The sequence below is a fragment of the Arthrobacter sp. lap29 genome (genome assembly GCF_032458965.1).
GTDB classification, from domain to species: Bacteria; Actinomycetota; Actinomycetes; order Actinomycetales; family Micrococcaceae; genus Specibacter; species Specibacter psychrochitiniphilus.
Genome location: NZ_JAUCEK010000004.1, coordinates 288,357 through 346,027 on the forward strand (window position 1 = coordinate 288,357; position 57,671 = coordinate 346,027).

Below are 57,671 nucleotides of genomic sequence, written 5' to 3' on the forward strand. Positions count from 1 at the left end.
ACTGCTGTGAACCCGCTACCTTCGCTCGCCAACCTTGCCGCCAGCCCGTACGAAGCGATCATGGACCTGACTAATCCTGGGCCCGGCACGGGCAGCCTTCCACCCAGAGCTCATGTAGAGGATGGGCTGCCCACGCTTTCACTCAATGGGGACTGGCGTTTCCATTACTCGGATTCGCTGGCGCAGGCACCTGAGGGCATCGAGAGCGAGGGGTTCAATGATGTCGTATGGGATTGTTTGCCTGTCCCGTCGAACTGGAATTTCCATGGTCACGGTGCTCCTGTGTACACCAACGTGCAGTTTCCGTTCCCGCTGGATCCTCCCTTTGTTCCGGATGCAAATCCAGTGGGTGACTACAGGCTTACTTTTGAGGTGGGTGCAGAGTTCCTTGCCGGTGCCCTCCTGCGTTTTGATGGGATTGATAATGCCGGAACCGTGTGGCTTAACGGGGCATTGCTGGGAACCACACGAGGGTCAAAGCTGCCTGCGGAATTTGATGTTTCCGGGCTTCTGCGCCTCGGCACCAATGTGTTGGTGGTCCGGGTGGCCCAATTCAGTGCGGCAAGCTATTTAGAGGATCAGGATGCTTGGTGGCTCCCGGGAATTTTCCGTGATGTGACCTTGCTGGCGCACCCGGCGGGCGCCGTCAGAGACGTTTTTGTGCACGCCGGTTATACCGCTGCAGGGACCGGGACGCTGCGGGTGGAGCTCGACCCACCCATGCCCGGGGCCAAGGTGGAGATTCCTGCATTGGGATTCAAAGCACCCTTGAATGGCGCAGCTCTTCAAGGCACAGCCTTGGATGTGGGGGTAGTGAAGCCGTGGAGTGCCGAGTCCCCATCCCTGTACGAACTGCGCATCAGCACTCCGGCACAAACGTTGCGTTTGAACGTGGGGTTCCGCACCATCACGGTTCAGGATGCCCAAATTAAGCTCAATGGAGTCCCGCTGCTGTTCCGCGGGGTGAACAGGCATGAGCACAATCCCGATTTGGGCCGCACCGTCCCGGCGGAGCAAGTGCTTCGCGAACTGAAGTTGATGAAGCAACACAATATCAATGCCATCCGCACCGCGCATTACGCCCCGCACCCGTTCCTGCTCCAGGCTGCGGATGAGCTGGGCTTTTACATTATCGATGAGTGTGACTATGAAACCCACGGTTTCGAAGATGGACAGTGGGCTGGCAATCCCAGCGCTGAACCGCAGTACCGTGCGGCGCTGCTGGACCGTATGCAACGGCTCGTGGAGCGGGATAAGAACCACCCCTGCGTCATCATGTGGTCCTTGGGCAATGAGTCTGGCAAGGGTGAAAACTTGGCGGCAATGGCAGAGTGGACAAAAGCCCGCGATCCCGAGCGGCTGGTCCATTACGAAGGAGACTGGGCCTGCCCGTACGTGGACGTGTATTCACGCATGTACCTCAAACCCGCAGACGTTGAGCTGATTGGGCGCCAGGAAGAAAGTCCGTTGCCGGATGCAATCCAGGATACGCATCGGCGCAATTTGCCCTTCATCCTGTGCGAATACGTTCATTCCATGGGAAACGGCCCGGGTGGTTTACAGGAATACCAGGATCTGTTCGATAAATACCCGCGTCTGCAGGGCGGATTTGTCTGGGAGTGGATTGAACACGGTATCCGCCAACACACCCCTGACGGTGAAGCGTACTTTGCCTACGGCGGGGACTTTGGCGAAAAGGTCCATGACGGCAACTTCGTCATTGACGGAATGATCTCGGCAGATCTGGACCCCCGGCCGGGACTGCTCGATTACAAGAAGGTTGTGGAGCCTCTCGCCTTGAGCGTTTCCCACGACTGGCGCACCCTCACCGTGCGCAATAAGTACGACTTCCTCGACACCTCCGCCCTAGCTTTCACCTGGCGGGTGGAGAGTGCCAGCGGCCGCATCACTCACGGGACGCTTCTGGTGCCGGTGACAGCGGCAGGCGAGCAGACCGGCGTCGTGCTTCCCCTGGAAGTTCACGCGGAACTGGCCGCTCAGCGCGTTCTGACCATCAGTGCCGTGCTCGCAACGGATCAGCCGTGGGCGCCGGCTGGCCACGAGATCGCTTGGACGCAACAGGGGAGCCCGCAGGCACCCCGGCCCGCGCTGCTCGCACACGGCGCCCCGGATATTGCGCGGCAGGGCCACGTGCTAAGTTTCGGACCCGCCACTTTCAGCCTCATGACAGGTGAGCTGAGCAGTTTCAAGGGCATCCCGCTCAACGGTCCGCGCCTGACGCTCTGGCGTTCCCCCACGGACAATGACAACGGCAAGGACCATGCTCAGCCGGGTTCACCCCGTCCCGCCACCACGTGGCAAGACGCCGGTTTACCCCTGCTAGAAGGGCGGTTGCAGTCAATGGCCCACGACGCCGGGGAATTGCATGTGCGGGTGCGCTACGGTGTGCCCGTGGCCCGCCACCATGTGGATGTTGACTACCTCTGGCGCACCGACGGCACGGCGATGGAGCTGAGCGCGAACCTGACTCCCAGCACCGGATGGGGCCGGACCTGGCCGCGGGTGGGCTTCGATTTCCAGCTTCCCGGTGAATTTTCGCAGGCCTCGTGGACAGGGTTTGGGCCAGGCCAAAAGTATCCGGACACGGGCATGGCCGCGCAGCTTGGCTGGTTCAGCGCCTCACTCGAGGAACTGCAGGTGCCCTACGTCCGGCCGCAGGAAAATGGTGCACGGGCAGGGGTCTCGCAATTGCAGCTCGCCACGGAGCGAGGCGGCGGCCAGAGCCTGACCTTCCAAGGCACGGACTTCTCCTTCACCCTGCGCCCGTGGTCCCAGGAAGTGCTCAGCGCAGCACGGCACACCCCTGACTTGGTGGCGGACGGCATCAGCTACCTCACTCTTGATGCTGCTGTGCACGGGATCGGCACCGCATCCTGCGGGCCCGGGGTACTCCCGCCCTACCAACTGGCACCGGCCCCGCTGAGCTTTAAGGTCCTGCTGTCCTAGCGGATCACTTCTTGCTCTTTGATCGCTGGTGCCCCGCCTCTTGAAATCCAAACAGCAGCTGAGCTTCCCCCACCGGCAGCCCCTAGATTGAAGAGTCCGGGTGGGTATCGCGGCGGTGCACACTGACCTGGTGCGCACTGACGGGGTGAGCCCCGGTGGATCCGTCCCGGCTGGCCGCAATCTCATTGATCCGTCCCCGGTTCAGGTACCAACCAACCATGAGCGCCGGCACAATAAGAACAATTGAGGCGATGGTCCAGGTGCCCACCGGTGAATCGAACGCCATCAAAACCAGCACGGCAAACAGGAATGCCAGTGTCAGGTAGCCGGTGTACGGCGCACCAAACATGCGGAACGAGGGACGGATCGCCTGCCCCTTTTTCGCTAATCGGTACAGCGCCAGCTGGCATAGTACGATCATGGCCCAGGAGGCAATAATGCCCAGCGCCGCCATATTCAGCACAATCTCAAACGCCTGGGCGGGTACCACCGCGTTAAGGATCACGCCTAGGAACGCCACGGCCGCCGTCAGCAAAATGCCGCCGTAGGGAACACCGCCCTTGTTCAACTTCGCTGCGAACCTGGGCGCCGAACCCCCCAGGGACATGGAGCGTAGGATCCGCCCCGTGGAGTACAGCCCAGCATTCAGCGAGGACAGCGCCGCAGTCAGCACCACCAAGTTCATGATGGAGTCCACACCCTCAACGCCGATGGAGCCAAAGAAGGTGACAAAGGGGCTCTCCCCCGCCTTGTACGCCGTGTACGGAAGCAGTAGTGAGAGCAGCACCAGGGAGCCAACATAGAACACAGCAATGCGGATAATGACGGTATTGATGGCCTTGGGCATGATCTTTTCCGGGTTTTTGGTTTCCCCGGCAGCCGTGCCAATCAGCTCAATCGAAGCGTACGCAAAGACCACACCCTGCATGACAACCACCACCGGCAGCAGCCCGTTGGGGAAGAATCCGCCGTTGTCTGCAATCAGGCTAAAGCCCACCTCCTGGCCGGCCACGGGGGTGCCGAAAATGACAAAGTACGTGCCAATGAGCAAGAAGCTCACCAGCGCCACCACCTTGATCAGCGCAAACCAGAATTCCAACTCACCAAAGACTTTCACGGATACTAGGTTTAGACCCAGCACCAGCATCAGGGCACCCAGCGCCCACACCCACTGGGGAACGGCACCAATCCAGGGCACGTATTTAGCAAAGAAATGCATATAGAGTGCGACGGCGGTGATGTCCACAATTGCTGTCATCGCCCAGTTCAGCCAGTACAGCCAGCCGGAGACGAAGGCTGCCTTCTCTCCAAAGAACTCGCGGGCGTAAGAGACAAAGGAGCCTGAGGAGGGGCGGTGAATAACCAGCTCACCCAAGGCCCGCAGGATCAAGAAGGCGAAGAATCCACAAATCGCGTAGCTGAACATCAGTGCCGGGCCAGCCCCGGCCAGGCGCCCTCCAGCCCCCATGAACAATCCGGTGCCAATGGCCCCACCAATGGCGATCATTTGTATTTGCCGGGCTTTGAGTCCCTTATGAAGCCCGGCGTCCTCCGCTGTTAATGCGGCGTTGGGCTGATCTTGTACTAGTTCAACGCTCTCAATGATGTCCTGACGGGCCATTCTGGTGATCCTTTAGTCTTTGGGTACCGCCCTGCGCCATTGCAGGGCGGCGAAGCGCACAGTGCGGGCGTCTCAGTCGCCCAGATTGGCGAGGTGTTCCGGGCGTAGAAGTTCATTGAGCTGCTCCACGCTCAGCAGTTTGTGTTCCAGGACAAGTTCGGCCACGCCGCGCCCCGTGGCCAGCGCTTCGAGCGCAATCTTGGTTGAAGTGGCATATCCCAACACCGGATTCAGTGCAGTGACCAGACCGATCGAGTGTTCCACCTGGGCGCGCAGCTTGTCCTCGTGGGCGGTGATGCCGTCAATGCACTTATCGGCCAAGGTGATGCAGGCGGCTTCCAGGTGGCGCATGCTCTTGGTCAGGCTGTGCACAATGACGGGTTCAAAGGCGTTCAATTGCAACTGCCCACCCTCGGCCGCCATGGTGATGGTGACATCATTGCCAATCACCTCATACGCCACCTGGTTCACCACTTCGGGGATTACAGGGTTGACCTTGCCGGGCATGATCGAGGACCCGGCCTGCACGGCCGGCAAGGTGATCTCGCCGAAACCCGCCCGGGGGCCGGAGGAGAGCAGGCGAAGATCGTTGCAGATCTTGGATAGTTTCACGGCCACGCGCTTGAGCACACCAGAGAGGTGCACAAAGGCGCCCACATCCTGGGTGGCCTCAATCAAGTCAATGGAGGTTGTCAGCGGCAGCCCTGAGATTTCCACCAGGTGGGTGCAGGCAAGCGCGGAATATCCCAGAGGCGCGTTGAGCCCGGTGCCAATGGCCGTGGCACCCAGGTTAATCTCGTGGACCAGTAGGGTGGATTCAGCCAGACGGGCCCGGTCCTCCCCCATGGTCACAGCATAAGTATTGAACTCCTGCCCCAACGTCATGGGCACAGCATCCTGGAGCTGGGTGCGCCCCATTTTCACCACTGTCCGGAATTCCACGGCCTTGGCGGCAAAGGAAACACACAGGTGTTCCATGGCGCTCACCAGCGATTTCGCGGCAAAAATGGTGGCAACATTGACCGCCGTCGGATAAACATCATTGGTGGACTGGCTCAGGTTCACGTGATCATTCGGGTGCAGGAACTGATAATCCCCCTTGGCGTGTCCCAGGATTTCCAGTGCCCGGTTGGCAATGACCTCATTTGCATTCATGTTTGAGGACGTCCCGGCACCTCCCTGAATGACGTCCACCACGAACTGATCGTGAAGTTCCCCGGCGATGATCTCCTGACACGCTTGAATGATTGCTCCGGCGCGTGTCTCATCAAGCAGACCCAGTTCATGGTTGGCCTGGGCAGCCGCCTGTTTGACCATGGCCAGGCCGTTGACCAGATGCGTGTTGTTGCTCAGGGGAATGCCGGTGATGGGGAAATTTTCCACGGCACGCAGGGTGTGCACGCCCCAGTAGACATCAGCAGGGATGTCTCGGTCACCAATCAAATCGTGTTCACGCCGGACGGTGGCGGCAGAAAGTAGCTCGGTGATGCTCATGATGCTCCTTGGGCGCTTCGTGGCGCCGTAGTTGGAAAGGTAGTTGACTGTTGCTTTTACGGGCAGGGCTGCTTTTACTAGCAGGGCCGGCTAAGCGGGCAGGGTTTGCTAAGCGGGCAGGGTTTGGAGTCCGAAGAGTTGCCCCACGGGCCGGCCGCCACCGTAAACGGGCAGGTGGTTGAAGGGTTTTAGCAGGGCCGGATCTACACCCAAGGCCAGGAGCGCGGGAACGGCAGCCGGCATGCGGGCGCGGTCGCCGCCGTCGGAAATTTTCAATGCCACGGCGCTGCCGTCAGCCAGGGCAATGAGCTGAATGCCTTCAAAACCGTCCTTGGCCAGCAGCCCGGGAACGGCTTGCATCAAGGTAGTGACATCCCGGCCCAGCCCGGCAACCACCATGGGATGCGCGCGCATGGCGGCGCCGACGCAGTACTCCGCAGTGCCCTCCGGCGCCGTGGTGAGCTTGCTGAAGGCGCGGGCCATGCCGGTCAGTGAGAGGCCGAACACCTCGGTGCCGCAACCGTCGGTGCTGATGGCGGTAATGGGATCGCCGGTCAGCTCGGCCACGGTGGCGCGGATCAATGCGGTGAGGGGGTGGCCGGCGTCGAGGTAGCTCGCCAGCGGCCAGCCGTTGCGAACACAGGTGGCCAGCAGCGCGGCGTGCTTGCCGGAACAATTTTGTGCCAACTGGGTGGGGCGGTGACCGGCACTCAGCCACGCCTCGCGCTCGCTGACGCCGAAGGGCAGGTCGGTGGAATTGCCCAGCGCGTCCTCGCTCAAACCGGCTGAAGCGAGGATGTCCCGTGCTATTTGCTGGTGGCCCGCTGAGCCGGAGTGGCTGGCTGCGGCCAAGGCCAGCTGCTCTTGCGTTAAACGCAGGCCCGCCCGGTGAAGTGCCACTGCGATCAGTGGTTTCAGCGCCGACCGCGGGTACATGCGATCCTCGGGATCGCCGCGTTCCAGAACGGTTTTGCCTGCGAGATCCAGTGCGATGAGCGAGCCGTAGTGGACACTCTCAACAAGTTCTCCTCGAGTCTGCACGGCAAGCGGGGTGTGGCGGGGAAATTCGGTGGTGCTCATGATTACTTCTCTCCCATGATGAGGCTAAGGGCGGTGTCGACGGCAGAGAGGTGAATCGCCATGGCGTGGCCGGCGTCTGCGCTGCTACCGCGGGTGATGGCCGCCAGAATTTCTTGGTGTTCGTGGTCTGATTGGCGTGCCCGCCCCGTGATCAAGTTAATGGTTTCGGACTGGTTGACCATGGCGTCGCGGATGTCATTGACCACCCGTTCGAACACGCCGTTTCCGCTGGCACGGGCAATGGCGCCGTGGAAGGCGGCGTCAAGGTTGACCCAGATTTGGGGGTCGTCCTCTTCGGCCATGAGCTCGAGGATGCCGCGCATTTCCTCAAGTTGTTCGGGTCTGCGGCGGGTCGCGGCAAACTCCGCGGCCGGGACTTCAATGTGGGGGCGGGCTTCCATGAGGCTGCGCGCCGAATAGTGCCCCAGGACCAGATCGCTGGAGACACGGGCGGATATGACGAAGGTGCCTTTGCCCGTGAGAGTTTCAGTCAGGCCTAGCGCCGTGCAGGAGCGCAGTGCCTCGCGGATCACGGACCTGCTGACCCCGTATTGGGCGGCGAGCGCGGTTTCGCTGCTCAGCTTGGTGCCTACGCGCAATTCACCGTCTTCAATGGCGGTACGGATGGCTTGGAAGACGGCTTCGGCGGCGCTGACACGAACTATTTGAGATTGTCCGGCTGTCCAGCTGTCTGACAGGTTCATGCTAAAGACTATGGCACGCCTCACACGAGCTGTCAATCCGCCCTCCCCCACACCCGCTCCCTCACTGAAAGCTTTCACGGCTGGCCCCGCAGGCGTAGCATCGAGCGCATCGGGGTCCCGGGAATCGGGGCCTTCAGAAAGGTGCATCGTGGTTGAAAATCAGCGGAAAACAACGTGCTGCATAGCGGGCGGCGGCCCCGCGGGCATCATGCTGGGCCTTCTGCTGGCACGTTCCGGAGTGGACGTCACGGTACTGGAAAAGCACACAGATTTTTTCCGTGACTTCCGCGGCGACACCATCCACCCCTCCACCCTGGACTTGATAGACCAGTTGGGCTTGCGGGAAAAGTTTTTGCAGATCCCACAGCACAGCATCACCACCCTGGACGTGGTGTTAGGCAACATCCGCCTGACGCCCGTCAATTTTGGCTTGTTGCGCGGAACTAACAAGCGGATAGCGCTCATGCCGCAATGGGATTTTTTGACCTTGCTAGCGGAGGAGGCCAAGTTACTGCCAAACTTTCATCTGCTCATGGGCACCACGGCAGAAGCCGTGACGCGTTCCGGAACCACGGTGACCGGTGTTCAGGCCACAGGACCAGAGGGCCCACTCCACATCACAGCCGCCTTGAGCGTAGCCGCCGATGGGCGCGATTCAACACTTCGAAAATCCGCCGGTCTGCACCCCATTGCGCGCGGCGTGCCAATAGATGTGCTCTGGTTCCGGCTTCCCACTCCCACGTCCGCACCACCTGACACTCTCGGCTACCTGCGCAACAGCACCATGATCATCACCATCCCGCGCACCGGCTACTACCAAATGGGCATGCTGATTCCCAAAGGTGGTTTCGCCGCCATCAAGGCAGAGGGACTTGCCGCGTTCAGGGCGCGGATTGGCGCCAATGCCCCCTTCTTACAACCGGTAGTGGAGTCTGTCCAGAGCTGGGAGCAGGTGAAGCTGCTCTCCATCCAGCTCGATCGGCTCCCCCAATGGTCCCAGACTGGCCTGCTCTGTATTGGCGATGCCGCCCATGCCATGAGCCCCGTGTTCGGGGTTGGCGTGAACTATGCGGTTCAGGATGCCGTAGCCGCGGCCCGCCTCCTGGCTCCACCTTTGCTTGGAGGCCAAAGTACGACGCCGGCCTGCCGCCTTCTCCAGCGCCGTCGCCAATGGCCGGTGCGCCTCATGCAACCACTCCAGCAGAGCGTCCACACTTTCTTATCCTCAGGTAACTTGGCAGCGCTGGACACCATGGAGCCTTGGCGGGCGCGAGCGATAACGCTGGGCTCAAAACTCATCCGCCCGGTGGCCGCCCGCGTGGTGGGCAGAGGGTTCCTGCCCGAGTCCCTGAATAAATAGACTCCCACCGAGCGTTGCGCAAAACCCACCCGAATCCAACCGAGCGTCCAGGCCGGTGGGTTAGTGCATGTTGAACTGGTATGCCTCCGGCACGTCCTGGCCGGGGCAGACTTGGCGCCACAGATCGGTGAGCGAGTTGACCCCTTCACGCAGGTCCACCACCTCGACCCCTGCCACAAGAATCGCAGCAGCTGGCTCAATTTCGCCAAGGTCCGCATGCGCTTTGGCTTGCAGGAACTTGATCCTGCCAACCTCGGCCAACTGCGCTGGCGCTTTGCCCAGTAGCTCCAGAGACAGGGCCGGCTGCCCATTATTTTGGGCGAGCGTCATGGCCTCGATCAGCAGTTCCCGGCCCTCCGGTGCCAGAGCACAGGCTGTAGCAAGTTCGGCTAACCCGCCGGCAACATTCCCAGCCACCAACAGGGCCAGGCCCAGTCCACGATGGGCCAAGGCCCGGCTCGAATCGCTCAAGACGGCACCTGCCACAAACGTTGCCTCTAACGCCTGCCGGTACAAGGACGCCACAACCGCCAAGTCCCCGGCCGAGTCTGATGCCCGCGCGTGCACCATCACTGCACGGTGGAACGCGCCCTCGGCGCTCGTGTTCCGCCCTGCGCTCAGCAAGTCTTCCCAGTCCAGGCCGCGCACAAAGGAATGCGCGCCGCCGAACGGCTGGCTCGGAACCTGCCCTGCGGTGGCCTCGAAGGGCTTTTCAACAATGCCCTCGTTCGCATGCAGCAACTCAAGCCACGGCGCTTGCTCGTTGGTCAGGGTCTCAACCCCAAACGGGGTGCCAGTCTCATCAAGCCAGTCAGTCTGTGAATGTTCGCGGCGCACTCGCTCCAATGCTCCCCAGCCATTGCCAGCCACCAGCATTTCGGTAGGTGGCAGATCAGCCCAGCGTCCGGCGTGGGACAGGGCAGTGGCAATGGTCTCTTCAGAAGCCAGGGCCTCCACGCGCTCTGCACCATGAGCCACGGCACCATCCCACTCCCCGGCTGCCAGCGCCGGGTCAAGGGAGGCGTTGCCATACGCCTCAACCCACTGCCAGCTGGCGCCGCCAGGCATCGGCACGTGCTCAAACTGTGTCTGGGCCAGGCCGGCCTGCATCTCGGCATAGTGCCGCGGCGTGCCGGAGTCGGTGGGCGTGAGCCACTCCTGCCAGCGGTGCCCGCCCACGCTTTCACCCCAAACAAAAAGTTTGCGCCCTCGCAGCTGCGCCGAGGACACCAGCGCTAGCCCGTCGCCGTCGGCATCCGTGGCAACCTCCCAGCGCCGTTCCTGCGGGGCAATATCGAAGAAGAAGTCCACAGCCTGAGGATTCCGCACGGGCCAGGTGGCATCGGCGCCGCGGAAGTTGGTGGTGTCCACGCGCATCATGGAACCGTCATAATCTGTGGCGTACGATTCCCGCGCCGGGGCAATCACGCGTGTGTCCGGCGTCTGTGGAATAGCGGCGTTGGTCCACCAATACATGGGCACGGTGCGCTCGTTGGGGTTGCGGATGCGCACAGCCACCAGCACCACGCGGGAGTCCTCCGGCAGCCACGCATCGATCTGGAAAACCACCTCGCGCAGGCGGTCAAACTCCCACATACGCAGAATTTCCTGCCCCTCCGGCGTGCGCACCATGGCAGTATGCAGGGGCACGCTGGAGGTGGGCGAGTGCCCGCGCGTGCCAATGTTGTACTCAATCCCGCCGGCGAACCAGGCATTGCGCAGCGCCAGGTTCGCGAACTGGATCTTCTCATTCGTGTGCAGCAATTCCTTGCCGGTGGCCTTGTCGTCCAGCGACCACAGCCGCCCGCCCAGCTGCGGCAGGAACGTCGCCTTCACGTGCGCATTTTCAAGTACGACGGCGGTCAGGGCCGTTGCGCTTGTCTCTCGCGTGTAGCTCTCCTGCATGGAGTAGGGGAAAATGTTTGCAACTTTGCCCCAGCGCACACCGGCTGAAATTTCTTCCGGGATACCCTCCCCCACCGTGTAGGGAGGTTCCAGCAAAGACTGCACCGAGGGAAGGGGCGAATCCTTACCCAGTTCTGCCAGTTCAATGGTCCGGGTGGTGATTCTCAGGGTGGAGGCAGACACGTCGCGGTCATCCATTCTCGGCAAGTAGCGGGGGCAGGCAGTGTTATGGCGAGCCTACCGGATCGGTGCGGCTCAGCCCGTCTTCAAGGCCTCCAGGAACAAGCGGGTTACGGCGCGTCACAAGCTTGATGACGGACGCCCGGCCTATAGCACCGCACGCTGCGGTCCATAGGATCAAAGCGACCATGAGCCCACCCATTTCCGCAGAGTCCGGTGCATAGAAAAACAGAACAGCACCTGTTGCAACCACCCCCATAGCTAGGGCGAAGGCCACAACATGAAGGCGCTGGTCCCGGACCCTCCGCAATGGCCAGGCGAGCAGAACAGCCAGTGGCAGGCCAGCCAAGAGGGCAACTGGAAAACCAAACATCACCGCTAGGAAGAAGAAGCCCGCTCCCAACCCGTGTGGGCCCTCGGCGATCAAATTTGCAACAGTCAGCCCTAGGCAAAAGAGGAGGAAAGTGCCCAACCAACCGATGATCAGGGCGCTTGCACCGTAGCGCATCCTGAAACGATCCTTCTTGGCCCACTGGGCGCTCTGCGCCTGTCTGGGCGGGTACTGCCCTTCCTCAGCCACGGGAGCCGCCTGCGATGTCGGCAAGTGCACCAGCCAGTTCCGGGTGTTTCCACTCGAACCCGGCGTCCTGCAGTTTGCTCGCCGAGACCCAGCGGCTCTTGAGCACGAGCTCGGTTTCCGTGCAAATCAGCACGGCTCTTATCCGCAGCAGCCAGGCAGGGGCAGGCAGTCCGAAAGGCACGTGGTTAGCCCGGCGCACGGCTGCCATGAGGGTGGCATTTTTCACGACCCCGGGCGCGGCAATGTTGACCGGTCCGGTAATCTCCGGGTGGGAATGCAGGAAGATCACGGCACGGAACAGATCCTCGATGTGGACCCAACTGTATTTCTGTTCGCCGCCGCCCATGCGCCCGCCAAGCCCCAGCCGGACCAGGGTGTTGAAGGGGCGCATGGCACCGCCGCCGGGCCCCATCGCGATCGTGATGCGCAGCGGGATCCGCCGCGTGCCAGGGGTATTTGCGGCAGTCAGCGTTTCTTCCCAGCCCCGCGCCACCTCGACGGAGAAGCCGGAGCCAAGTTCGCCGTCGCACTCGTCTTGCGGCCGGTCCCGCGCATCACGGTAGATGGTCCCGGTGCTGGCATTGAACCAGTCCCGGGGTGGGCGGGTGCAGCCGGCAACGGCGCGGCCCAGCTCGGCGGTGGTCTCGCGGCGGGAGCGCATGATCTCGGCCTTGTTCGCTGGCGTGTAGCGGCAGGAGACAGACTTCCCGGCCAGGTTCACCAGCAAGTCCGCACCCTCGAGGAGTTCCGTGATGGCCGCGGTATTGCCCCACACGGCGTCGCCCGTTCGCCCCACAGTGCGGACCTGCCACCCACCGGCGGCAAACTCACGGCGGAAATACGTGCCGATAAAGCCGGAGGCACCCGCAATCACCACACTTTTCATCCTTGCACCCGGGCCTTCAGCGCGAGCGCTTCCTCAATGAGCGGCTTCACCACGGGCAGCCTCGAAAGTCCCACCAGTTTGGCAATCAGAGGGGCGGCCCCGTCGATCAGGGCGCGGGTGCGGCGTTGGTCTTCGGAATGGTCGTACACCCAAAACAGGACTACACCCATATAGCCGAGCCACAGCAGTTCCGGCAGCTGGGCACGCAGGAACGCTGGCACCTTTGCCCCTTCAACAACCTGGCGGAAGGTCCCAATGGCGTCTTCCCGGACCTCAGCGGAAGCCGGACCAAAGGGGTTGACCGCAGATTGCGGGGGCAGTGCGCTACCAACGAAGGCACCGCCAAACGCGTGATAGGGGGTCATTGCATCAACACCGGCATGAAGTGCCGCCTTCAGCCGCTCACCCAGGCCTGACTTGTCCTGCAAGGCTGCGCTGGCAGCAGCCCGCTGCTCCGTCACGGACTCGCGGTAAAGCTCCAGGACCAGTTCATCCTTGGATGCAAAGTAGTAATAGGTGCTCCCCAGTGAAACACCCGCCTCCTCCGCGATAGCGCGCATGGTGGTTTTGGCATAGCCCTGGCTCCGAAACAAGCCAAGGGCACTCTGGCGCACCAGAGCCTTCGTTTGATCGCTCTTGCGCTCCAACCGGTTGTCATTCATGCCGAGTCCCATCTTTTGAACGTGTTCAGTTCAAAGTAAAGCACTCTTTTTGAACACGTTCAAATATTACTAGTGAGCCTATGTATGTCGTTTCCAGTACTCGTCTGCACAAATTTCAAGACTCGCCTGCACGGCCGTTCATCGGGGAGAAACGTACAGCGCGGCTGTCGGAGGAAGTCGGAGACCTGACCCGCGAGATGGTTCGGCAAGCAGTTCTTGACTCGGCAGGAACACTCGCTGAAGGCGGTTAAACGTGATATCACTGCTTCATGACGGGCTCACCAACTGCCTGTCCCCGCTCGGAACACAGTAGAGCAGCTGACCCGCGCATTGAGCCCGGTGGAGGTGTGCTGGCGCAGGAGAGGCCCTGCTCCGGTGAGGCCATTACAGTCTGCAGGAGACGAGGTTCTGGTGATCGATCTGATCGTCGTCGAGGCACATCGACAGCTAGCCTTCCGGATCCTCGTTCGGCACCAGCTGTACCCGCCCAAGCAACACTCACCAGGCACGTCCACGACCATTGGCCAGTAGGCTCAAAGTGCATCCGATCACTTTAGGGAGTCCTCATGTCAGCCTTGCCGCAGTTTGTCTCGCCCACAGCAGTCGCCGATCAGGTTAACCGGTCGCAAATCCTTAGTTCTGAAATTCGGCCGTTGTGGGACGGTGCGCAACTAAACGGACCGGCCTATACAGTGCGCTGCGCCCCTGGAGATAATTTGATGCTCCACGCAGCGATTCACCGTGCCCCCGTTGGGTCTGTACTGGTAGTTGACGGCGGTGATGCTTCCCATGCAATCGCAGGCGGAAACGTTTGTGCTGTCGCACTCCGGCGCGGGATTGCCGGTTTGATAGTCGACGGCGCGATCCGTGATGTCAAAGAAATCCGTGAACTCGGGTTTCCCGTATTTGCGCGTGCCGTAGTGCCTAAGCCAGGGCTGAAAGCTGTGGTACTTCCGCTGCAACAACCCGTGAACTGCGGTGGCGTACTCATTCACCCAGGTGATTTCATCGTTGCGGATGAGGAAGGGATCGTCGCTGTGCCAGCTGACCGCCTGGAAACGGTATTGAAAGCGGTCTCGGCGAAAGCCCAGCAAGAGGATGCCCAGACACTTGATGCTTGGAACACCGAACATGATGAAAAGATCAACTCGATTTTGCGCGCAGCAGGCGTCGATTGGTAGAAGGTGCGCCAAGATACAGGGCCCGCAGCACCTAACAGTCAGAGACTGTAATCTGGTGGCTCCCGCAAGAGCTTGCCGTTATGGAATTCTGATGCTCTAAAAGGAAGCTCAATTTTGATTCTGTGCAGTGCCAGCTTTCTCGCTCAGACGCTCCGGCTTTGACGTGGTGACGACGAGCGCCCCGCCAACGAGCACCCCAATGGACAGAATCAAGGTCAACAGTGCGGTTCGGCTTAGTAACATGCCTCCCACTGTACAAATCATTCGGATTTATGCCGAAGTATGTGCCCGTGCATCCCGCTGCATAAACGTGAAGTGGGTTTTTGCCAACCCTTGCACAGTAGTTCTCTCTCAGTAGCTCTCTCATCGGGCGGCAGGGTTCGTTTCGTTGCTCTAAAACGAGTCATGAAGTCGAGTACTGACAACGGCACTGCTGCATCCGCCGGCGAAAAAATACTACGCCGCAGTGATGAGACGATTACTCGGCTACGGACATAGACAGGTGTAAGCGTCAACAAATCCAATGAAAGCGAGTGTGCAGCAACGAAGTCCGAAGCTGTCCAAGCTGCCCGCCAGGTCTCGGAACATGAGCTACTCAGACGCCTCCAAACAGTGGACCACGAAGCTTTTCGGGAGATCTACGAACGTCATTTCAAGGCGACCACCACCGTTGCCCATCGCTTTCTCGGGTCTAGGAACTCTGCTGAGGACGCAGTCCAAGCCACGTTCATAGTGCTGTGGGAAAAATCCAACGACATTGACTTGCCCGGCGGCTCGCTGATGCCTTGGCTGGCGACGGTGTGCCGCCTGCAGTGCCGGAACATCCGCAAGAAGGAATGGCGAAGCGACCACGCGGATCTGGCAGATCACCCCACCTCCACCAGCCGGGGCACAACATCGAAAGCCACGCCATGGATGCCGCGCTGCTGCGAAGCCTGCAACCCGAGCTCGCGGCACTCTCGGCCACGGACCGAGAGATTTTTCGGCTCTGCCTGGTCAACGCTTTTCAGCTACGAAGCCGCTGCGCAGTCATTGGGAATCACCCATTCAGCAGTCCGCAACCGGCTCTCCCGCCAGCGAATAAAGGATGCATCATGAACAATGAACAACACGATCACTGGCCCACTGACGCTGACATGGACCGGGTTTGGTCTAGCACCCAAAATGAAATCGCACGGAAACAGCACACGGCCAAGATGCGTAAGGTGACTCTCCTGGCCGGCACGGGAACACTGGTGCTCGGTATTAGCGCAGCAGCAATTGTTATTCCCGCAACCCAGTTCCAGATCGACAACACGACCCGTTGTTACAGCGCGCAATCCACCACTTCTGAATATACGGATGCCGCACAGGCTGATGGCATGGACCCCCTTGGAGTTGCCGGTGCCATCAGTTCCTGCGAAGCCACCTGGGCCTACGGATTCATGGTTCCCGGAAAATTCGTTGGCCCCGAGAACACGAATCATGGCCCCGTCACCACATCCCCCGCTTTGGGTGCCTGCCTGAATCCCAACAACACCGTGGTTGTGTTCCCGCTTAAGGACGAGCGTGGGACCGTTCTGACTGAGGAACAGCTCTGCCAGAAGGTCAATCTACGCCTGGCAGCCAGATAGCCTGGCCCGCGCTCCCAGTCCCTGGCCTTTTAGTCAGGGGCCCCTTCGGTACGGTGAATGGATGCCGGATGACACCGGGGCAGAGCTAAAAGGGGATAAGTTTGTCTGTGAATTCCAAGCAGCCGAGTACACCAAGAACAGCGACGCGAGCGTTGCCTTTGCTGCTTGTTATACCGGCTTGCGCCCTGATCGCGAGCATCGTGTTGTGGCTAATTCTCAGTCCACTACTGCCCAACCAGATTGCCAGGCATGTGGGCCCCGACGGCGTTGGGTACAGCCCCACAATCCTTGTGCTGGCCGTCCTGTTTGGTGCGGCCGCTGTGCCGTTCCTGATCGGCGTCGCCCAAGAGCAGGCCTCCAGCAACTCGGTGGCCATGGGTCTACTGGGCTTCCTGCTCCTGTTCATTGCGGCAGCAATTGCTTACTCCGCGCTGCTCCCACGGGCAGAACCGGAACCTGCGCCTTGCTAAAAACCGGGAATCAGCCACACGGCAAATCCCATGACCACGGCGCCGCTTGCAATGGCAATGCTCCGCCACGGACGCATGCCGAAACGCCGGGCCAGCGGCCACGCTCCGAGCGCTGCTCCGGTGAGCACTACTGCGAAGGCAACAAGGCCGGCAATGGTCGCCCAGGACTCTTCGCCGTCGTTGGTAGTGGGCTCCCCCGCCCAGAGACCCATGGTGCTGCCGAGCGCTTGAAGGCCAATGAACAAGAAGACGGCAGGGATGATCAATAGGATAAACGCCGCGGCGTAAATCAGCACCAGAAAGCAGAATCCCAAGGCTTTCTTTCGGGGCTTGGGCACGGTCAAGCCACTCTCGGGTATCGTTTCCCCGCTCTGAGCTCAGGCAGCGATAGCAGCGGCAAGCAAAACCGGTACTTCCTGCCCGTCCCAGCGCGCGCTCAATGAGTGCTCATGCTGCACCGTCCCGGTGGTGTCCAATTCTCGCAAAATGGCAAAGTTCACTGCTCCGCAGGGAACGTTCGTGATTACCCCGGTGGTCGCCGGGAACCCGCAGCGCAAGTCCGGCAGCCCGGCGTCGGACGTGGCGGGAGTTCCCGTACTGGCCAGCTGGACCGTGGCCGGAAGGACTCCCCCACCAGCGGCGGCAAGGGTTTCCACGGCCTGCGGTTTGTCAGTCAGGATCGCAGCAGCGAGTTCGCCGAGGTAGACGGGATCGGCTGTAGCATCGTAGACCCAGCGCCGGCCCAGGACTGAATGCTCCATGGTGGCGATGAGGAAATCCTGCGCCCCGGCCAGCGGCGCGCCCCGGTACGTCAGCGGCACCTGATAGGTGCGGCCGTCTACCGCCACCAGGTGGGTTTCAATCCCCACTTCACCCGCAGGGTCATCGAAACGGTAGGCGCCAACCCTCACGAGAGTGGCGGCGTCGCCCTGAAACCACGGCTGCGACGGCAACCACTCAATGAGGAGCTCAGACTTGGACGGGTGCAGCTGCGCGTCATGAATAATAGCCATGCGGCCCAGTCTAGGTGGCCCAGTACTAAGTGGCACCCTATTAAGTTGCCCAGCGCGCAGAGGTAGCTAGCCGCGCTGCTGGCCTTCTTCCGCCTCTGCGCGCACAGCTGCGGCTTCGGCATTTCTGCCACCGGCTTCAAGACAGTCGGCCAATTGGTGGCGGACAATTTCCTGCCCCTGAGGATCCCCCTGCAGCTCTTCCAATACGCTGTGGTAAATAGCCACGGCGTCGTCATGGCGTTTGGCATTGTCCAGCATGTGCGCAGCCTGCAAAAGCGCCAAGACGGACTGCTGTTGCCCATCATCAAGAGTTTCCAAGGCACTGGCGGCTTGCAGTGCCTGCGCCACCGCCGCATCCACCTCTTCTGCCCGGAACAGGTGGCGGGCACGGATCAGCTGGATCTGCGCCGCCTGCACGCCCGAATCGGCCTGTACGGCAAGCGTGCTGGCGGTCTCAATCGTGGCGGCGGCGGTATCGTCGTCGTCCAGGCTGAGCACTTCCGCTAGCTGCATGTGGGCGGCGATCAGGGCCTGCGGCTCTATCCCAACAGCCCCTGATTCAAGAGCACTCGCCAACGTGTCAACGGCTTGCCGCGCGCTTTGGGCAGCCAGCTCAAGATAGCCCGCTTCCTGATAAGTGGAACTGAGCGCCAGGTGCAGCTGTGCCACCCGGTCAGCTTCCCCGTTGGCCGCAAAGGCCGTAATTCCCACAGCCCAGGCGTTCACCGCACCGCCGAGTTCACCGGCGCCGCGCAGGGCCATACCCAGAAGTTCGTACAGTTCCCCGCGGTCATGGTCCCCTATGTCCAGCCCGGAATTATTCAGGGTCTCATCTATGATCTCAATGGCTTCCTCGTTGGAGCCGTGTTCCACCAGATCCCTGGACAGTGTGTAGGCCAGGCCCAGCACTTGTGGGGACTCGGCCAACCGGGCCTGCGCGATGCCAAAGCGCAGGCGCGAACGGAATTCCTCGGTACGGCCCATATCGGCCAAAATGGCCGCCGTCAGGGCACTGGACTGCGCCGCAGTCTCACGCGCTCCCACACTCAACAGCAAATCCGTGGACTCTTCGGCATCGGCCAAGGCGCTGACGAGCTCACCTCGCTGTGCCGCCAGCCGCGCCCGCATCCCCAAGCTGGTGGCCCTGCGGACCACGTACGTCTCCAACTCCAGATTCCGTTGCACCCAACGGCTCATCTCCTCGAGGTCATCAGATTCAACGGCAAGGCGCAGCATGAGCGAGGAGTGATAAGCCCTGGCCCGGCGCAGCACTTGCTCCGATGGTGCCAGGAAAGAAACGGCCCATTCGTTGATGGCCGCCTCCGTCTCCGTCAGGGCTACCCGGGCTTGTTCTAGGTGACCGCCGGCGATCAAGAGATAGGCACGGTCGGCATAAAGGTCATAGCAAGCTTCGGGGTGGTCTGTGAGGGACGCCAGTTCCTTGGTGATGAGGGCCAGTTTCGCCTCAGTACCTTCCGCATTGTCCGCATTGCCTGGCCCGTCCAGCAGCTCGGTGGTCCGCTCCGCCAAAGCCGCCATGGTCTCATCCCCGGCAGCACGCAGCGCAGCAGCACGCAACGAAACGGATTCCCGCAGCAACTCCGTATTCTTCTCCCCCGGTAAGCTGGCGTAAATTCCGCCAGCAACCCGGTGCAGGGAGGCCAGCTCCCGGGGGTCTTCGGTGCCGCGCACACCGCTGGCATAGGCCGCCAGGGCTGCGTCATACTGGCCGGTAGCTGCTAAATCTATAGCCCGAATACGCCACTCTTCAGTGCCCTGAGGTTCGACGGCGGCCGGCTGGGCCAAAGTAGTGAGCGCCTCGTCCCCGAGCGGCAACGGGTGAGTTTCGGCCACCAGCTCCCGGCGTGCTCGCACCTGCTGGGCGTGCCAGCTATTGCCATTGCGATCATCGAAATCTGCAGCCAGGGCCTCCGCCGCAGCCCAGCACAAGGGCGCCAGTTCCTGGGCGGAAAGAACACCCTGACGCTCCCCCAAGAAGGGATTCAGAAGTGCGCTGTCCGAGCCCCGGATAGGGATCTCGCCGTTGCCGCCTGCAACCACTTTCTCCATCAGCAAGCCCAGCGCGGTGAGGAAGTTCAAGTGTTTCCGGTGGGACAAGGGATCGTGGGCCAGCCAGGCCAAATGCCGTTCGGCCAGTGCCACGCCACGGGCCTCATTGCCTGTTACGGCACAGAACACCACATGGTTGGCGATGATCCCCAAGTTATCGGCATTGTTCCGGGCTGCGCGCAGACTGCGCCGGTGCAAGGAATCCAGGCCATCTACGTCACCGGCGCGCAGTAAGGGAAGTAGCACCATGGAAATTGCGTTCTCCGGCTCTTCACCGCAACTGAAGCCGCCGTCCATGATTTCCGCAAAGGCGCCAATACCCTGTTCCACATCCCCAATGCTCAGGTAGTAGTCCATGGCAACCGAGCGGACACAAGCCTCACAGTGGGAGTAGTCATCACGCTCCGTGGCATTCAGGGTGGCGAACGCTTCCCGGGCGTCCTCGAGATGGCCATCATAGAAGGCCAATTCGAAGCGTGCCATGGCCACCCCGGACATCCCCAGGTTGGCCCTGCGGTAATGCTGGTCCATGTCCTCCATGACGGCCGCTATTTGTTCTCTGGAAAATCGGGGGTCGGCGCCCAGCACGCCCGCCATCCATTTGAACTGCCACATGAGGTCGCTGCCCTCATCAGGTTCTGCCGGGAACCGCAGCGGGTCTTGGTCATGCTTAGCCAGGCACCAGGCAAAATTGGTCAGGAGCATGTCCGTGTCTCCTGACATTTGGGCATTGTTGCCCATGATCAAGCGCACCCGGTATTCACCGGACTCATCGCCTTGCTCCACTGCGAGCGCCAACGCCTTTTCCACAATGGCAGCAAGTTCGGGCCCCCAAGAGGAGGTTGCCGCCTCGTGGATGAGGCCTTCAAGTCCTTCGCTCGTGTTCATTTCAAGTTCCCTCACGGTGGCAGGTTGTTGGCGCCCGGGCTAGGGGCGGTGCCGGCAATGGATCAACCAGCGATTAAAATTCGGGCGGCGCTAATGTTCCAGGCTCAACTGCACCAGGTCACTGAGCGATTCGGTGAGCAGGCTGCGCTGGGCGGCTCCCAACGGCAGATGAGCTGCGAGCATAGCCTGCACATACAGCAGCTTCATGGTCCGGTTAAACACTGCCTCGTCGCTGCTGCGGGCCAATGTGCGGATCAGTGGGTTCTCCCAATTGGCGCACAGGGTGGCTTGTGGCAGCCGGCGGTTGAGCTCCGTTGCAGCGTCTAGCGACTTTCCTGCCTGGTCCAGCACACCGTTCCATAACGAGTTGGACACCCTGCGGGCGGCGCTGCGCTGGAGTCCTCGCAGCACCGCATCATCTGCCAGATACAGTGCCGAAACGTTGGCCGGTGAAAAACTGCGCACACTGACTTGTACGTCAAAGGAGGCCAGTACGGCACTGGCGCGCTGTTCGAAGACCAGCACCGTGGCACGCTCGGCCAGGGCCGGGACGGCGAGAGTATCCAGCAGCGAGGCCAGGGCAACCTTCTCCACGGTGGCCCCGTCAAAGAGGAATGGCAGGCGGCGGATAATCTCCGCGTCATACACGTAGCCCCCATTGACCACGGGGTCCTCGGCAGGGACAATCGCGGCAATTTGGCGGAATTCTTCCAGCGACTCTGTGTAGCGGATGAGCTGCTTGCGGGACACCAGCTCCTCGATGCTCATCCGTCCGGCAGTGGTCTCCAGGCTCAGCCAACGCGTCAGGAATGAGGCAAGTTCGTCGTCGTAGGCCACCAGCGATTTCAAGCCCAGGTGGTGGATGGAGACAAACTCTGCCAGCTTGTTCGGGTTCCCGGTACCCATGCGGATGATCCAGGCGCGCAGGGCCGCACCCAGCTCAGCCCGGGTGATCTCCAGCGATTCATCGGCCACCAGCGATTCCCGGGACGCCGTGGGTTTCAGACCGGTGGAATCCACCACGGCACGTGCAAAGAACGCCCACTCAGGCAGCAGGTCCTGACTGCGCTCCTGCACCAGCATGCCGCCGAGGTACACCGAATGCGCGGCACGGGCTGCCGGTGGCGGCGTGAACGGCAGGATGTAGGCGGTGCCGCGCGTGCCGGTGGCGGGGCTGCTCAGCTCAATGGCGTCCAGCGGGCGGGTGCCCAGAAGTTCGGTGCCCAGTTCCATGATCTCACTGCGCCGATCCAGACGCTCCTGACCGCCCAGCGCAAACACCGGGGACTGGTTGATGGTGTCGAATCCGCCGGTGCCGTCGGCAATCAAGATGGGCACGGGCAGGTAGCGCCCGTAGCGGCTGGCCAACTCGGTGACCTGTGCGCGGTGGCACAGTTCAGCATCGTCAGCGCGCGGGCGCAGCTTCACACTGGTCCCCACGGGAAGCTCGGCACCGCGCAGAACACTGACGCTGAAAGTCCCGGCCGCGGACCCTACCCAGCGCACGGCGCTCTCGCCGGCTTTTCGGGAGACAACCACAATTTCATCAGCCACCATGAAGCAGGAGAGCAGGCCGATCCCGAACTGCCCCAATAGATCCTGACGGGGCATGTCAAAGAGGTCACGCTTGGAGCTGCGGCCCACGGTAGCCAACAGTTGCGCCACTTCCTCCGCGTTCAAGCCGATCCCGTCATCATCAATGCGAAATTCGGGGTTGTCCGGGCTCGAGGGGAATATGCGGATCTCCCCGCGCCCTTCGCCGTCCCCGTAGCCGGATTCCGCACGCCTAGCGGAAATGGCGTCGCACCCATTTTGAATCAGCTCACGCAGATAGACCTGCGGGCCCGAATAAATGTGCCGACTTAGCAAATCAACAACGCCGTGCAGGTCAACTTGGAACGGACGGGCCTGGGACCCAACAGCAGAACTCATGCCCTCAATCCTATCGGCCACCACGCCCGGCGGGTGCCGGGCCCGGCGTTCAGACCGGTGTTCAGCCGCGGCGCTGCGGAACGATGGCGGTGTTCAGATCAGTTGCGGCAGTCCCGAGTGCAATGCGGCCCAGCCGATGGGGTCACTAAAGAGGATTTCCGCACCAAGCAACCCAACCCCCACGGTGGAGGCCTCATCACCGAGCGGGGACTTCACCATCAGCTGGGCAGCCTGAGGATGCAATTGCTCCAGTGCTGCCACAAAGGGCTGCCAGAACGCGTCACCCAAGGCCAGAGGGTAGCCGCCAACTGTCATGGCCTGCGCTGGACGGATGGTGATGACGGCCGCAACAACCCGGGCCAGCCACTGTGCCACCGATTCGATGAGCGTGCAGACCTGCTGATTTCCCTGGCCGGCCTCCTCCGACAACCTCCGGCTGAGATCGTTCATGCCGCCGGGGCCGGTGGTATGGGCTAGGCCGAGCCTGGCGGCACCGTCCACGAGGATTTGGAACCCCGCCACCGCATCAAGACAGCCAAAGCGTCCGCACAAGCACTGCGGCCCGCCGGCCAGCATGGGCATATGTCCGAATTCGCCCACCAGCCCTAGACTGCCCAACGAGCCGTCCCGGATATAGGACAGGCCGGCTCCATAACCAATTTGTAGGTGGGCCAGGTTAGGCAGGCCCATCCTGCTGTTCGCCAGGGCTGCTGCGCCGGAGACATCGGCCAGACGCACCTGGTACCTGTTCTCAATCAGGGATTCCAACTCATCACAAAATGGCACCTTTCCCCACCCCAGTGGCAGGGAAAACTTGACGGTGCGCAGCGAATCATCGAGCTCGGCGGGCAGGGCAACGCCTATGCCAATGATGGTGTATCTGGGCAGGAGGGCTGCGGCCAGAATCCGTTGCGCCAAAATAGCGAGCAGCGCGGGGGCCGTCACACCGGGTGGCAGATCAATGACCTGCTGAGAAACCACTGTTCCGTCCACATCCCTGACCACCTCGATGGCCCGGTCCACGCGAATGTCGAACCCGATGGAAGCAAACTTACCCAGGGCCAGCTGCAGGCCGATGGGCCGGCGCCCCGGACCGGATTGCGGGGCCTGCCCTTCCACAAGGAGACCTGCAGCCACCAGTTCAGCCACGGGTCGTGACACGCCAACCTTGGTCAGGTTCAGGACCTCGGCAAGTTGGGCGCGGGAAATGCCGCTGGCGTCCCTGACGGCGCGCAGCACCCGGACCTGGTTGTGACGTTTAACGCCGCCCTGAGTCATGGAAATCATGTTCGCCCACCGTTCAACAGCTATCTGAGACCGCGTTCAAATTTTGAAAGTTACTCGGCCACCTTGACAGAGTGATACATAACACAGCACCCTTAGTAACATCATGTTACCAACATAGCGCGGAACATGGTGCATCCGCTCCAGGCACACCCAACCGTCATGAAAGTGAAGAGACATGCCCAACGCAGCGCACACTACCTCCCATCTTCCCTCCCGCCGCACCATTCTCCGGGCAGGCACGCTCGCCGCCGGGCTTGGGGCACTATCTGCCCTCTCGGCCTGCGGCACGGGCACAGGATCGGCCACTGGCGGAGGCGGCAAGACACTCTCCTTGCAGTTGCTGGGGGCAGATGAGAAGACCATCGACTTTTTGAAAACAACTGTGGCAGAACAATTCAAGACCAAAACGGGCTTTGAGCTGGAATTGCGCACCTCAGACTGGGCCTCCGGCTTTCAGAAGATGGTCACAGCCGCAGCCAGCAGCTCCCTGGCCGATGTGGTGACACTGGGTGGCATTTGGACCGCACCGCTGGCGTCCAAGAATGCCCTGCTACCGCTGGATGAGAAATTTGCTGCCTGGGATGAAATCGCACAGTTCAACAAGAACATGCTCACGGACGCCCGCTACGAGGACAAGCTCTACGCGCTACCCTTCGCCGCCGATACCCGCACGGCCTGCTACCGCATGGACCATCTGGAAAGTGTCGGCTACACAGAGGACACGCTGCCCACCACCTGGGATGAATACAAGGCCATGGCCGAGAAGCTCTCCACCAAGAACGGCGGGCCCGCCAAGAGCCCCATCTCCTGGTTCAATGACAAATCCATTGGCATCCAACAGTCCTTTGCACAGCTGATGTTCCAGGCTGGCGGCAGCTACTGGGACTCCTCCGGAAAGGCCACGTTCTCCAGCGACGCGGGCAAGAACGCTCTTGACTACCTTGTTTCCTTCTACAAGGACGGCCTCTCCGACTTCAATGATGTGTTCACCGGCACCGGGGCGGGAGCCGTGGCTGCCGGACGCTCCAGTGCCGAATATTCGGGCTTGCTGGTATACCGCAACACCCAGGACTTTGCGGACAAGCCCACACCGAAGATCGTTGCCGGCCCGCCGTTGAAGGCCACCTCTAGCAGCGCGCCCGTCTCCTCGGCCTGGGTCAACAAGTTCGGCGTTGCCGCTGGCACCAAGCACCAAGACGAAGCCTGGGAACTGGTTAAGCTGCTCACCAGCGTCAGCACCATGGAAACCCTCAATGAGCGGGTCGGCGCCCTTCCCACCCGTACCGACGCCGTCAATTCAGACTTCTTCAAGGGCCTGCCCGAGGGATTCAGCAAGGCCAGCGAATTCGTGGTGACCCAACCCTCAAGTCCCAACATGCTCGCCATCGGCCCGGCCATCAAGATTGTGCTCCAGAAGGCCATCTTGGGCCAGGCCACCACCGAGGAAGCCCTGACTGAAATTGATAAGAAGGTGAATGAAATCAATGGCGTCGCCTAGTTCACTAGCCGAACGGAAAATGCGCCGTGCCGGCGTAGCTCTTGTCACGCCGGCAGTGGCAGTCATTCTGCTTATCAGCATCATCCCCTTGATCGTGGCCGGCTACTTCAGCTTGACCAAGTTCGACATGATCAACAAGCCACAGTGGGTGGGCCTGGAAAACTACCGCAGGCTCTTTGGCGACGAGGCGTTTTGGGAAGCGGCCACAAACACGTTCTATTTTGCGTTCGGGCAGGTGGTTGTCGGCGTTGTTGTGGCCCTCATGGTGGCCATGCTGTTCAGTCAGGCCCTCAAGGGCGGCGCCGCCATGCGCACCGTAGTCTATATTCCGCAGGCCGCCTCTTACGTAGTGATCTCACTGATCTGGACGTTCCTTTTTGATCCGGCTATCGGGCCGATCAACGCAGCACTCAACGGACTGGGCATTGACACCATTTACTTCCTGACCGACCAAAATTGGGCCATGCCCTCCATCATGGTCATGAGCCTGTGGCGCAATCTGGGATATTTCATGGTGATCCTGCTAGCCGGCATCCAAGCCATCCCCACCTCCATCAATGAGGCAGCTCACGTGGATGGCGCTAATGCATTCCAGCGCTTTTTCCTCGTCACCATTCCACAATTGAAGTCAACCCTGCTGTTCGTCTTCGTCACCTGGTTCCTGGGCGCCATGCAAATGTTCACCCAGTCCTACGTCATGACCCAGGGCGGGCCCATCAACGCAACCCGCACCCTCGTCTACCGCATGTATGACTCGGCTTTCACGGAACTGAACATTGGTGCCGCCAGCAGCATCGCCGTCCTGTTGTTCCTGGCCGTTGTGTTGGCCTCGCTGCTGCTGAAGCTTGGCCAGAAGCTGTTTTCCCGACAGGAGCTGTCCACACCATGAGCACCGTCCTTGATCGAATCGACGAAAAGTCGCAGGCCCGTCCACCCCGCATGCAGAAGGCCCGACGGCGGAAACCCGGCCGCGCACGGCTGTACGTGATCGCACTGGTGGTCTGTGCCATGTATTTGGTCCCCATGCTCTATGTGGTGGGGGTTTCCCTAGGCGGGCCCACTGCCTCCGGCGGGGCGCTATTCTCCGACGGCGTGCACCCCGAGAACTTCCTCAACGCCTTCCAAAGCGCCGACTTCGCCCTATATTTTGCCAACTCCACCATTGTCACCGTGGTCTCCTCGGCCTGCCAAGTCGCCCTGTCGTGCATGGCAGGTTATGCGCTGGCCCGGATCAATTTCCGCGGCCGGGGCCTGGTCATGGGCGGGCTCATCGCCCTTCTGGTAGTACCTCCAGAAGTCATCATGGTGCCACTGTTCATCATCTTGACGAAGTTCCCGCTACTCGGCGGAAACGACATCCTGGGCGCCGGTGGCGGCGGACTCCTGAACACCTACTTCGGTCTCATGGTCCCCCATCTGGCCAGCGCCCTGGGCGTGTTCCTCATGCGTCAGTTCTACATTGACCTACCCGATGAACTGGGCCAGGCCGCCAGACTGGACGGCGCAGGGGAGTTCCGCATCTTCTGGCAGGTCTACACGCCGCTGGCGTTCCCAGCCGTCGCCGTCGTTGCCGTACTGGCATTCCAGGGCGCCTGGAACGATTTCCTGTGGCCCTTGATCATGACACGTTCCAATGACATGCAAACACTCCAGCTTGGCCTGACGGTTTTCTTCCAACAGGACTCCACTCAGTGGAACTTGCTCATGGCAGCCGTTTTAATCATTAGTATTCCCGTAGTGGTGCTGTTCCTCTTCGGCCAGCGCTACTTCCAAAGCGGCATCGTGGCAGGATCGGATAAATGAGTAAGCAAACAGCAGCCAAAGCGCCAAACTTCATTGTTGTCATGACTGACGACCAAGGCGCCTGGGCCCGCGGGCGCACCATGCCCGAATTGATCACCCCTGTTCTGGATGAACTGGGCGAGACCGGATTGGAACTGACCCGGTTCTTCTGCACCTCCCCGGTGTGTTCACCGGCACGCGCGTCGTTGGTGACAGGGAGGATGCCCTCGGCCCACGGTGTGCATGACTGGTTGCGCAGTGAAAACAGCGGTGTCAGCACACGAGGCGTGCATTACTTGCAGGATTTTGCCACCACCCCGGAACTACTCCATGAGGCCGGGTACACGTGCGCCCACTCGGGCAAGTGGCATCTGGGCGACGCCCGCACGCCCGCCCCCGGATTCAGTCATTGGTATAGCCACCGGGATGGCGGCGGATCCTACTTTGGTGCACCTGTCATTGCTGACGGCAAGGAGCAATCCGAGGATGGCTACATCACGCACGCGATCACCAAAAATGCCGCCGCCATGCTGACTGAGCTGGCCCAGGCGGAAGAACCGTTCTATCTGCAGGTGCACTACACAGCACCACATTCCCCTTGGACGGACGGCAACCACCCGCAGGAATATGTGGACCTGTACAAAGACTGCGAGTTCCCCAGCATTCCCCGGCCTCCCGCCCATGACTGGTTCAACTGGGACCACGGCGATCTGGCTGCAGCAATGCGGAACCCGCAGGAAAACTTGGCCGGTTTCTGTGCCGCACTCACGGCGGTGGACCGGGGCGTGGGGAGTCTGCTGAACATTTTGGACGACGCCGGAATCCGCGATGATACCTATGTCATTTTCACCTCCGACAATGGGTTCAGCTGCGGCCACCACGGCATTTGGGGCAAGGGCAACGGCACCACGCCCCTCAACGTGTGGGATAACTCCATCCTGGTCCCGTTCATCATCAACCGGCCCGGGACCATTGTGCCGCGGCTCGATGACACCATGACCTCCGCGGCGTCCCTGCACGCCACACTGCTTGAGTTGGCTGGAGCCCCGGCCCCGCTGGATCCCTTGATTGCCGGCGAGTCCATGGCTCCCCGGTTCCTGAATGACGTCGCAGATGCGGATGCCAGCGCGAAGGATGCCAGCAGGAAGGATGCCATTGTGATCTTCGACGAGTACGGCGGCACCCGGATGATCCGTACCAAGTCCCACAAGCTAGTGGTGCGCTATGGCGGGGCCGTCTGTGAGCTCTACGATCTTCTGGCCGACCCGCAGGAAAGCCGAAACGAGATTGACAATCCCGCCTTCGCGACTCGCCGGCAAGAGTTGCAGGAGCAGCTGACGGACTGGTTTGCCGCGCATTCCGAGCCCCGTTTTGATGCCTTCGACCGTCCCGTCACCGGTCTTGGCCAGACCTCCCCCGTCTGGGTTCCCATGGCCGACTCGCAGCGCTATGTGGAGCCTGGCATTCCTGCCACCCCGGGCGCCTGAGCCGTTTCCGCAGCGAGCTGCACAAAGTGCGGGGCCAGCTTTCCCAGAAGGGAAAGCTGGCCCCGCACTTTTTTGTCTTCTCCAACCGGATCAGTGCCGGCAGGCTCAGCGACTACTGGCCTGCCGGCATCCGGCTACTGATCAGGCCTTGCGACGGCCCTTACCTCCCAGCACCAAGGCCCCTCCTGCGAGCAGCAGGACCAGGATGCCCAGTGCGAGCGCAGGCGAGCTGGCACCCGTACTGGCCAGCCCATCCTCGGCCGCAGTGGTTGTTGTGGCACTGGGCGCAGGGCTCGGGGTTCCACTCGGGCTCTGGCTCGGGCTCGGCAGCGCCGACTCAGTGGGCTCCACCGTCGGCTCGACCGTCGGGTCCACAGTCGGGTCCACAGTCGGCTCAACCGTCGGGTCCACAGTCGGCTCAACCGTGGGCTCCTCAGTCGGCTCAACCGTGGGCTCCTCAGTCGGAGTGACTGTTGCAGTCGGCTCAACCGTCGGGTCCACAGTCGGCTCAACCGTGGGCTCCTCAGTAGGAACTACCTCGGCAGCGTAGCTCCACGAGGTTTCAGCACCATCTGCAATGGCGTAACCGCTCACGCTTCGCGCAGTGACCGTCACCAGCTTGGGCAACGGGTGGCTGCCCGCCGAAACTACGGCACCATCCACCACGTACTCGATTCCTGTGGTGCCGGGAACCGTGTAGGTGCCTGCGGTTGCATCGAAGATTACTGCTTCCGGAACGACGGTGATGTCGGCAACGACGGCGTCACCGCTGTTCAGCACGGCTACGGAGTCAACGGACACGGGAAGTGCCGTGGCCCGCGCAACTCCCACCACCGTGGCCGTCAGAACGTGCTTACCCCGCTTGATCGTGGGGCTGGTCCACACCGTGGAGATGGCATCAGCGGCCGCCGCATGATCGACGATGACGGGATCCCCGCCGTCAATGGCATAGGCCACCTGGCCCTGGCCGGGACCAACCGGTGCGGTGACAGCCACGCCGTCGCCGTCAAAGCGCATGCTCCAGGATGAGCCTGCGGTGCTTGAGGTGCGCACCGTACCGCCCAGGGCTCCTGTTGCCGGCTTCGCGGTCCACTCTGCGGGGAAGACGAAAGAGGACTGATAGTTCCCCTCCACCGCACTGTCAATGGTCATGGACTGCTTCTTCCATACACGCACGTAATCGAACTTGGACGGCTCAGCGTTGTCGTAAGCGTTGGGGTAAGCGCCGGGGTTATTGACGTAAGGAGCTCGTAAACCGACCGAGAGGATCATGATCTGCTCGGCGGGGTCGTAGACAGGGTCCTTGCTTTCCCGGCGCAACACACCATCCACATACCAGCGCTGAACGCCCGGTCCCCATTCGAAACCGTAGTTATGCATGCTCTCTGACGGGTTCCAGGGCGCCTGGAAGGTGGAGCCGCCGTCGGATTGATGGTTGGGTCCAAGCGCCTTGGACGGCCAGCGGTGCTTGGCGAAGTCGACGGATCCGGGCCGGCTCGGGTTCTGCCCCAGCTCCACCATGTCCAGCTCGGTGGCGTAGTCGCCCTCGCGCCCGTCCAGCCAGAAGGCTAGGCAGGTCCCCGGGAACGGGGTGCCGGACTGTGCACGGACTTCAAAGTAGCCGAACTTGATGGCTTCTTTGTGCTGGACGCCGCCTGACTTGTTGTACGTTGTGGCGACTTCCTCAAAACCGGGGTTGGCCAGCTTGTTGATTGCAGGGGCAGAGTCGGCGCTGAAGGAGGCATCGTCAAACATGGCGACGTCTGTAAAGTCAGCGCCATTCGATTGCAGCCCCACCTGGCAGTTGCTTCCCGCAGTGACGGATACCGCCAGCGAATACTGGGTCCAGGCACCATTGCTGCGCGGAATGCTGGCACTGTTCACCTCCGAGCTTCCATCACAGCCTTGGGTTGCCAGAGCCACGGAGCCTTGGGTTCCCATGGTCTTTGCCCAGGCAGATAGTGTGTAGCTTCCAGCAGCCAGCCCAGAGAAGCTCTGCTGGGTGCGCGTGCCGTACTGGTTGTAATACGTGTGACGTAGCCCGGTCTTGCCTGTGTGTGCCGCATAGGAGGTGACGGTGTCCGCATTGTTGTTCTGCAGGTTCACATCGATGAGGTTGGTCTGCCACTTGCTCGGGGTGATGTTGAATTCCGAGGTGGGATCGTAGGACTGGGTCAGTTCCAGATTCCCATCCTTGACCACGGCAGCATCATCTTCCCACCGCCATTCGGCACGCCACCCCCATTGATCGGTGAAGCGGGTGAAGCCCTCATCCAGATCAACACCATTAAATTCGGAGGAGTAATCCTCAATCTTGGTCCATTTTCCAGCATTGTCCTGATCTGCCATAGGCATAGCCGCCGCGGGGTTGTCCGCATACGGATCAGGAGTCTCACCCCCGGTTCCGTCGGTAGGTACGTCCGTGGGCGTGCCGCCGTCGGATCCGTCCGTGTTCAAGATGATGGCGTCAATGTCAGGGGCCGGGCCGTTGGCGTTCCACACGGTGATGGTGTTGATGCCCACGTGCAGGTAGCAGGAGAAGGCTTTGCGCAGGGGCGTGCTGGTATTAGGTGCCACGGCCAGATCCAGCAACACCTTCTCGCTGCCTTCGCACTGGACGTTGACATTGCGTTTGCCTGAATCGGGTGAGAGGTATTGGAGTTCAAACTCCTTGTCCCCTGCGGTTTCCATGCTGACCTTGATCCCGATTTGGCCGTTGTTGCCGCCCACATAGCCCACGGTTTTGCCACCGGAGGCCGCTGTGTTGTTCTGAATGACGGCCTTGCCAACAAAATCATTTCCGGCGGCTTCGGCCTCAAAAAGTGTTTGCGCAGCCGTCTCAACAATCACGGCATCAATGTCAGGGGCCGGGCCTGTGGCATTAAAGAACGTGATGATATTTTCTCCTGCCACCAGGTTGGCGCAACTGAGCTGATGCCGTTTGGACTGTTCCCAACTGGGACTCGGTGACAGATCAATCAAAGTAGCTACGCCGTCATTGCATTGGACGGAGACATCCCGGTCCTCACCGGAGACGTACTGCAGGTGCAATTTGGTCCGGGCAGGGTCAATGACGTTGATCTTGACACCAATTTTGCCGTTCCCGCCGCCCACGTATCCCACTGTTTTATTTCCGGAGGCGCCGGGGCGGTCCTGCACCACAGCCTTTCCGGTGAACACGTTCGTGGCAGCCTCGGCTTCGAAGAGTGTCTCGGTGGCAGCCTGTGCTGGCGTCCCGGCCAGCGGAATGACAAAAGCTGCCAGCAGCACCGCTCCCACAGCAGAACCGATGGCGGCGCGGCGCTTGCGCTGGCGCCGCCGCTGCGGAGGTGGTGGTGGATTGATCCCTGCAGCGCTGACGCGCGCCACGAGTTCGGAGTTCAGCATGCTTCCCCTTATAGATACGATCGGATGATTCCGACACCACGCACCCATTGGTAACATGATGTTACCTAAAGTAGATGTGATCCATCACACCTTGTCAACGGATACTCCCTATATGACAGCTGGCCATCCCTCCCAGTGCCACACACAGGCCTCCTGCACTGGCACAACGACGGCGGGCGGCCACCTTCGCGCTGAAAGGTGACCGCCCGCCGTCGAACGTCAGGTTCATAGCCTGCTAGGAGGTAGTAGTTATGTTTGGAGGCCGGTGGACCGGCCTCCAAACATAACTACTACCTCCCGGCGCTGTAGGTGGAGAAGCGGGTTAGAGATTCAGGTGCGTGGGGCCGAACATCTTCAGCAGCACATCAACCACCACAACATTGGGTCCGTCAGCGGCGAAACCCTCCCGCAGCGCGTCCCCCACGTCCTCGGGGGCAACCCGGCGGGCGGGCACACCGAAGGCTTCCGCCAGTTTCACAAAGTCCGGGCGGGCCAGCTCAGTGTGGGTAGCTTTGCCGAAGGTATCGATCATGTATTCGCGCAGGATGCCGTAGCCGCCGTCATCCACAATGAGCCAGGTGACGGGGGCGTTGTGCTGCTTGGCCGTGGCCAGTTCCGAGATGGAGTACATCGAGGAGCCGTCCCCGGCCACTGCCAGGACGCGGGCGGGTTTACCGTGGCTTTGCAGCCCGAGCGCCCCGCCAATTGCTGCTGGGAAGCCGTAGCCGAGGCCTCCGGCGCCTTGGGCCGAGTGGAACTCCCCATCCTTGGAATCCCAACAGCTCCAGCCCCAGTACGCGGAAATGGTCATGTCCCAGAAGGTCTGCATATCGGCCGGGACGGCGTCTCGGATATCAGCCATGAATTTGCGTTCCAGGGCCAGATCCTGCCCGTCCAGGCGGGCCTGGACCTTGGCGAGCGTGTCAGCCACAACGGCCTGCGGGGTTGCTCCGTGCCAGTTCGCATCGGCACTGAGGGAAGCATCAAGGGCCTCATCCAACGCGCTCAAGGCCTGGCCGGCGTCGGCACGGATGCCCAGTGCTGGCCGGTTGGATTCTAGAACCCGCGGTTCTGCGTCAATCTGGATGATGCGCCCACGCGGTTCCATAGTGAAGTAGTTGCTGGAGACCTCACCCAGGGAGGACCCGATCACCACCAACACATCAGCGTCTTCAAGGACCTCGGTGACATGGCGGTCCTCAACCCATGATTGCAGCGAGAGTTCATGGTTCCACGGGAAAGCACCATTGCCGCCCGGTGTGCAAACCACAGGGGCGTTAAGTTTTTGCGCCACGGAGAGCAGCTGCTCTTTGGCATGACCGCGGCGTACGCCACCGCCAGCCACAATGGCCGGACGCTGGGCGGCGCTCAGCCACTTCACGGCTTCCCGGATTAACTCCACCCGCGGCGGGTTATCAAACGGCTCGGCGAGCGCGTCCTCTACAGCCGGCACAAAGATGGGATCCAGCAGCACGTTCTGCGGCACCTCCACCCAAACAGGGCCCTGCGGCGAGGACACGGCCTCAGTCCAGGCATCCTGGATCGCCGAAGGAATCCCGGAGGCATGCTGGATGAGCCGCTGGCTCTTGGTCACGTTTGCGGCGGATGCCTTCTGATCATCGAGCTGGTGCAACATCCCCTTACGGCGGGCGCCCAAACCCTCCAGGGGGATCTGGCTGGCCACCACGATCATGGGCACACCGGTGGCATAGGCTTCCTGCAGGCCGGCCAGGGCGGTCAGTGCGCCGGGACCGGTGGACAAGAACAATACGCCCACTTCACCCGTGGCGCGGGAGTAACCGTCGGCGGCGAAGGCCGAGTTATTCTCCACACGGGAGGAAACAAAGTGTAGGGGCGAGCGGCTCAGGGCGTCAAAGAGGCCCAGTGCGTGCTGGCCGGGAATGCCGAAAACAGTTTTGGCACCCAGGGCTGTCAGAGTCTCGACAACGAGATCGCCACCGTTGCGCTGGGGAGTCACTTGGAACCGCCTTCGGTGGTGAGGTTAGGGGCAAAGCCGGCAGGCCGGCGTAGTTCTTCAGCGTCAAGGGCTTGGGCTGCGTAACCGTTGGGGGCGCCGAAGCGGTCCCCCGCAACGTGGTTATCCGCCATGAGGGTGACCAGTTCAAAGCCCACATGGCTTGCGGCGATGCCGGTGATTTCGGCGTGATCATAGGCGGGGGCCACCTCCACGATGTCAGCGCCTACGAGGTTCATGCCGCGGAAGCCGCGAATGATCTCGATAAGTTCACGGCTGCTGATGCCACCGGCCTCAGGGGTGCCGGTGCCGGGGGCGTGGGCCGGGTCCAGCACGTCAATGTCCACGGAGATGTACAGGGGGCGCTTGCCAATACGGTCACGGATTTTCGCCACGGTTTCCAGCACGCCCTGGTAGTAGACATCGGCCGCGGTGACAATCCCGAAGCCAAAGCGGTGATCGTCATCGAGGTCCTTCTTACCGTAAAGCGGTCCGCGGGTTCCCACGTGGGAGATGGCCTCGGTATCAAGGATGCCTTCCTCGACGGCACGGCGGAACGGGGTACCGTGCGTGTATTCGGCACCGAAGTACGTATCCCAGGTGTCCAGGTGCGCGTCAAAGTGGAGCATGGCCACGGGCTCGCCGGCACGCTCGGCGGCAGCACGCAGCAGCGGCAAGGAGATGGTGTGGTCGCCACCGATGGTCAGCAGTTTCGAGCCGCCCGCCGTCAAATCCAGTGCATTTTGCTGGATGGTCTCAATGGCCTCGTTGATGTTGAACGGGTTCACGGCCATATCGCCGGCATCGGCCACCTGGCAGTTTTCAAAGGGGGAAACATCCCAGGCCGGGTTGTACGGGCGCAGCAGCCGAGAGGCCTCGCGGACGTGGTTGGCGCCAAACCGCGCGCCGGGCCTGTAGGAGACGCCGCTATCAAAGGGTACGCCCACCACGGACACGTCGGCTTGTGCCACCTGGTCCAGGCGCGGCAGGCGGGCGTACGTTGCGGCGCCGGCGTAGCGCGGGATCTGGGAGGAATCAATGGGCCCCAGGTTGCCATTGGCTTCGATGCGGATCTCTTTCATGGACGTCCTCATTTTCTTGCGAGAATTTTTCTATCTAGCCTTAGTGACAGTAGACCTGCGTCACATCTGGCAGCTCTTCACCATCGTACAACCGATGTTCACTAATGGGAACCAAAAGTTTCATAGAAGATACTTTCTTCACGCCTTGAAGCGCTTTTGTGTGGCGTATACAACATCTCCGGTTCAACGCCGCGAGAAGACCGTATAGATTTCGTCAAGAGAGGGCTTTTTACCTCTACGCCGGTGTTAGTCTCCATGAGCCGCCATTCGGTGGCCATTGATGAGAAAGGCCTCCCGTGACATCCCTCTCCAAAGCTCCTGCAGACCCCTGCGGACCTGAGAAACTTCGGGGCAAGGCCGCGCTGCGCCAGTGGCTACTAGAGGGGCTACCGGAAGCATCAGGCACCCAGCAGGGACCGCACGGCCGTCCAGATGAGAGCCACAAGCGGCACGCGTGGTGGCGGGTCATGTGCTTGACGGGCTTGGACTACTTTTCCACCTTGGGTTATCAGCCCGCCATTGCTGCCCTAGCTGCCGGGGTACTGGCACCGTTGGCCACCATTGTGCTGGTGCTGGTCACCCTCTTTGGCGCCCTGCCCGTGTATAAGCGGGTGGCACGGGAAAGTCCGTACGGTGCGGGCTCCATTGCCATGCTGGCAAATTTGTTGCCACGGTGGTGGGGCAAGCTCTTTGTCCTGGCCTTGCTCGGGTTCGCCGCTACCGATTTCATGATCACCATTACCTTGTCCGCCGCGGACGCCACAGCTCACGTGATTCAAAATCCCTTCGCTCCGAGTTTCCTGCACGGACAAAACGTCATCATCACGTTGGTGTTGATCGCGGCCCTGGCGGCCGTCTTCCTGCGTGGCTTCAAGGAGGCCATCAGCATAGCGGTGGTGCTGGTTGCGGTATTTCTGGCACTGAACCTGGTGGTCATCGCAGTCTCCCTTGTCCACGTGGTGGGAAGCCCACTGCTGACCACCGATTGGTGGAGCGCCCTGACAACTCAGCACGGCAACCCCGTCATGGTGGTGGCCGTGGCCCTGCTGGTGTTCCCACGCCTGGCTCTGGGGCTCTCCGGCTTTGAAACCGGTGTGGCCGTCATGCCACAGATCAAGGGCCACCCCACCGACACGGACGAGAACCCCGAGGGCCGCATCAAGGGCGCCCAACGGCTGCTGACAACAGCCGCCGTCATCATGAGCACCTTCTTGATCACCTCCTCGCTGGCCACAACCATCCTCATCCCGGCCGCCGAATTCCAGCCTGGCGGCGCCGCAAATGGCCGCGCACTGGCCTTTCTTGCCCACGATCTCCTCGGCGAAGGCTTCGGCACCGCATATGACATCAGCACAATCGCCATCCTCTGGTTCGCCGGTGCCAGCGCCATGGCAGGCCTGCTCAACCTGGTCCCGCGCTACCTCCCCCGCTTTGGCATGGCCCCACAATGGGCCGCAGCGGTCCGGCCCCTGGTGCTGGTGTTTGCCGCCATCGCTGTCCTGATCACCCTCATTTTCAAGGCCGACGTCGATGCCCAGGGAGGCGCCTACGCAACCGGTGTGCTGGTGCTCATCACCTCTGCGGCCATTGCCGTGACGCTCTCCGCAAAGCGCAAGCGCGAACGCAAGAAGGCGATTGGTTTCGGCGCCGTGGCACTGGTCTTCATGTACACCACCGTGGCCAACTCAATAGAACGCCCCGACGGGCTCAAGATTGCCCTGCTGTTCATTTTGGGCATTGTGGTTGTCAGCTTCATCTCCAGGCTGCGCCGCTCGTTCGAATTGCGGGCAAGCTATATCCGCATGGATGAGGCGGCCATGGGCTTCGTTGCCGCCGTGGATGAGGGCACCATCCGCATTATTTCCCACGATCCAAAGACCCGCAGTGCCGCAGCGTACCGGCGCAAGCTAAGCCACGCAGCAACTGTGAACGGGATCGGCAATCCGCGCGACGCCTTGTTCATGGAGGTGATTGTGGATGATTCCTCGGACTTTGAAACCGCGTTGGAGGTCAGAGGCATCACCCGGCACGGCTACAAGATCCTGCAGGTGCACGCCTCCAACGTGCCCAACACCATTGCCGCCGTACTGCTCCATATTCGCGACGCCACAGGGCTGATCCCGCACATTTATTTCCGCTGGAACGAGGGCAACCCCATCACCAACATGATTAAGTTCGTCTTCATCGGCGAGGGTGAAATTGCCCCGGTCACTCGCGAGGTACTGCGCGAGGCCGAGCCAGATCTCACCCGCCGCCCCTGGGTCCACGTAGGCTAATCCAACGCTCGGTTAGCGTCAGGAGCCGCCAGAGCCCGAGGCTGCTGGCACCAAGATCCACAGGGCTTCGACGGGTTGGGCGGTCCGGTTTTCCCAGCTGTGCGGTTCCCGTCCCGGGAATGAGAGCGTGTCTCCTGCCTTCAGATCAAAGGACTCATGCGTCATCCGCAGGGTCAATTCCCCACTGATAATGTGCAAGACGTCAAGGTCACAGTCCACTGCGTACAGCTCGGATTCACCTCGACCAAAAGGTTCAATGGTGGCCCCGAGGATCTGCAAACGCCGTTCGGCGCGGGACGTCAGTAGCCGTTCCACAATGCCTTCGCCGCCCAAAGAGATGCGCGGGCCTTCACCCTTCCGGCTGACATGAATCTCTGGGGCAGCGAAGAGATCACCGATCGAGATGGAGAGAACTTGGCATAACGTCACTAAAGAAGTCACACTAGGTGAGGTTAAATCGCGTTCAACCCTGCTGAGGAACCCCTTCGTCAGACCTGTTGCATCGGCCACTTGCTCAATGGTCAGCCGCTGATCTTGCCGGGCCGCGCGGAGGCGCGAACCAATGGCTACCGGGTCGGCACTGGGTTCTAGGGGCAAAGCTTTCATGGCGGCTCCTCATAACTCGGCGGCCCATTTTTAAACGGCACATTGACTGTAACTACCATCACAGTTTAGCCTAATAGACAACAAACGTTGCTTTATAGGCAATATTTCTTGGGGATCCTACTACTTCGCACACTGGAGCATCGCGTGGACTTAAACATAGCCATCGTCGTCTTATATTTAGTGGCCATGCTGGCCTTTGGTTGGTGGGGTAAATCCCGCACCAAAAATAACAGCGACTTCTTGGTGGCAGGACGCCGGCTAGGCCCCTTCCTCTATACCGGAACCATGGCCGCCGTGGTCCTTGGCGGCGCCTCCACAGTGGGTGGTGTGGGACTTGGCTACAAGTTCGGCATCTCCGGCATGTGGCTCGTGGTTGCCATTGGCGTGGGAGTGCTGCTGCTGAGCCTGCTCTTTGCCCCCACTTTGCAAAAACTCAAGATCTACACGGTCTCGCAGATGCTCAGCCTGCGCTACGGCCAGGAGACCACCAAGGTTTCCGGCATTGTCATGTTGGCGTACACCATCATGATCTCGGCAACGTCAACAGGCGCCTACGCCACCATCTTCGTGGTGCTGTTCGGCTGGGAGCATTGGCTGGCCATCGCGGTGGGCGGTGTCATTGTGCTGGTCTACTCAACCATTGGCGGCATGTGGTCCATCACCCTGGCCGATCAGGTGCAGTTCATCATCAAGACCGTGGGCGTCTTTTTGCTCATGCTCCCCTTCGCCTGGAATGCCGCCGGCGGCATTGACGGCATCAAGGAACGCGTTGATGCAAGCTTCTTCCAGTGGGACGGCATTGGCATCCAGACCATCATCACCTACTTTGTGGTTTACACACTGGGTCTGCTCATTGGCCAGGACATCTGGCAGCGCGTCTTCACCGCCCGCACCCCGCAGGTGGCTCGCTGGGGCGGCGCGACGGCTGGAATCTACTGCATCCTCTATGGTGTGGCCGGTGCCCTCATCGGTTTGGCCGCCCGCGTGGCACTACCCTCCATTGATGTCGCAGCCTTGGGCAAGGACGTTGTGTACGCCGAGGTAGCTACCAACCTGCTGCCCATCGGCATTGGCGGCATTGTTCTCGCCGCCGCTGTGGCAGCCATGATGTCCACCGCTTCCGGCTCCCTGATCGCGGCCGCCACCGTGGCCCGCAAGGACGTTGTCCCCTTCGTTGCCAGCTGGTTCGGCAAGGAAATTGACACCTCAGACACCTCCAACCCCGAGCACGATCTCAAATCCAACCGTTGGTACATGCTGGTTCTGGGCATCTTGGTTGTGCTGATCTCCATCGTGGTCAACGATGTGGTATTTGCACTGACCATCGCCTACGACATCCTTGTTGGCGGCCTGCTCGTGGCCATCATTGGCGGCCTGGTCTGGAAGCGCGGAACCGGTTTGGGCGCTGCCTGGTCCATCGCCGTCGGCTGCCTGCTCACCATCGTCCTGCTAGTCCTGTACGCCACGGCCGTCATCCCCAGCGCCGACGGCATCTACGCGAACGAGCCCATCTACTTCGGCCTCGCCGCATCTCTTGTGGTCTACGTGGTGGTCTCGCTGCTCACCCCGGCTACCCCGGCGCACATCCGCAAGATTTGGGATGACCGCCTAGCTGCGGCAGTCACCGATTCCAACCCGGATGACGTCCCCGCCGGACTGCAGAAGTAAGCGCGCCACTTAGAGAAGTACGACGGCGGGAGGTGAGCTTGGGCAACCAAGCTCACCTCCCGCCGTCGAACTTTAAGGTTTGGCTACTCAATCCACGGTGGCAATGGGATCGCCTTGGCGTACTTCCTCCCCTGCGGCCACGAGCCAGCTCAAGGTGCCAGCGGCCGGGGAGTTGATTTCGGCGTCGAACTTATTCACCGTCACCTCAGCAACAACCTGGTAGGGAGCAACTTTCTGCCCGTTCGGTACGCGCCATTCAACGAGGACGCCCAGCTCATTGGCGTCTCCGGACATCTGGGGAAAGAATATTTCACTCAAGGCAGGCACCGCTTCCTCGTTGGGATTCCCAGCCTAGCCTTGCGTCGGCATTTTAGCGCCCGTCATTGAGGACCCGCAGCATGATGTCCTCTGCCCGCTCGTATCTCATGGTTGCAACCCACAACCGGTAGGGAGCTTCACCAGGTTCTGGCTCATGATGGTGGGATGCCCCATAGTGGCCGCGCCTGTGATGGCGTGGCTCGGGATGGCTGGGTTCGGGATGGCTGGGCCCTGAATTTGCTGGCACCGAATGGATGGGTCCGGAATGGACGGGAGATGCCCATGCAGGGATGTCTTCAGCACCCAGTGCGGCAAGGGCCGGGTCGACCATGCGTTCGGGCAGATCGGCCAGGGCGGCCCAGTACAGTGCCTGGCGTCCATTGCCCCGGCCGAAGGGCGGCAGCCAGAACGGAAGCCCAAGGTTCATCGAATCCACGGCTGAGATGGGTGATTCATTGCCCGCTGTCATGATCGGCTTCTTTCATCAGTACCGAACCAGAATCCATGAACACTTTGGCATAGAGGTCCTTCCCATAGCTGGTGCGTTCTGGTGCACCCTCCACCACCGTGAAGGTACAGCCCCCGGAATCGGTGCGTCCCGCTCTTAGCAGCAGTGACCCTGCCGCATGCAAGGCATGGACGCTTTCGGCAAGCTTATAGAAGTGGGTAACAAACACCACGCGCATGCCGCTGTCTATCAGGCCCTGAATAATGTCACGGGCAATAACTGTGCCTTCTCGCTCATTCGCGGAAGAGAACGACTCATTGAAGAGCACCATGGCATGGGGCTTCACAACATCTGCGATGCCGCTCATGCGTTCCAATTCCTCATCCAGCTTTCCGCTCTTGAGACCGAGAAATTCTTCTCGCTTGTAGTGCGAGTAGAGGCCAGCGGCAATGCCTGCGCTAAAGTACCGGGCACAGACAAACATGCCGCACTGCATCATTAGTTGCGCCGTTCCCATGCTGCGCAAGAACGTTGATTTTCCGCCCTCGTTGGCTCCGGTGATCATGATCAGGGACTTGCCGTCAGCATTGATGTTGTTCCCAACCACTGGCCCCTTACGCGCCACTGTCAAGGACACATCCCGCAAGTCCACCGCAGAGAGTGCCATCGCGGGGGATGTCTCCGCTTTGGGGAAACAAAGCGGGGCATCTGCATCTAAAAACGCTGCTTCGAGATTGATGCACCCCACAAAGAAGGCCAGTTCCTGGCGCATCATTTTGATGAAATTCATGATGTGATCATCCGATTGTGCCAAGACATCAGCTGCCAAATCGATTCCCTGATCTGCCAGCTCGCCCAATGCCCGAAACCCCTCTTCATCACGATCGTTGATGTGAAAAGAAAAACTCTGCGGCCTCTTGCCGGACATTCGCGCCAACCAATTCCGGGTGTCCGGGCCCGGATTTGAGAGTGTGTAGTCGTGGCCCTTGTTTGCCCGTCCCAAGCCAGCTGCCAGCAACGTCCCATTTTTGAACCGCAAATGCCGTAAGTGTTCGTTGATCTCTGCAAGGTAGTTTTCATCAAGTTCCGCCAACACCATGCCCAAGAATCGGGTAAAACCTTGCGAATGAAACCCGTCCTGGGTTTCACTGCACATGGTTTTGAGCCGTCCAAGGACGCCGACCAACATTTCCAGGGACTGTATTGACTGGTTCAGAAGTGCTGACGGAGAACGACTGAAGATACTGCGGTATATCTTTTGTTCCCCCTCAATGGTTTCTCTCGCCAGCACGTACAGTTCGCGAACAAAGTCCGAATTTGCCGAATCATTGGCGCTCCACCGCGCATCCGGATGAAAGTCCCGAGCCTTGAACAGCAGAAAAGTTTTCATGAGTTGATCCGCCCTTTCAGGGATCCGTAGTCCAGGCCGTACTTCTGTGCCAACACCATGGCATAGGCCGAACCGTCAGCTCGTTGACGGACGACCTTGAAGGTGCGCTGTGCGGGATTTTCGGCTTCAGCGGTGCTGACCATGCTGACCAGTGTTGGGCCCAAGCGCGAAAGTTCCTCCACGAAGGTGACGCATACGCAGACAAGGTCGGTACTTTGTATCTGCGCAAATATTCTGGTGCCTAAGTCGATGGTGTCACCCAAGGTGGTGGAGGTGAATATCTCGTTGAGAATTAGAAGGCTTCGCGGAGTTGCCGCATCCAAGATGTCATGGATCCGGACCAGATCATCCATCAATTTCCCCTGCAGGTCCTTGGTGTTCTCACCCAATTCAAAGTGCGTGAAGATCGCATCGGGAAGGGTCAGCCTCTCCTGTTTTCCTGGCACTGGCAGGCCAAGGGCTGCCAGATAATGCAGTTGGCCGAAGGTTCGTGCAAACGTAGTTTTGCCTCCTTGGTTTGGTCCGGAGACAACAAGAATGCGTTCAATTCCGCCCAGATCTATGTCATTGGTGACCACCGACCGTGCCCGGGCAACGATTTGTATTGCCAGTGCTAGATCGAATGTTTCCTTTGCGTGGACTTCCTTGTTATGGCTCACCGCCGGCATACAAAAGGAAAGCCCCTTCGCAGTAGGCTTGGCCACCAAATCAAGATAGGCAAGATAAAACTGGATTTCTCTGTCAAAGGCCGCCACCAGTTCATTTCCAAACTCGGCATAGATTAATTCAAAGCTCTGAAGGGCCAAGAATTCACCAGGGAAAAGCTGCACCACCCCGTCCAGAATCCACCTCTCAACGTGGTTCATGTCCACGATGGTCTTACCGTTTTGCCTGCGGTAATCTTTGACCTGTCCTTGGCTGAATCTCTCAAACGTCTGGCGCACCTCGGCAGTGTAATCGGCGCTATCTTCCTCGCGTGTGACGGTGACACGGTTTCCTTTGATGCCTACGCAGTAGCGGACTTTAGCCAAGGCTTCCTGTACCTGCGCGGCATCGCTGACTACTGCTAGGAAACCGGAAGACTTCACATATCCGGCAAGATAGGTCCCGAACGCCCGCAGACCCCGGGAAGACGGGGCTGCATCAGCCAAGGTCTCATTCAGCCCCGTCACGGCTGCACAATAAATACTCGCGGCGCCAACCAGCATGGCCTGACGTTGGCGCTCGTCCCGAAATCCGTCTGCCAATGCGCGGTCCCGGCGCATCTCGAGCATTGCCCGGGCAAAGCCATCCACAACCCTGCGCAGTTTTGCCTCGGCGAGGTCATTGAAGACTTCGTGTCTGTAGCTGATCACATCCAGGTCCTGCAGCGGCAGGTAGAAATACGGCTTGAGCTGGTATTGCTCCCGTCCTGCCACAGCCGCCGCGATGATCTGGTTGATTTGTAGGTCAACCAGAAATCTCGTTGCCTCTCCTTCTACGAGCTCCCTTGGGCTGCCTGTGGGGAAAAGAATGCTGACAAAACCTTCAGGTTTCGGCTCTCTTCCCACGAGTGTTGCTAAGTTCTCTGGGGCTGGTTTCCTCGTCCCCAAGATTCCTTCATCCGTGAACATGACCGTGCCTCTATCCTGCAGTTGAGACAGGAACCATGAGCCAAGAGGCGGTTCGAACCGAGTTGTGGTTCGGGCGGGGTCCATCGCCGGTAATTCCTATTTTATCGCAGCAGGCGTCTGCACGTGAGAAAAAGTCTTCCTTAGTCGGCATCTTGTCTACTGCTCCGGGGGCGCGGATCATGACAAGTAGTTGTTCACACCACTGCCGTCAGAGGAAAAGAAATCATGGAATGTGGCACTAACAAATCCGGCACTGGCGGTGGATGAGAACAAGGGTGGGGATGCTGCCATGAATGGGGATGCTTCAATCGATGGGCGAGGTGATGATCACCCATCTCCCAGCATGGAACCCAGCCTGTCATCCCCCACAGCCCCGAAAAAGTGGCTCAGCAGGGGCATTCTTGCCATTGGTGGCACATCATTTCTCAGTGATTCCGGGCATGAACTCGTCACCTCGTTACTCCCATCTTTTTTGACCTCCACGCTGCATGCCGGACCGGCTGCCTTGGGCGCCATTGAAGGAGCATCCGATGCATTGCTTGGACTGAGTAAATTGGCTGGTGGCCCATTGGCCAATGAACCCTCGCGCCGGTCCAAAGTGGCCTCAGCCGGGTACTTGCTGACAGCCGTGGCCACGGCGGCGATCGGCCTCTGCACCATGGTGTGGCAGGTGGCTGCATTGCGTGCCCTTGCCTGGTCCGCGCGTGGCGTTCGGTCCCCCGCCAGAGACACTATGTTGGTTTCCTTGGCGCCGCGCGCCGCCTATGGGCGGGCAGCTGGCATTGAACGGGCTGGGGACAATGCCGGCGCCATTGCCGGTCCGCTCGTGGCGGGGCTCCTCGTGGGTGTGATCGGCATCCGCCAAGCAATTTTTTTCTCTATCATCCCTGGCGTGTTAGCTGCCGTTGCCATATCCATCGCCGCACGCCAGGCCCGGACCATGCTGTCGGCACCAGCCAACAGGACCCGGCTAAGCTTCAACCTTGGAGAACTTCGCCGCAGTGGTGCGGCCCGTGCACTAGTGCCGGTTGCTTTTTTCGAGCTTGGGAACCTGGCCACAACGCTTCTGATTCTGCGTGCCACGGAAGTGCTCAGCAGCGGCGGACGAACTGCGACTGCGGCCGCAGCACTGGCCATTTTCTTTTACGCCGCCCATAATGCGGCAGCCACTGCTGCTTCACTCGTAGCTGGTCCGCTAGTGGACAAGATCGGTGCGGGTCCCGTGTTCGCTGCTGGCAGTGCAGTGTATGTGGGCGCCTACCTACTGTTCGCTTTCAGCACCTCGTCATCGGCACTGATTCTGACCGGGTTCCTGCTGGCCGGGGTGGGCATCGGCTTTGCCGAAACAGCGGAGTCCACTGCTGTTGCACTAGCGCTACCAGAGAGGCTCCGCGGCAATGGTTACGGCCTGTTGGGCCTGGTGCAATCATTTGGCGATCTGGGCGCAACAATGACTGCCGGCATTCTGTGGGCCCTTTTTTCCCCGGCTGTAGCCTTCACTTATGCGGCTGCTTGGATGGCCGCCTCGATCGCCGCTTCCGGTCTGCTGCGCCCCTCACGGGAGCAGCAGGCCGAAAGCCAGATCTCGTGACGGCGGGCGGCTACTACGACACGCACGCTGGCGCTGTCTGAGCCACTCAGCTACGGCTTGGCACGGGCGCCAGGCCAAAAGCCAACGACGGGTTGGCTTCTGCAATTTCCAACAATCTATTGTATTTGGCGAGTCTTTCACCTCGAGCTGGGGCCCTGACTTGAGCTGGCCGCAGCCGGAACCCACGGTAAGGTCGGCGACGAAGCTGTCGAGGGTTTCCCCAGAGCGGTGGGAGACCATTGCGGTGAATCCACCGGCTTTTGCAACCGTCATTGTTTCGAGGGTTTCGGTGACTGTGCCCACCTGGTTGGGCTTGATCAGTACCGCCGTGGCGGACCCTACCGCAATGCCGTCGCGGACACGGGCTGCTTGGGTGACGAAGAGATCATCACCCACAATCGGCACGCGGGCCCCAAGGCTCTGGACCAACGCGGGCCATGATTGGCGATCGTCCTCTGACAGGGGGTCTTCCAGTCTGCGGATCGGGTAATTATCCAGGAGCTTTCCGTAATAGTCGGTCATCTGTTCAGGTGTAAGTACCTGGTCGTTGACACGGTAGGCCCCGTCAGCGAAGAAAGAATTAGCTGCTGGGTCCAGAGCGATCATGATGCCGGTTTCCCCGGCAGTACGTCCCGAGGCCTCGATAGCTGCCAGAATCAGGTCCAGCGCCTCCTCCAGGCGTGCAATCTCCGGCGCATAACCGCCCTCATCGCCGAGGCCCGTGGCCAAACCCCTGCCACGGAACACTCGCGCTAATGCGTGGTAGACATCGGAGCCCCATTCCAACGCTTCCGGAAAGCTGCTTGCACCAACGGGGCGATCATGAATTCTTGGAATGCCAGTTCGTTTGCCGCGTGCTCGCCGCCGTTGATCACGTTGAAGTGGGGAATGGGCAGCCGCTGCTCGCTCCCAGTCTGCCCCTGTTTGCCGTTCCGTCCAGCTCGCACAAAGCGGCATACAGCTGTGCCAGCGAGCCCCACGCCTGGGAGCCAAGCAACCCGGCCATTTCACCCGTGACAGCAGCAACGGCTTGGCTCACTCCGCGCCCGGACCAGCGCACACCGCCGTCACGCAGTTGGACCTGCACCGTTGGGAAAACCTCTGGAATCAAGAATTTGCATGGCCTTCACGGCTGTTATCCGCAGGTCACCCATCATCGGCTCCTTTTCGAGAATATTTCGCTTGCACGGTCCTCATGCCTTCGCTTTTGAGGCTACTCCCCCCATCCCCTCGCCTTTCCAGTGTCAGTTGAGATGGTGCAAACGATCCAGATAATTGGATGTGGTCATTGGCTGCCATTGAGTCGCTTACGATGCTTCATTCGCTTTCCGGTGGGGAGCGGCATTTCTCAGCTTTGCGCATCTTGTCAGAAACGTGGTGGTTGTGATTGATTGAAGTTCTACGCCACAGGGTTGCGCAGAAGCGGCTACCAGCAACGGTCAACAAGTAGCGGGCAGCCTCCATCACCAGGACGGCAGGCCCTGCGGCAAGGACAAGCTCCTGGCCATCCGGGTGAGAGGAACTTTCCATGCCTGACTACAACAAGCTTCTAAGCTGCGGCGACTATCAGCAAGGACTTCTCACCGGCGTCATCGACATCCCGCATGGTTCCAGCCACAAGATCGAATGGGACCGCACCACTGGCCTGTTCCATCTTGACCGGGTAGATCCGGGCATCTTCGCCAAGCCTGTCAACTATGGTTTCATTCCACAGACCTTGGATGAGGACGGCGATGAACTCGATATTCTGTGCATCACCCGGGAGCCGCTCGTAACAGGGGTAGTTGTTCACTTACGGATCTTGGGCCTGCTGAACTTCCGCGACGGGGAGGACATGGACTACAAAATTCTCACCGTCCCGGTGGACGACCGTGACTCCGGCGGCGCCATTCGTTCCATCGATGATGTTCCTTCGCGTCTGAAGCAGCAAATCGAACACCATTTCAACCATTACAAGGACTTTCAGACGGACACACAGACACAGGTTTTGGGGTGGGGCGGACTCGAGGACGCCATTGTCATTGTGGCTGCCTGCAGCGATCGCTGGGCAGCAAGCCAGGCCGTTTAGGCCTGCAGCGGCGGGTGGTTGCGTAACATTACGCAACCACCCGCCGCAGTTCTGCTTAAGCAGTAGTCTTGAGCCAGCTTCAAGAGATGCGACGCCAAGCTCCGACTGGTCGCACGCCAACCCCATGCTTCACGGGTGGTTCGGATGAGGAAGCGGCCAGCGGAAAAGCTCCGTTGGCAAGAGCATTCGAGGAGTCCACTCATGACTTTTTCAACCATAACGCGCACCAAAAATGCCCCGGCAGTCACCCGCCCACAGGGAATTTCAGTGCTTCCTGCAGTTGATGTGAACCTGGGGGCCGTCACGTTCCTGACCCCGTCAGGCCACCGCGCCTACTACTCGGCGGAGCCCTCCCAGCTGGTTTCGGCGCTGACGCAGGCTGTTCGGCCTGCACGCTGGATCCCGGAGATCGGCACCCTAGTTATCACGGTTGCCCAGACGGGCGCGCGTGCCGGGCGTCATGTGGGTTTCCGACTTTCCGCCTACTGATCCAGTTCGGGAGCATGGCTTTTTCTCAGAAGCACGGCCGGATGAATAGTCCCCTCGGCCGGGGGCTGGTTCCACCGCTTGCCCATTCTTCGTTGGTTCTGCTCCCGGTTGGCGTCCCACGTTGCCCATAGCGAACATCCACTTTCACCATGCGTCGAGTTCGCAGTAGAAGTTGCCGCGGGTAGCAATCGGCGCCAAGGTGGGCTCCCACCTGGACGCCGAATATCAAGCAGCTTCCACCAAGCAGATTTTACCGAGCAGCTGAATTAGGCTGCCGCATTCTCCTTGGCAGCCTTCTTCTTCATTGCCACCACGGTGGAACCCCATGTTGCCCCGAGCACGGCAGCCATGCTTGCCGCCATGACCACCATTCCGGCATTGGCCTTGATGAGTCCGGCAACGAACAACGCAATCATGCACAGCATGCCCATCGCGAAGCCTAACCCCATGTAGCGGGCGCTATTAGAGGTGGACTTGGCCTGCGAGCCGTTGTTCGTCATGGTCTCTCCCGAGGTTTTCCTGGTGCTGTTGGCTTGAAATGGTGTATCAACCATACGCAAGTACTTTCCGTTACGTCAAGTACTTTCTAGGCACTGTTATTTGTCATTTTTATGCGCTAATTCCGGTGCCCCGAAACCTTCTTGCTAGGGATACCGGCCGGAATTTCGCGGGAATACAGGCTACAGTGTTGGCTGACCTAGAGGAGCTTCACCATGCCCGAACGGATTCCCACCCCAGCGCAGATTAAGCGCTGGCGGCAATATTTGGCTGATGAACGTGCCGAAGCTGCTGTCTACCGGGACCTTGCCAAACGCCGAGAGGGCGACGAATACGCCATTCTCATGGCCTTGGCTGAAGCGGAGCGTCGCCATGAACAGCACTGGCTGGATTTACTGGGCGAGCACGCCGAGCCAGCTATCCGTCCCTCGCTGCGCAACCAGCTTTTAGGCTTGCTGGCGCGCCGGTTTGGTTCGGTGTTTGTGCTCGCCTTGGCACAGCGCTCGGAGTCCAGGTCCCCTTACGCCACGGACGCCGACGCCACGGAGGCCATGGCGGCCGACGAATCAATTCACGAAGAAGTCATTCGCGGCCTATCTGCAAGTGGGCGCAACAGTCTCGCCGGCTCCTTCAGAGCGGCCGTCTTCGGCGCTAATGACGGGCTGGTCAGCAACCTTTCCCTCGTTATGGGAATGGCGGCGACGGGGGTTGGCAGTCAGGTGGTGCTGTTTAGCGGCATTGCCGGACTTCTCGCCGGAGCTTTATCGATGGGCGCGGGGGAATATGTTTCCGTACGGTCGCAGCGGGAACTGTTGGACGCTTCGCAGCCCACCCAGGTCACCCTGTTGGCGGCGCCGTCTTTGGATCTTGAAAACAATGAACTAGTACTGGTCTATCTGGCACGGGGAATGTCCCGCGAGGCCGCCGAACATCGTGCTGCCGAACGCATGGGACACTTCAGCTGCGACTGCGATCCGAGCCTGTCACTGAGACCAGAGAACTTTGAGACCACCGATGACCACGAAACTCTAGGCACAGCCTGGGGCGCCGCATCCTCGAGCTTCTGTTTCTTCGCCTCGGGTGCCATCATTCCGATCCTGCCGTTCGTCTTTGGCATGACTGGTGTAGGCGCGCTCGTGTTGGCGTGTGTTCTGGTTGGTGTGGCTTTGCTGGGCACCGGCGGCGTTGTTGGACTGCTTTCCGGAGCCTCACCGCTGTGGCGCGGATTACGACAGCTGGGCATCGGCATGGGCGCTGCCGCCGCCACCTACCTGCTCGGTTTGTTGTTCGGCGCGGTCGTCGGCTAGCTAACCCGCCAGCACTGCACAGGCTTCCTCCACCGAATCCACCAGGAACAGGAAGTCTTCCATGGGCCGCCCTTGTGCCAGCGTCGTCAGCAACGGCATGACAGGAACCTCAACTTCCCAGTATTTTCGGCCTACCAGAACCATCGGAGCCACCGCCCCCTCAGCCGCATAATAGTTCTCGCAGGCATCTTGGAAAACTTCCTGGACGGTTCCTGCCGCGCCCGGCAGGAACACAGTGCCGCCACGGGAACGCTCTAGCAGGATGGCTTCGCGCAGGGCGTTCGTGAAGTACTTGGCAATTTTGCTGGCAAAGATGTTGGGCGGTTCATGCCCGTAGAACCAGGTGGGGATGCCCAGACTTGGCGCCCCCTCCGGATACGCCTCCACCACTTTGAACGCAGCCCTCGCCCACTTTGTGACCGAGGGACGGAAGCCGGGGACCTCGCCCAGAGTGAGCAGGGCACGCTCTAGGGTCTCGGCGTCGTACGTGGAGAGGTAGGCCCCCAAATTGGCGCCTTCCATGGCCCCGGGACCACCACCGGTCGCAACCAGGAACCCGGACTGAGTCAAGGCCCACCCCAGTTTGGCCGCCTGGGCGTACTGTTCACTCCCCCGCGCCGCCGCGTGCCCACCCATGACACCCACTACTGGATGTGGAAGCTGGTCCAGAAAATCATCCAGCGCGTCGGTGATGGCGTGGTCGTGCATGGCCGTGGCAAGCGTTGAGTTCAGGGCCGGCCGCGTTTGAAGGCTCCAATGGTAAATAGCGGCGTCAGGAACGCTCTCATATTCGCCGGTAGCAATGCCCTCGAAAAGTTCAACGCCCGAGTACAGATGTCCGCGATAGGGGTTGAAGGGCAGATGCGGCAAGGCGGGAAAGATCAGGGCACCGCGCCCCCGCAGCAAGTCCTCCACACCGTTTTTGAAAGTGCAGCCCATGAAAATGGCGCCTGATGCGTGCAGCTCCACCAGCACGCCCGAGCGCTGGCGCAGGTCCACGGACTGAAAATGCCAGCCGTGCATGTTCTTGGCGCCGCCGGCAACGAGCGCGTCGAACCGCTCTAGGTCTTCGATTTCAACAGTCCGGGCCTGAGGTGCAAGAGGTGCGTTCACATCTCTCAGCGTAACGGGAGGCGGACCCGGCACCAGAAACGGGCTGGGATGCAGTAGTTAACAATGGAGCTAGGTGCACAGGCAGCCGAACTTAACAGCTGCCTCCGCGCCTCCCTGTTCCCAGGAGCTGGCCCGACTTCGCCTCTAGTATGGAGGTGCAAGTCCCATGCACGACGCCGGAACTTGGCGCCGCGCCCGCCTCACCTTTAGGAGCACCCATGCAGGAAGTCACTACCGCGGATATTCTGACCGCCGATCCCGACGTGCAGATCATCGACGTCCGCGAAGTTGCCGAACTCTCCACGGGCATGATCGAGGACGCCGTGCACATTCCCTCCGGTGAGATCGTGGCACGCGCCGCAGAGCTGGACAAGTCCCGCCGCATCATTGCCGTTTGTCACGGTGGCGGACGCAGCGGCCGCGTCGCCGAAGCACTGACCGCGCTTGGATTCAACGCCGACACCCTGGTGGGCGGCATGAGCGGCTGGGAGGCCGAAGGTCTGCCCATGGTCCCGCCGGAAGCATAGCCGCCCACACTCGGCACAGTCGGCACACGGATCAGTCGGCACACCGGAAGCGCCCGGAGGCCGTAGTTAAGATTGGAGGCCGGTGCACCGGCCTCCAATCTTAACTACGACCTCCGCTGCGTCATCCCGCCCGTCCGGTCTACAACGAAGCACTCGAGTGCGCTCTGGATGAGGGCCCCCAGTTGCCCGAGCTGGCACTCCTAGTGCAGGAACCACCCCCAACTCCACGCTGTGGCGCCGGCCAACGCCGCAGCGACGACCGAATAGCCCAAACACGGCAACACGCTTGCCAGCTTCCGGCTTCCCGCTTCCTATCACCCGGCCGTCAGTCCCACCAGAAATCCCATACGGGGGCGTTGATCAGTCTCTTTGCGTAGTCGTCGCGGCTGGTGGGTGGCTCCCAACTTTGGGAGCCAAAGTTGTCTACACACAGAAGGTAGTGCTCCTCCATCAGCACCGTCGCGTCAGCAAGAGTGGTTGGCGGCCGAGCAACCCGCAACGCCAGGGTGGTTGGCCCCAGTTGATACAGCACTGCCCCAAACCGTTCCTCCCACGACCGGAGCACGGCGGAGATCTCGTGTCCCCCGAGTGAGTAGTTGCCCGGCCCTGCCCATCCCACCAATTGCGGCACGTCCGCAGGCCGCATCGCAGGAACCAGCAACAGCCCCGCCTGCGGGCTGGCACAGCCGGGGTTCCAATTGCTCCACCCCGCAAGCGGGACCTTTTCCACATTGTTCGTCAGTATTTTTCCCACCGGCACCCCGGGGAAAGGCGGACGGTTCTCGGGCAGCGGTTCGCCAGTTTCCCGGGCAACCACGGCCCTCCCATCCCAGCAATCCTGCAGCACGTTGGCTGCTTCGTCCTTGTGGGTGCGGCTCCGGGGCCAGCTCCTTTTGATGATCCGCGGCTCGGCACAGCGGTTGCCGGGACCTCCCACCACCGGCCACAGCCCGGTCTGTGAAAACGCACGTGCAAGGCCCACCCACGAAACCAACGTGCTGTCCCAATCCGTGTCGCTGTACCAGCCAATGTGCGGCAGCAGGGCGCTCACGCCCTTACTGCCATCACAGCGGGTGTACTCATATTGCTCGGGCCGAATGCTGGACCCGGCCGGCAGATGCACCCCACCGACTTGCGTCTCGCCATCAGGGGGAACACGGCCCGGGCGTTTGGCCCGGACCGCGATATCAACGGTTTCCCACCAGGGCGAAGCACTGGAAGGGAAACCCCACAGATCATCGGCGAAATTATTCATGGCTCAATCGTTGCGAAACCGGCAGCCGCGAGCCACCCCCAAGCCTCAAAGTGTGCAGAACCTGTCCCCATGGCCCCCTGTGGAGGAACCCCTGTGCAGGAACCTCTGCAGGAGTAACCCTTGCACAAGGAACTCCAGCGCAGCGGCACGGGGAACAGCGCAACCTGGCGTCCGCCGTCGTTCATCAGATCAGGAAAACAAAAAAGCGCGGCCACACCACCGAATCGGTGGAAATGGCCGCGCCTCTGAGCACAGAAGAACTGTCAGCGCCGAAGCGCCCAGAAGAATTACAGAGCTGCGTAAACTTCGCGCAGCAGGGTTGCGGTCTCGGAAGGCGTCTTGCCGACCTTCACGCCGGCAGCCTCGAGGGCTTCCTTCTTGGCCTGAGCCGTGCCTGCGGAGCCGGAGACAATGGCGCCAGCGTGGCCCATGGTCTTGCCCTCGGGTGCGGTGAAGCCAGCCACGTAGCCAACAACCGGCTTGGTGACATGAGCCTTGATGTATTCGGCTGCGCGCTCTTCAGCGTCGCCACCAATTTCACCGATCATCACAATAGCGAGAGTCTCGGGGTCGGCCTCGAACGCGGCAAGAGCGTCAATGTGCGTGGTGCCGATGACGGGGTCGCCACCAATGCCGATCGCGGTGGAGAAGCCCAGATCGCGCAGTTCGAACATCATCTGGTAGGTCAGGGTACCGGACTTGGAGACCAAGCCGATGGGGCCCTTCTGGGTGATGTTGTTCGGGGTGATGCCAACCAGTGCTTCACCGGGGGTGATGATGCCGGGGCAGTTCGGCCCGATGATGCGGGTGACCTGGTTGCCGTCAGCGTCAACCTTGGACTGAGCCAGTGCCCAGAACTCGGCGGAGTCCTGAACCGGCACGCCTTCGGTGATGACAACTACCAGCGGCACGCCGGCTTCAATAGCTTCAACAACGGCATCCTTGGTGAATGCCGGGGGGACGAACACGATGGAGACGTCTGCGCCGGTTTCGGCAACAGCTTCTGCAACGGTGCCGAACACGGGGAGTTCAACCTCGCCGTGAACAACCTTGGTGCCAGCCTTGCGTGCGTTGACGCCGCCAACAATCTGGGTGCCAGCCTTGAGCATCAGGGCGGTGTGCTTGGTGCCTTCGCCGCCGGTGATGCCCTGGACGATGACCTTGGAATCTTTATTCAAGAAGATAGACATAAGTTTTCTAAACCTCTACTTTGCAGCGTTGGCGAGCTCGGCAGCCTTGTCGGCGCCCTCGTCCATCGTGGCGGCCAGTGTGACCAACGGGTGGTTGGCTTCGTTGAGGATGCGGCGGCCTTCTTCAACATTGTTGCCGTCGAGACGGACAACGAGAGGCTTGTTCGCAGCCGAGCCGAGCTCGGCGAGTGCGCCAACAATGCCCTTGGCAACAGCGTCACACGCGGTGATGCCACCAAAGACGTTCACAAACACGCTCTTGACCTGGGGGTCATTGAGGATGACGTCCAAACCAGCGGCCATGACCTCTGCGGATGCTCCACCGCCAATGTCCAGGAAGTTGGCGGGCTTGACGTTGCCGTGGTTTTCACCAGCGTAAGCAACAACATCCAGCGTGGACATGACCAAGCCGGCACCGTTTCCGATGACACCCACTTCGCCGTCGAGCTTGACGTAGTTCAGGTTCGCAGCCTTGGCCTTGGCTTCCAGCGGGTCAGCAGCAGCTGCGTCCTCGAGGGCGGCGTGGTGCGGGTTGCGGAATTCGGCGTTTTCATCGATGGAGACCTTGCCATCCAGCGCAACAATGTCACCAGCGCCGGTGCGAACCAGCGGGTTGACCTCAACCAAGGTGGCGTCTTCGTTCTTGAAAACGTCCCACAGCTTGATGATGACGGCGGCAACCTTCGGGGCCAGCTCGGCGTTGAAGCCTGCTGCGGCGACGATCTCGTCAGCTTTCGCGGCGTCGATGCCCACGGCGGGGTCCACCGCAACGCGTGCCAGAGCCTCGGGGCGTTCAACGGCTAGGACTTCGATCTCCACGCCGCCTTCCACCGAGCACATGGCCAAGTAGTTGCGGTTGGCGCGGTCCAGCAGCACTGAGAAGTAGAACTCCTCGGCGATGTCTGCACCCTGGGCGATCATGACCGTGTTAACGGTGTGGCCCTTGATGTCCATGCCGAGAATGTCAGTGGCGTACGCGAATGCTTCGTCAGCATTCTTGGCAACCTTGACGCCGCCAGCCTTACCGCGGCCACCAACCTTTACCTGTGCCTTGACGACGGTGACGCCGCCAATCTTCTCGGCTGCTGCCCTTGCTTCTTCAGGGGTGTGCGCCACGATGCCGGCCAACACGGGAACGCCGTGAGCCTCAAACATGTCGCGCGCCTGGTATTCAAACAGGTCCACGGGTTTGTGTCCTTCTACGTCGAAGTAGTGATTTTGTGGGGGCGTTGACCCCTTCCACACATTACAGTCTCACAGGGAAAGCACATATTTTGCGTCGTGACCACCGTTGCGAGCCGTTATTCGCCTCACAATCAGGGCCTTTGGACGCACGACGGCGGCGTGTTCGGTAGCTTCTTCCGCTCACCTAGGGCGCACCTCGAGAATGTGCGGGTGAAACGGTAGGTGCTAGGAGGCGGTGGGGGTGGAGCCTGCCTGGGTGTCAGGCCCAAAGATTTCATATTTGCCGGAAGCTATGAAGAATCCAATCCCGTCCGCCAGGTTGGCGCAAGCCACGCCGTTATCCAAAGGAGCACAGCGGTATCCCTGCGATTCCATGGCCATGCCGGAGGCCAGTACGGGAATTGCGTCCATATCCGGGTTCGGTGTCCCGTCCACCCCGAAGGCGGCTTCCATGGCCGTGACCCCTGCCCGGCAGCCCCCATAGAGAGCCCGGTCCGGGAATAACAACGCGGTGCCACCTAGATAGCCGAGGTTGGTCCCGGCGCAGTTATCTGCAATATCCGCGGGGGCAGGCTGCGGGTAGCTGACCATGAGGCAGTTGGTCACAGGAATGATGGGGGCCGCCCCATTGGCCCTGTCACCATAGTTGTTGGGCTCCCACGGCTGGTTCAGATTCCCACCTTGAGAGGTGGTAAAGACGCAGGCTATGTTACGTGAATCGCTAATAAACTGTGGCAGTGCGGTACTTGTCACCCCGTCAGTGGGCTGCACAACGGGGGCAGCCTTGAGCCGTTCCAAGTAACTGGGCGGATCAGTGGGACCTGCATTCAAGGTGGGGACAGGGGGCGGATCCGGCACAGTGATGCTGCAGCCGGTGAGCACAGCTCCGGCAGCTGCTGCCAGTAAGAGGGCCGCAACGCGTGAAGCACGATGGAGGGATAAGACCATGGGATAAGTTTGCCGTATCCGGCACCGGCAGCCCAACCGGGTACCGGTTTCGCTTAGGCCCCCCGCGCAGACGCTGGCTATTTCTCCCACACTAAGACGTGCAATGAAAATAAGAAGCTGCTAGTTTGCAGTGCCGAGAGCTCCTGCATAATCTTTCAACATGTCTCAACTCATGAAATTCTCTGGCCTTACTCTTGCTCTTTCCCTTGCCTTGGTGGGGTGTTCAGCATCCTCGACAACTAAATCGTCGCAGCCCACACCAATCTCCGCGCAGACGCTGGAACGCTCAACGGCACCGGCAACTCCTGCTGCGGTTAAACCGGCGGCAGGCATCACGATCGAAGGAAAGGGCTACAGCTACGTTATTCCGCAAGGGTGGGCTGTTCCAGAAGACACGCCCGCTCCAGTGGGCATCGACACGTTTGCCGCAAATATGCGTGACACGGATGGTTTCGCCGACAACGTCAACGTGGTTCTTTCACCCGCTGGGGAAGTCCCTGCCGCAATAGTCGAGTCTCAAGGAGCCAAGGAACTCGAAAACGTCGGAGCCAAGGACGTGAAGGTGCGTGATCGGACCACCATCGCAGGATCGGAGTCGGTCCATTTGTCGTCAGTGTTCCCCAATGACCAAGGTGACTACCAGACCGAGCAGTTCTATTTCAACTACAAGAAGCAGACGTACATCCTCACGTTCTCCTTCAGCCCCACCGTTTCGGAAGCGGACCGTTTGGACGTGTACTCCTCGGTGCAGGCAACCTGGTCCTGGACCTGAGCAACTCCCGCACCGGCAGTCTCGCCGCATCGCAGTGGCGAGTCTGCCGGGGCTAATCCTCTTTGACTTCTAATCCTCTTTGACAAGAGGGGCATATCTGAGCAGTAGCCGCTTCTCCCCTATCTCAAAGCGCACTTTGGCCACCATCTTGTCACCGGCACCACTGATTTCCAGCACCACGCCATTGCCAAATGCGGTGTGGTTGACTTTGTCTCCCACACTGACCGAGACGACTTCCTTTTGTGGCTGCACACGCCCTGCCGCCGTGCGCGCAGAAATGCTGGGCGGCAGAACCCCTGAATCGCGGCCACCCACGGAGGTTCCTGCCCCCCAGGAGGACCCTGAATAGCGGCTGGTGCCAAAGTTTCCGGCCACCGGTGCCATGCGCGCAGTACCTTCACGCTTCCATTGGATAAGGTCCTCCGGGATTTCCTCAATGAACTGGCTGGCGGGGTTGTATTGGCTTTGACCCCACATGCTGCGCACTTCAGAGCGGGTGATGTACAGCCGTTTCCGGGCACGGGTCAGGCCCACGTAGGCCAGCCGGCGTTCTTCGGCAAGTTCCTTGGGGTCCGTGGCGGAGCGTGAATGCGGGAACAGCCCATGTTCTAGGCCCGTCAGGAACACCACCGGGAATTCCAGTCCCTTGGCGGTGTGCAACGTCATCAAGGTCACTACCCCCAACCGCTTGGCCTCGGCCACAGCCGCTGCCGCCTCCGCCTCGGAGCCACCGGGCGCATCAGGAATTTGATCGGCGTCCGCCACCAGAGAGACCTGCTCAAGAAATTCTCCGAGGGTACCTTCTGGGTTGTCAGTGCTAAATTCCCGCACGACGGCGACCAGCTCGGCCAGGTTTTCCACCCGCGACTCGTCCTGCGGATCAGTTGAGGTGCGCAGCGCTTCGAGGTAGCCGGTCTGTTCCAGTACCGCCTCTAGTGCAGTGGCAGGGGTGGAGGTTGAAGCGACTTCGCTCAAGTCCCCCATCATCTTCGCAAAGGCGTTAACAGCGTTCAGCGACCGTGAGGCAATTCCGGGCGCCTCCTCGGCACGCGCCATGGCAACGGAGAAGGAGACTCTTTCCCTTTCGGCCAGGGCCGCTACGGCTCCTTCGGCCCGGTCCCCGATCCCGCGCTTGGGTTCGTTGAGAATCCTGCGCAAGTTCACGTCGTCGTCCGGGTTGACCAGGGCCCGCAGATAGGCGAGGGCGTCCTTGATCTCCTTGCGCTCATAAAAGCGCGTGCCGCCCACCACGCGGTAGGGCAGCCCCACCCGAACCAGGATGTCCTCAATGGCACGGGATTGGGC

At 60.7% G+C, this 57,671-nt stretch carries 48 protein-coding genes, 1 pseudogene and 2 riboswitches (1 of these 51 only partly in view); of the genes and pseudogenes, 18 read left to right on the forward strand and 31 right to left on the reverse strand.

Annotated features, from left to right (window positions below; all coding sequences use genetic code 11):
- Nucleotides 1–6 precede the first annotated feature (6 nt).
- On the forward strand, nt 7–2,967 hold the full coding sequence (locus RY113_RS08945; RefSeq protein ID WP_315914278.1) for a glycoside hydrolase family 2 TIM barrel-domain containing protein: 2,961 nt from the start codon (nt 7–9) through the stop codon (nt 2,965–2,967).
- An 82-nt stretch (nt 2,968–3,049) separates the two neighbouring features.
- Here the strand turns inward: RY113_RS08945 and RY113_RS08950 are convergent, their stop codons facing one another.
- The 4 genes from RY113_RS08950 to RY113_RS08965 all read right to left on the reverse strand — a co-directional run bounded on the left by RY113_RS08950 (nt 3,050) and on the right by RY113_RS08965 (nt 7,866).
- Nucleotides 3,050–4,588: an amino acid permease gene (locus RY113_RS08950; RefSeq protein WP_315914279.1), complete on the reverse strand. Its 1,539-nt coding sequence runs from the start codon at nt 4,586–4,588 to the stop codon at nt 3,050–3,052.
- Between the two features lie 72 nt (nt 4,589–4,660).
- Nucleotides 4,661–6,082: an aspartate ammonia-lyase gene (locus RY113_RS08955; protein WP_315914280.1), complete on the reverse strand. Its 1,422-nt coding sequence runs from the start codon at nt 6,080–6,082 to the stop codon at nt 4,661–4,663.
- Nucleotides 6,083–6,190: 108 nt separating this feature from the next.
- Nucleotides 6,191–7,162, reverse strand: coding sequence for an asparaginase (locus RY113_RS08960; RefSeq protein ID WP_315914281.1), 972 nt, complete (start codon nt 7,160–7,162; stop codon nt 6,191–6,193).
- Between the two features lie 2 nt (nt 7,163–7,164).
- Nucleotides 7,165–7,866, reverse strand: coding sequence for a FadR/GntR family transcriptional regulator (locus RY113_RS08965; RefSeq protein ID WP_315914282.1), 702 nt, complete (start codon nt 7,864–7,866; stop codon nt 7,165–7,167).
- A 148-nt stretch (nt 7,867–8,014) separates the two neighbouring features.
- On the opposite strand from RY113_RS08965, the gene RY113_RS08970 reads away from it, so the two are divergent.
- Complete coding sequence (locus RY113_RS08970; RefSeq protein ID WP_315914283.1) at nt 8,015–9,226, forward strand: FAD-dependent oxidoreductase; 1,212 nt, start codon at nt 8,015–8,017, stop codon at nt 9,224–9,226.
- A gap of 60 nt (nt 9,227–9,286) precedes the next feature.
- Here the strand turns inward: RY113_RS08970 and RY113_RS08975 are convergent, their stop codons facing one another.
- The 4 genes from RY113_RS08975 to RY113_RS08990 are packed head-to-tail and all read right to left on the reverse strand — an operon-like array spanning nt 9,287 to nt 13,439.
- On the reverse strand, nt 9,287–11,314 hold the full coding sequence (locus tag RY113_RS08975; protein WP_315914284.1) for a DUF5107 domain-containing protein: 2,028 nt from the start codon (nt 11,312–11,314) through the stop codon (nt 9,287–9,289).
- A gap of 43 nt (nt 11,315–11,357) precedes the next feature.
- Nucleotides 11,358–11,891: a hypothetical protein gene (locus tag RY113_RS08980; RefSeq protein ID WP_110104783.1), complete on the reverse strand. Its 534-nt coding sequence runs from the start codon at nt 11,889–11,891 to the stop codon at nt 11,358–11,360.
- Nucleotides 11,884–12,777: a TIGR01777 family oxidoreductase gene (locus RY113_RS08985; protein WP_315914285.1), complete on the reverse strand. Its 894-nt coding sequence runs from the start codon at nt 12,775–12,777 to the stop codon at nt 11,884–11,886. Before RY113_RS08985 ends, RY113_RS08980 begins: the two co-directional genes overlap by 8 nt.
- Nucleotides 12,774–13,439, reverse strand: a complete 666-nt coding sequence (locus RY113_RS08990) for a TetR family transcriptional regulator (protein ID WP_315914286.1) — start codon at nt 13,437–13,439, stop codon at nt 12,774–12,776. The genes RY113_RS08985 and RY113_RS08990 overlap by 4 nt, the downstream gene beginning before the upstream one ends.
- Nucleotides 13,440–14,005: 566 nt before the next feature.
- Here RY113_RS08990 and RY113_RS08995 point away from each other — a divergent pair.
- Nucleotides 14,006–14,620: an RraA family protein gene (locus tag RY113_RS08995; RefSeq protein WP_110104785.1), complete on the forward strand. Its 615-nt coding sequence runs from the start codon at nt 14,006–14,008 to the stop codon at nt 14,618–14,620.
- 108 nt (nt 14,621–14,728) lie between these two features.
- Here the strand turns inward: RY113_RS08995 and RY113_RS09000 are convergent, their stop codons facing one another.
- Nucleotides 14,729–14,863, reverse strand: a complete 135-nt coding sequence (locus tag RY113_RS09000) for a hypothetical protein (RefSeq protein WP_315914287.1) — start codon at nt 14,861–14,863, stop codon at nt 14,729–14,731.
- Nucleotides 14,864–15,232: 369 nt separating this feature from the next.
- On the opposite strand from RY113_RS09000, the gene RY113_RS18505 reads away from it, so the two are divergent.
- The 3 genes from RY113_RS18505 (at nt 15,233) to RY113_RS09010 (ending at nt 16,703) form a co-directional block, all read left to right on the forward strand.
- The gene (locus tag RY113_RS18505; protein ID WP_396334229.1) at nt 15,233–15,718 is read left to right on the forward strand and encodes an RNA polymerase sigma factor; all 486 of its coding nucleotides are present in this window, start codon (nt 15,233–15,235) and stop codon (nt 15,716–15,718) included.
- Nucleotides 15,715–16,233, forward strand: coding sequence for a hypothetical protein (locus RY113_RS09005; RefSeq protein WP_110104788.1), 519 nt, complete (start codon nt 15,715–15,717; stop codon nt 16,231–16,233). Before RY113_RS18505 ends, RY113_RS09005 begins: the two co-directional genes overlap by 4 nt.
- A 101-nt stretch (nt 16,234–16,334) precedes the next feature.
- Nucleotides 16,335–16,703, forward strand: coding sequence for a hypothetical protein (locus RY113_RS09010; RefSeq protein ID WP_315914288.1), 369 nt, complete (start codon nt 16,335–16,337; stop codon nt 16,701–16,703).
- Here the strand turns inward: RY113_RS09010 and RY113_RS09015 are convergent.
- The 5 genes from RY113_RS09015 to RY113_RS09035 form a co-directional block, all read right to left on the reverse strand.
- Entirely contained in the window at nt 16,700–17,041 is a 342-nt protein-coding gene (locus tag RY113_RS09015) for a hypothetical protein (protein ID WP_315914289.1), read from the reverse strand. The two genes, RY113_RS09010 and RY113_RS09015, sit on opposite strands and share 4 nt — an antisense overlap.
- A 39-nt stretch (nt 17,042–17,080) precedes the next feature.
- Nucleotides 17,081–17,716 (reverse strand): CG0192-related protein, encoded by a 636-nt coding sequence (locus tag RY113_RS09020; protein WP_315914290.1) that lies wholly within the window; start codon nt 17,714–17,716, stop codon nt 17,081–17,083.
- Between the two features lie 66 nt (nt 17,717–17,782).
- A complete protein-coding gene (locus RY113_RS09025; protein WP_315914291.1) occupies nt 17,783–20,674 on the reverse strand; it encodes a hypothetical protein in 2,892 nt (963 codons plus the stop codon).
- Nucleotides 20,675–20,764: 90 nt separating this feature from the next.
- Complete coding sequence (locus tag RY113_RS09030; protein ID WP_315914292.1) at nt 20,765–22,606, reverse strand: HSP90 family protein; 1,842 nt, start codon at nt 22,604–22,606, stop codon at nt 20,765–20,767.
- 93 nt (nt 22,607–22,699) lie between these two features.
- Nucleotides 22,700–23,893, reverse strand: coding sequence for an ROK family transcriptional regulator (locus RY113_RS09035; protein ID WP_110104794.1), 1,194 nt, complete (start codon nt 23,891–23,893; stop codon nt 22,700–22,702).
- 175 nt (nt 23,894–24,068) lie between these two features.
- Here RY113_RS09035 and RY113_RS09040 point away from each other — a divergent pair, with 175 nt between their 5' ends.
- From RY113_RS09040 to RY113_RS09055, 4 genes are read left to right on the forward strand one after another with little or no spacing between them, the layout of a single operon-like run.
- Entirely contained in the window at nt 24,069–25,391 is a 1,323-nt protein-coding gene (locus RY113_RS09040) for an extracellular solute-binding protein (protein ID WP_315914293.1), read from the forward strand.
- On the forward strand, nt 25,378–26,280 hold the full coding sequence (locus RY113_RS09045) for a carbohydrate ABC transporter permease (RefSeq protein WP_110104796.1): 903 nt from the start codon (nt 25,378–25,380) through the stop codon (nt 26,278–26,280). Before RY113_RS09040 ends, RY113_RS09045 begins: the two co-directional genes overlap by 14 nt.
- Nucleotides 26,277–27,194 (forward strand): carbohydrate ABC transporter permease, encoded by a 918-nt coding sequence (locus tag RY113_RS09050; RefSeq protein WP_245932022.1) that lies wholly within the window; start codon nt 26,277–26,279, stop codon nt 27,192–27,194. The genes RY113_RS09045 and RY113_RS09050 overlap by 4 nt, the downstream gene beginning before the upstream one ends.
- Nucleotides 27,191–28,660 carry a sulfatase-like hydrolase/transferase gene (locus RY113_RS09055; protein WP_315914294.1) on the forward strand — a complete coding sequence of 490 codons (1,470 nt, stop codon included), beginning with the start codon at nt 27,191–27,193 and terminating at the stop codon, nt 28,658–28,660. Before RY113_RS09050 ends, RY113_RS09055 begins: the two co-directional genes overlap by 4 nt.
- A 141-nt stretch (nt 28,661–28,801) precedes the next feature.
- Here RY113_RS09055 and RY113_RS09060 read toward each other — a convergent pair whose 3' ends face one another.
- The 3 genes from RY113_RS09060 to speB form a co-directional block, all read right to left on the reverse strand.
- Entirely contained in the window at nt 28,802–32,047 is a 3,246-nt protein-coding gene (locus tag RY113_RS09060) for a family 16 glycosylhydrolase (RefSeq protein ID WP_315914295.1), read from the reverse strand.
- 322 nt (nt 32,048–32,369) lie between these two features.
- Nucleotides 32,370–34,025 carry a thiamine pyrophosphate-binding protein gene (locus tag RY113_RS09065; protein ID WP_315914296.1) on the reverse strand — a complete coding sequence of 552 codons (1,656 nt, stop codon included), beginning with the start codon at nt 34,023–34,025 and terminating at the stop codon, nt 32,370–32,372.
- Nucleotides 34,022–35,104 (reverse strand): agmatinase, encoded by a 1,083-nt coding sequence (speB, locus tag RY113_RS09070; protein ID WP_315914297.1) that lies wholly within the window; start codon nt 35,102–35,104, stop codon nt 34,022–34,024. Before speB ends, RY113_RS09065 begins: the two co-directional genes overlap by 4 nt.
- A gap of 296 nt (nt 35,105–35,400) precedes the next feature.
- On the opposite strand from speB, the gene RY113_RS09075 reads away from it, so the two are divergent.
- Nucleotides 35,401–37,380 (forward strand): APC family permease, encoded by a 1,980-nt coding sequence (locus tag RY113_RS09075; protein WP_110104801.1) that lies wholly within the window; start codon nt 35,401–35,403, stop codon nt 37,378–37,380.
- Nucleotides 37,381–37,398: 18 nt separating this feature from the next.
- Here the strand turns inward: RY113_RS09075 and RY113_RS09080 are convergent, their stop codons facing one another.
- On the reverse strand, nt 37,399–37,986 hold the full coding sequence (locus RY113_RS09080) for a helix-turn-helix domain-containing protein (protein WP_315914298.1): 588 nt from the start codon (nt 37,984–37,986) through the stop codon (nt 37,399–37,401).
- A gap of 186 nt (nt 37,987–38,172) precedes the next feature.
- Here RY113_RS09080 and RY113_RS09085 point away from each other — a divergent pair, with 186 nt between their 5' ends.
- Nucleotides 38,173–39,654: a sodium:solute symporter gene (locus RY113_RS09085; RefSeq protein WP_110104955.1), complete on the forward strand. Its 1,482-nt coding sequence runs from the start codon at nt 38,173–38,175 to the stop codon at nt 39,652–39,654.
- 87 nt (nt 39,655–39,741) lie between these two features.
- On the opposite strand, the gene RY113_RS09090 is transcribed toward RY113_RS09085, so the two are convergent.
- Genes RY113_RS09090 through RY113_RS09105 form a run of 4 tightly spaced genes read right to left on the reverse strand, consistent with a single transcriptional unit; the run spans nt 39,742 to nt 43,423 of the window.
- Nucleotides 39,742–39,972, reverse strand: coding sequence for a biotin/lipoyl-containing protein (locus tag RY113_RS09090; RefSeq protein WP_146212980.1), 231 nt, complete (start codon nt 39,970–39,972; stop codon nt 39,742–39,744).
- Between the two features lie 52 nt (nt 39,973–40,024).
- Nucleotides 40,025–40,441, reverse strand: coding sequence for a hypothetical protein (locus RY113_RS09095; protein WP_315914299.1), 417 nt, complete (start codon nt 40,439–40,441; stop codon nt 40,025–40,027).
- Entirely contained in the window at nt 40,425–41,810 is a 1,386-nt protein-coding gene (locus RY113_RS09100; RefSeq protein WP_315914300.1) for a MutS-related protein, read from the reverse strand. The genes RY113_RS09095 and RY113_RS09100 overlap by 17 nt, the downstream gene beginning before the upstream one ends.
- Nucleotides 41,807–43,423, reverse strand: coding sequence for a MutS-related protein (locus tag RY113_RS09105; RefSeq protein WP_315914301.1), 1,617 nt, complete (start codon nt 43,421–43,423; stop codon nt 41,807–41,809). Before RY113_RS09105 ends, RY113_RS09100 begins: the two co-directional genes overlap by 4 nt.
- Before the next feature lie 20 nt (nt 43,424–43,443).
- Nucleotides 43,444–43,520: riboswitch (Fluoride riboswitch) on the reverse strand.
- 135 nt (nt 43,521–43,655) lie between these two features.
- Here RY113_RS09105 and RY113_RS09110 point away from each other — a divergent pair.
- Nucleotides 43,656–45,014, forward strand: coding sequence for an MFS transporter (locus tag RY113_RS09110; protein ID WP_211315080.1), 1,359 nt, complete (start codon nt 43,656–43,658; stop codon nt 45,012–45,014).
- Here the strand turns inward: RY113_RS09110 and RY113_RS09115 are convergent.
- Both RY113_RS09115 and RY113_RS09125 read right to left on the reverse strand, forming a co-directional pair.
- Nucleotides 44,979–45,961, reverse strand: a pseudogene (locus RY113_RS09115) (enolase C-terminal domain-like protein). The gene RY113_RS09110 and the pseudogene RY113_RS09115 sit on opposite strands and share 36 nt — an antisense overlap.
- Nucleotides 45,886–46,101, reverse strand: a complete 216-nt coding sequence (locus RY113_RS09125) for a hypothetical protein (RefSeq protein WP_315914304.1) — start codon at nt 46,099–46,101, stop codon at nt 45,886–45,888. The pseudogene RY113_RS09115 and the gene RY113_RS09125 overlap by 76 nt, the downstream one beginning before the upstream one ends.
- Before the next feature lie 441 nt (nt 46,102–46,542).
- Between RY113_RS09125 and RY113_RS09130 the strand changes: the two genes are divergently transcribed.
- A complete protein-coding gene (locus RY113_RS09130; protein WP_315914305.1) occupies nt 46,543–47,082 on the forward strand; it encodes an inorganic diphosphatase in 540 nt (179 codons plus the stop codon).
- Between the two features lie 77 nt (nt 47,083–47,159).
- Nucleotides 47,160–47,271: riboswitch (SAM riboswitch) on the forward strand.
- 12 nt (nt 47,272–47,283) lie between these two features.
- The gene (locus RY113_RS09135) at nt 47,284–47,571 is read left to right on the forward strand and encodes a hypothetical protein (RefSeq protein ID WP_315914306.1); all 288 of its coding nucleotides are present in this window, start codon (nt 47,284–47,286) and stop codon (nt 47,569–47,571) included.
- 266 nt (nt 47,572–47,837) lie between these two features.
- Here RY113_RS09135 and RY113_RS09140 read toward each other — a convergent pair whose 3' ends face one another.
- Nucleotides 47,838–48,125: a hypothetical protein gene (locus tag RY113_RS09140; RefSeq protein ID WP_315914307.1), complete on the reverse strand. Its 288-nt coding sequence runs from the start codon at nt 48,123–48,125 to the stop codon at nt 47,838–47,840.
- Nucleotides 48,126–48,284: 159 nt separating this feature from the next.
- On the opposite strand from RY113_RS09140, the gene RY113_RS09145 reads away from it, so the two are divergent.
- Entirely contained in the window at nt 48,285–49,376 is a 1,092-nt protein-coding gene (locus RY113_RS09145) for a VIT1/CCC1 transporter family protein (protein ID WP_315914308.1), read from the forward strand.
- Here RY113_RS09145 and RY113_RS09150 read toward each other — a convergent pair whose 3' ends face one another.
- Nucleotides 49,377–50,489 carry an LOG family protein gene (locus tag RY113_RS09150; RefSeq protein WP_110104812.1) on the reverse strand — a complete coding sequence of 371 codons (1,113 nt, stop codon included), beginning with the start codon at nt 50,487–50,489 and terminating at the stop codon, nt 49,377–49,379.
- A 218-nt stretch (nt 50,490–50,707) separates the two neighbouring features.
- Between RY113_RS09150 and RY113_RS09155 the strand changes: the two genes are divergently transcribed.
- Nucleotides 50,708–51,016, forward strand: coding sequence for a rhodanese-like domain-containing protein (locus RY113_RS09155; protein ID WP_110104813.1), 309 nt, complete (start codon nt 50,708–50,710; stop codon nt 51,014–51,016).
- Between the two features lie 325 nt (nt 51,017–51,341).
- Here the strand turns inward: RY113_RS09155 and RY113_RS09160 are convergent, their stop codons facing one another.
- The 4 genes from RY113_RS09160 to RY113_RS09175 form a co-directional block, all read right to left on the reverse strand.
- Nucleotides 51,342–52,271: a DUF4253 domain-containing protein gene (locus tag RY113_RS09160; protein ID WP_110104814.1), complete on the reverse strand. Its 930-nt coding sequence runs from the start codon at nt 52,269–52,271 to the stop codon at nt 51,342–51,344.
- Nucleotides 52,272–52,558: 287 nt separating this feature from the next.
- Nucleotides 52,559–53,461, reverse strand: a complete 903-nt coding sequence (gene sucD, locus RY113_RS09165) for a succinate--CoA ligase subunit alpha (RefSeq protein WP_110104815.1) — start codon at nt 53,459–53,461, stop codon at nt 52,559–52,561.
- A gap of 15 nt (nt 53,462–53,476) precedes the next feature.
- Complete coding sequence (sucC, locus tag RY113_RS09170) at nt 53,477–54,646, reverse strand: ADP-forming succinate--CoA ligase subunit beta (protein WP_110104816.1); 1,170 nt, start codon at nt 54,644–54,646, stop codon at nt 53,477–53,479.
- Between the two features lie 225 nt (nt 54,647–54,871).
- A complete protein-coding gene (locus RY113_RS09175) occupies nt 54,872–55,594 on the reverse strand; it encodes a hypothetical protein (protein ID WP_315914309.1) in 723 nt (240 codons plus the stop codon).
- Nucleotides 55,595–55,754: 160 nt separating this feature from the next.
- Here RY113_RS09175 and RY113_RS09180 point away from each other — a divergent pair, with 160 nt between their 5' ends.
- Complete coding sequence (locus RY113_RS09180) at nt 55,755–56,366, forward strand: hypothetical protein (RefSeq protein WP_315914310.1); 612 nt, start codon at nt 55,755–55,757, stop codon at nt 56,364–56,366.
- A gap of 69 nt (nt 56,367–56,435) precedes the next feature.
- Here the strand turns inward: RY113_RS09180 and pcrA are convergent, their stop codons facing one another.
- Nucleotides 56,436–57,671, reverse strand: the end of a protein-coding gene (pcrA, locus tag RY113_RS09185; protein ID WP_396334232.1) for a DNA helicase PcrA. It continues 1,284 nt past the right edge of the window; 1,236 of the gene's 2,520 nt are visible here — the last part of the coding sequence; its start codon lies beyond the right edge, outside the window; the stop codon is at nt 56,436–56,438.

Bases quoted from the DNA above. Each gene is read 5' to 3' on its own strand.
- RY113_RS08950 (WP_315914279.1), bottom strand. From the start codon at position 4,588: ATGGCCCGTCAGGACATCATTGAGAGCGTTGAACTAGTACAAGATCAG.
- RY113_RS08955 (WP_315914280.1), bottom strand. From the start codon at position 6,082: ATGAGCATCACCGAGCTACTTTCTGCCGCCACCGTCCGGCGTGAACAC.
- RY113_RS08960 (WP_315914281.1), bottom strand. From the start codon at position 7,162: ATGAGCACCACCGAATTTCCCCGCCACACCCCGCTTGCCGTGCAGACT.
- RY113_RS08965 (WP_315914282.1), bottom strand. From the start codon at position 7,866: ATGAACCTGTCAGACAGCTGGACAGCCGGACAATCTCAAATAGTTCGT.
- RY113_RS08985 (WP_315914285.1), bottom strand. From the start codon at position 12,777: ATGAAAAGTGTGGTGATTGCGGGTGCCTCCGGCTTTATCGGCACGTAT.
- RY113_RS08990 (WP_315914286.1), bottom strand. From the start codon at position 13,439: ATGAATGACAACCGGTTGGAGCGCAAGAGCGATCAAACGAAGGCTCTG.
- RY113_RS08995 (WP_110104785.1), top strand. From the start codon at position 14,006: ATGTCAGCCTTGCCGCAGTTTGTCTCGCCCACAGCAGTCGCCGATCAG.
- RY113_RS09000 (WP_315914287.1), bottom strand. From the start codon at position 14,863: ATGTTACTAAGCCGAACCGCACTGTTGACCTTGATTCTGTCCATTGGG.
- RY113_RS09005 (WP_110104788.1), top strand. From the start codon at position 15,715: ATGAACAATGAACAACACGATCACTGGCCCACTGACGCTGACATGGAC.
- RY113_RS09020 (WP_315914290.1), bottom strand. From the start codon at position 17,716: ATGGCTATTATTCATGACGCGCAGCTGCACCCGTCCAAGTCTGAGCTC.
- RY113_RS09025 (WP_315914291.1), bottom strand. From the start codon at position 20,674: ATGAACACGAGCGAAGGACTTGAAGGCCTCATCCACGAGGCGGCAACC.
- RY113_RS09030 (WP_315914292.1), bottom strand. From the start codon at position 22,606: ATGAGTTCTGCTGTTGGGTCCCAGGCCCGTCCGTTCCAAGTTGACCTG.
- RY113_RS09035 (WP_110104794.1), bottom strand. From the start codon at position 23,893: ATGATTTCCATGACTCAGGGCGGCGTTAAACGTCACAACCAGGTCCGG.
- RY113_RS09040 (WP_315914293.1), top strand. From the start codon at position 24,069: ATGCCCAACGCAGCGCACACTACCTCCCATCTTCCCTCCCGCCGCACC.
- RY113_RS09045 (WP_110104796.1), top strand. From the start codon at position 25,378: ATGGCGTCGCCTAGTTCACTAGCCGAACGGAAAATGCGCCGTGCCGGC.
- RY113_RS09050 (WP_245932022.1), top strand. From the start codon at position 26,277: ATGAGCACCGTCCTTGATCGAATCGACGAAAAGTCGCAGGCCCGTCCA.
- RY113_RS09055 (WP_315914294.1), top strand. From the start codon at position 27,191: ATGAGTAAGCAAACAGCAGCCAAAGCGCCAAACTTCATTGTTGTCATG.
- RY113_RS09060 (WP_315914295.1), bottom strand. From the start codon at position 32,047: ATGCTGAACTCCGAACTCGTGGCGCGCGTCAGCGCTGCAGGGATCAAT.
- speB (WP_315914297.1), bottom strand. From the start codon at position 35,104: ATGAAAGAGATCCGCATCGAAGCCAATGGCAACCTGGGGCCCATTGAT.
- RY113_RS09080 (WP_315914298.1), bottom strand. From the start codon at position 37,986: ATGAAAGCTTTGCCCCTAGAACCCAGTGCCGACCCGGTAGCCATTGGT.
- RY113_RS09085 (WP_110104955.1), top strand. From the start codon at position 38,173: ATGCTGGCCTTTGGTTGGTGGGGTAAATCCCGCACCAAAAATAACAGC.
- RY113_RS09095 (WP_315914299.1), bottom strand. From the start codon at position 40,441: ATGACAGCGGGCAATGAATCACCCATCTCAGCCGTGGATTCGATGAAC.
- RY113_RS09100 (WP_315914300.1), bottom strand. From the start codon at position 41,810: ATGAAAACTTTTCTGCTGTTCAAGGCTCGGGACTTTCATCCGGATGCG.
- RY113_RS09105 (WP_315914301.1), bottom strand. From the start codon at position 43,423: ATGTTCACGGATGAAGGAATCTTGGGGACGAGGAAACCAGCCCCAGAG.
- RY113_RS09130 (WP_315914305.1), top strand. From the start codon at position 46,543: ATGCCTGACTACAACAAGCTTCTAAGCTGCGGCGACTATCAGCAAGGA.
- RY113_RS09135 (WP_315914306.1), top strand. From the start codon at position 47,284: ATGACTTTTTCAACCATAACGCGCACCAAAAATGCCCCGGCAGTCACC.
- RY113_RS09140 (WP_315914307.1), bottom strand. From the start codon at position 48,125: ATGGTTGATACACCATTTCAAGCCAACAGCACCAGGAAAACCTCGGGA.
- RY113_RS09145 (WP_315914308.1), top strand. From the start codon at position 48,285: ATGCCCGAACGGATTCCCACCCCAGCGCAGATTAAGCGCTGGCGGCAA.
- RY113_RS09155 (WP_110104813.1), top strand. From the start codon at position 50,708: ATGCAGGAAGTCACTACCGCGGATATTCTGACCGCCGATCCCGACGTG.
- RY113_RS09160 (WP_110104814.1), bottom strand. From the start codon at position 52,271: ATGAATAATTTCGCCGATGATCTGTGGGGTTTCCCTTCCAGTGCTTCG.
- sucD (WP_110104815.1), bottom strand. From the start codon at position 53,461: ATGTCTATCTTCTTGAATAAAGATTCCAAGGTCATCGTCCAGGGCATC.
- RY113_RS09175 (WP_315914309.1), bottom strand. From the start codon at position 55,594: ATGGTCTTATCCCTCCATCGTGCTTCACGCGTTGCGGCCCTCTTACTG.
- RY113_RS09180 (WP_315914310.1), top strand. From the start codon at position 55,755: ATGTCTCAACTCATGAAATTCTCTGGCCTTACTCTTGCTCTTTCCCTT.